52 protein-coding genes, 5 tRNA genes, 1 rRNA gene and 2 riboswitches (1 of these 60 only partly in view) are annotated in these 52,792 nt (G+C 55.6%); of the genes, 35 read left to right on the top strand and 23 right to left on the bottom strand.

The features are described from left to right. The 6 genes from rrf to J9789_RS13140 all read left to right on the top strand — a co-directional run. Nucleotides 1-107, top strand: a 5S ribosomal RNA gene (rrf, locus tag J9789_RS13165); the annotation flags it as partial. A 41-nt stretch (nt 108-148) separates the two neighbouring features. After that, a tRNA-Asn gene (locus J9789_RS13160) sits at nt 149-224 on the top strand. 61 nt (nt 225-285) lie between these two features. Next, a tRNA-Ile gene (locus J9789_RS13155) sits at nt 286-362 on the top strand. 3 nt (nt 363-365) lie between these two features. Next, nucleotides 366-441, top strand: a tRNA-Trp gene (locus J9789_RS13150). A 39-nt stretch (nt 442-480) separates the two neighbouring features. After that, a tRNA-Asp gene (locus J9789_RS13145) sits at nt 481-557 on the top strand. A 4-nt stretch (nt 558-561) separates the two neighbouring features. Then, a tRNA-Thr gene (locus tag J9789_RS13140) sits at nt 562-637 on the top strand. A 171-nt stretch (nt 638-808) separates the two neighbouring features. Here the strand turns inward: J9789_RS13140 and J9789_RS13135 are convergent. Together J9789_RS13135 and J9789_RS13130 are read right to left on the bottom strand one after the other, a co-directional pair. After that, nucleotides 809-2,002 (bottom strand): site-specific integrase, encoded by a 1,194-nt coding sequence (locus tag J9789_RS13135; RefSeq protein ID WP_209346124.1) that lies wholly within the window; start codon nt 2,000-2,002, stop codon nt 809-811. After that, nucleotides 1,977-2,681, bottom strand: coding sequence for a helix-turn-helix transcriptional regulator (locus tag J9789_RS13130; protein ID WP_209346121.1), 705 nt, complete (start codon nt 2,679-2,681; stop codon nt 1,977-1,979). Before J9789_RS13130 ends, J9789_RS13135 begins: the two co-directional genes overlap by 26 nt. A gap of 154 nt (nt 2,682-2,835) precedes the next feature. On the opposite strand from J9789_RS13130, the gene J9789_RS13125 reads away from it, so the two are divergent. The 9 genes from J9789_RS13125 (at nt 2,836) to J9789_RS13085 (ending at nt 11,793) form a co-directional block, all read left to right on the top strand. After that, nucleotides 2,836-3,048, top strand: a complete 213-nt coding sequence (locus J9789_RS13125) for a hypothetical protein (RefSeq protein WP_209346119.1) — start codon at nt 2,836-2,838, stop codon at nt 3,046-3,048. Nucleotides 3,049-3,184: 136 nt separating this feature from the next. Continuing rightward, complete coding sequence (locus J9789_RS13120; RefSeq protein WP_209346118.1) at nt 3,185-3,538, top strand: hypothetical protein; 354 nt, start codon at nt 3,185-3,187, stop codon at nt 3,536-3,538. Nucleotides 3,539-3,551: 13 nt separating this feature from the next. Then, a complete protein-coding gene (locus J9789_RS13115) occupies nt 3,552-4,901 on the top strand; it encodes a hypothetical protein (RefSeq protein ID WP_116722627.1) in 1,350 nt (449 codons plus the stop codon). A gap of 262 nt (nt 4,902-5,163) precedes the next feature. Then, nucleotides 5,164-6,357, top strand: coding sequence for a hypothetical protein (locus tag J9789_RS13110; protein ID WP_209346116.1), 1,194 nt, complete (start codon nt 5,164-5,166; stop codon nt 6,355-6,357). A 221-nt stretch (nt 6,358-6,578) separates the two neighbouring features. Beyond that, nucleotides 6,579-6,947, top strand: a complete 369-nt coding sequence (locus tag J9789_RS13105) for a hypothetical protein (RefSeq protein WP_209346114.1) — start codon at nt 6,579-6,581, stop codon at nt 6,945-6,947. Nucleotides 6,948-6,991: 44 nt separating this feature from the next. Then, nucleotides 6,992-7,792: a hypothetical protein gene (locus J9789_RS13100; RefSeq protein WP_209346112.1), complete on the top strand. Its 801-nt coding sequence runs from the start codon at nt 6,992-6,994 to the stop codon at nt 7,790-7,792. A 179-nt stretch (nt 7,793-7,971) separates the two neighbouring features. Continuing rightward, nucleotides 7,972-8,205, top strand: coding sequence for a hypothetical protein (locus J9789_RS13095; RefSeq protein ID WP_209346111.1), 234 nt, complete (start codon nt 7,972-7,974; stop codon nt 8,203-8,205). After that, a complete protein-coding gene (locus J9789_RS13090; RefSeq protein WP_209346109.1) occupies nt 8,202-8,558 on the top strand; it encodes a hypothetical protein in 357 nt (118 codons plus the stop codon). The genes J9789_RS13095 and J9789_RS13090 overlap by 4 nt, the downstream gene beginning before the upstream one ends. Nucleotides 8,559-8,562: 4 nt before the next feature. Then, nucleotides 8,563-11,793, top strand: coding sequence for a phage tail tape measure protein (locus J9789_RS13085; RefSeq protein WP_209346107.1), 3,231 nt, complete (start codon nt 8,563-8,565; stop codon nt 11,791-11,793). Nucleotides 11,794-11,890: 97 nt separating this feature from the next. Here the strand turns inward: J9789_RS13085 and J9789_RS13080 are convergent, their stop codons facing one another. Beyond that, nucleotides 11,891-12,166 carry a hypothetical protein gene (locus J9789_RS13080; protein ID WP_209346105.1) on the bottom strand — a complete coding sequence of 92 codons (276 nt, stop codon included), beginning with the start codon at nt 12,164-12,166 and terminating at the stop codon, nt 11,891-11,893. A gap of 276 nt (nt 12,167-12,442) precedes the next feature. Here J9789_RS13080 and J9789_RS13075 point away from each other — a divergent pair, with 276 nt between their 5' ends. Then, nucleotides 12,443-12,658: a helix-turn-helix transcriptional regulator gene (locus J9789_RS13075; protein WP_209346102.1), complete on the top strand. Its 216-nt coding sequence runs from the start codon at nt 12,443-12,445 to the stop codon at nt 12,656-12,658. An 89-nt stretch (nt 12,659-12,747) separates the two neighbouring features. Continuing rightward, nucleotides 12,748-13,137, top strand: a complete 390-nt coding sequence (locus J9789_RS17145; protein ID WP_245185272.1) for a hypothetical protein — start codon at nt 12,748-12,750, stop codon at nt 13,135-13,137. A 149-nt stretch (nt 13,138-13,286) separates the two neighbouring features. On the opposite strand, the gene J9789_RS13065 is transcribed toward J9789_RS17145, so the two are convergent. The 3 genes from J9789_RS13065 to J9789_RS13055 all read right to left on the bottom strand — a co-directional run bounded on the left by J9789_RS13065 (nt 13,287) and on the right by J9789_RS13055 (nt 15,887). Next, complete coding sequence (locus tag J9789_RS13065) at nt 13,287-13,634, bottom strand: helix-turn-helix domain-containing protein (RefSeq protein WP_209346100.1); 348 nt, start codon at nt 13,632-13,634, stop codon at nt 13,287-13,289. Nucleotides 13,635-13,638: 4 nt separating this feature from the next. Continuing rightward, complete coding sequence (locus J9789_RS13060) at nt 13,639-13,968, bottom strand: type II toxin-antitoxin system RelE/ParE family toxin (protein WP_209346098.1); 330 nt, start codon at nt 13,966-13,968, stop codon at nt 13,639-13,641. A gap of 551 nt (nt 13,969-14,519) precedes the next feature. Further along, nucleotides 14,520-15,887: an S-layer homology domain-containing protein gene (locus J9789_RS13055; RefSeq protein ID WP_209346096.1), complete on the bottom strand. Its 1,368-nt coding sequence runs from the start codon at nt 15,885-15,887 to the stop codon at nt 14,520-14,522. A gap of 236 nt (nt 15,888-16,123) precedes the next feature. Between J9789_RS13055 and J9789_RS13050 the strand changes: the two genes are divergently transcribed. From J9789_RS13050 to J9789_RS13040, 3 genes are all read left to right on the top strand, one after another. Then, entirely contained in the window at nt 16,124-16,627 is a 504-nt protein-coding gene (locus J9789_RS13050) for an RNA polymerase sigma factor (protein WP_209346094.1), read from the top strand. After that, complete coding sequence (locus tag J9789_RS13045) at nt 16,617-17,537, top strand: hypothetical protein (protein ID WP_209346093.1); 921 nt, start codon at nt 16,617-16,619, stop codon at nt 17,535-17,537. The genes J9789_RS13050 and J9789_RS13045 overlap by 11 nt, the downstream gene beginning before the upstream one ends. 94 nt (nt 17,538-17,631) lie before the next feature. Further along, the gene (locus tag J9789_RS13040) at nt 17,632-18,744 is read left to right on the top strand and encodes an S-layer homology domain-containing protein (RefSeq protein ID WP_209346091.1); all 1,113 of its coding nucleotides are present in this window, start codon (nt 17,632-17,634) and stop codon (nt 18,742-18,744) included. A gap of 75 nt (nt 18,745-18,819) precedes the next feature. Here J9789_RS13040 and J9789_RS13035 read toward each other — a convergent pair whose 3' ends face one another. From J9789_RS13035 to J9789_RS12990, 10 genes are all read right to left on the bottom strand, one after another. Next, nucleotides 18,820-20,661 (bottom strand): bifunctional diguanylate cyclase/phosphodiesterase, encoded by a 1,842-nt coding sequence (locus J9789_RS13035; RefSeq protein WP_209346089.1) that lies wholly within the window; start codon nt 20,659-20,661, stop codon nt 18,820-18,822. Further along, nucleotides 20,658-21,191 carry a hypothetical protein gene (locus J9789_RS13030; protein ID WP_209346085.1) on the bottom strand — a complete coding sequence of 178 codons (534 nt, stop codon included), beginning with the start codon at nt 21,189-21,191 and terminating at the stop codon, nt 20,658-20,660. The genes J9789_RS13035 and J9789_RS13030 overlap by 4 nt, the downstream gene beginning before the upstream one ends. A gap of 14 nt (nt 21,192-21,205) precedes the next feature. After that, the gene (locus J9789_RS13025) at nt 21,206-22,603 is read right to left on the bottom strand and encodes a glycosyltransferase (protein WP_209346082.1); all 1,398 of its coding nucleotides are present in this window, start codon (nt 22,601-22,603) and stop codon (nt 21,206-21,208) included. Further along, on the bottom strand, nt 22,593-24,749 hold the full coding sequence (locus J9789_RS13020) for a hypothetical protein (protein WP_209346079.1): 2,157 nt from the start codon (nt 24,747-24,749) through the stop codon (nt 22,593-22,595). The genes J9789_RS13025 and J9789_RS13020 overlap by 11 nt, the downstream gene beginning before the upstream one ends. A gap of 45 nt (nt 24,750-24,794) precedes the next feature. After that, entirely contained in the window at nt 24,795-25,421 is a 627-nt protein-coding gene (locus J9789_RS13015; protein ID WP_209346077.1) for a CotH kinase family protein, read from the bottom strand. Further along, nucleotides 25,399-25,572 (bottom strand): hypothetical protein, encoded by a 174-nt coding sequence (locus J9789_RS13010; protein WP_209346075.1) that lies wholly within the window; start codon nt 25,570-25,572, stop codon nt 25,399-25,401. The genes J9789_RS13015 and J9789_RS13010 overlap by 23 nt, the downstream gene beginning before the upstream one ends. Nucleotides 25,573-25,627: 55 nt before the next feature. Further along, nucleotides 25,628-25,713, bottom strand: a riboswitch (cyclic di-GMP riboswitch). 8 nt (nt 25,714-25,721) lie between these two features. Then, nucleotides 25,722-26,078 (bottom strand): Hpt domain-containing protein, encoded by a 357-nt coding sequence (locus tag J9789_RS13005; RefSeq protein WP_209346073.1) that lies wholly within the window; start codon nt 26,076-26,078, stop codon nt 25,722-25,724. A 2-nt stretch (nt 26,079-26,080) separates the two neighbouring features. After that, nucleotides 26,081-27,160 carry an HD domain-containing phosphohydrolase gene (locus tag J9789_RS13000; protein ID WP_245185271.1) on the bottom strand — a complete coding sequence of 360 codons (1,080 nt, stop codon included), beginning with the start codon at nt 27,158-27,160 and terminating at the stop codon, nt 26,081-26,083. 25 nt (nt 27,161-27,185) lie between these two features. After that, entirely contained in the window at nt 27,186-29,741 is a 2,556-nt protein-coding gene (locus tag J9789_RS12995) for an ATP-binding protein (RefSeq protein ID WP_209346071.1), read from the bottom strand. A gap of 27 nt (nt 29,742-29,768) precedes the next feature. Then, the gene (locus J9789_RS12990) at nt 29,769-30,956 is read right to left on the bottom strand and encodes a GGDEF domain-containing protein (protein WP_209346069.1); all 1,188 of its coding nucleotides are present in this window, start codon (nt 30,954-30,956) and stop codon (nt 29,769-29,771) included. Between the two features lie 247 nt (nt 30,957-31,203). After that, nucleotides 31,204-31,284: riboswitch (ZMP/ZTP riboswitch) on the top strand. 48 nt (nt 31,285-31,332) lie between these two features. On the opposite strand from J9789_RS12990, the gene pflA reads away from it, so the two are divergent. Continuing rightward, a complete protein-coding gene (gene pflA, locus J9789_RS12985) occupies nt 31,333-32,064 on the top strand; it encodes a pyruvate formate-lyase-activating protein (protein WP_209346067.1) in 732 nt (243 codons plus the stop codon). A 16-nt stretch (nt 32,065-32,080) separates the two neighbouring features. Further along, on the top strand, nt 32,081-34,324 hold the full coding sequence (pflB, locus tag J9789_RS12980; RefSeq protein WP_209346065.1) for a formate C-acetyltransferase: 2,244 nt from the start codon (nt 32,081-32,083) through the stop codon (nt 34,322-34,324). Between the two features lie 50 nt (nt 34,325-34,374). On the opposite strand, the gene sdaAA is transcribed toward pflB, so the two are convergent. Genes sdaAA through J9789_RS12965 form a run of 3 tightly spaced genes read right to left on the bottom strand, consistent with a single transcriptional unit; the run spans nt 34,375 to nt 37,160 of the window. Then, nucleotides 34,375-35,247, bottom strand: coding sequence for an L-serine ammonia-lyase, iron-sulfur-dependent, subunit alpha (gene sdaAA / locus J9789_RS12975; RefSeq protein ID WP_209346063.1), 873 nt, complete (start codon nt 35,245-35,247; stop codon nt 34,375-34,377). Nucleotides 35,248-35,259: 12 nt separating this feature from the next. Continuing rightward, nucleotides 35,260-35,928 carry an L-serine ammonia-lyase, iron-sulfur-dependent subunit beta gene (gene sdaAB / locus J9789_RS12970; protein ID WP_209346061.1) on the bottom strand — a complete coding sequence of 223 codons (669 nt, stop codon included), beginning with the start codon at nt 35,926-35,928 and terminating at the stop codon, nt 35,260-35,262. An 11-nt stretch (nt 35,929-35,939) separates the two neighbouring features. Continuing rightward, on the bottom strand, nt 35,940-37,160 hold the full coding sequence (locus tag J9789_RS12965; RefSeq protein WP_209346059.1) for a dicarboxylate/amino acid:cation symporter: 1,221 nt from the start codon (nt 37,158-37,160) through the stop codon (nt 35,940-35,942). Between the two features lie 162 nt (nt 37,161-37,322). On the opposite strand from J9789_RS12965, the gene J9789_RS12960 reads away from it, so the two are divergent. Beyond that, a complete protein-coding gene (locus J9789_RS12960; protein WP_209346057.1) occupies nt 37,323-38,213 on the top strand; it encodes a LysR family transcriptional regulator in 891 nt (296 codons plus the stop codon). A 42-nt stretch (nt 38,214-38,255) separates the two neighbouring features. Here the strand turns inward: J9789_RS12960 and J9789_RS12955 are convergent, their stop codons facing one another. Further along, a complete protein-coding gene (locus J9789_RS12955; protein WP_209346055.1) occupies nt 38,256-39,275 on the bottom strand; it encodes a hypothetical protein in 1,020 nt (339 codons plus the stop codon). 4 nt (nt 39,276-39,279) lie between these two features. Continuing rightward, nucleotides 39,280-39,768: an RNA polymerase sigma factor gene (locus J9789_RS12950; protein ID WP_209346053.1), complete on the bottom strand. Its 489-nt coding sequence runs from the start codon at nt 39,766-39,768 to the stop codon at nt 39,280-39,282. A gap of 366 nt (nt 39,769-40,134) precedes the next feature. Between J9789_RS12950 and J9789_RS12945 the strand changes: the two genes are divergently transcribed. The 11 genes from J9789_RS12945 to J9789_RS12895 all read left to right on the top strand — a co-directional run bounded on the left by J9789_RS12945 (nt 40,135) and on the right by J9789_RS12895 (nt 50,022). Further along, the gene (locus J9789_RS12945; RefSeq protein WP_209346051.1) at nt 40,135-41,097 is read left to right on the top strand and encodes a 3-hydroxyacyl-CoA dehydrogenase family protein; all 963 of its coding nucleotides are present in this window, start codon (nt 40,135-40,137) and stop codon (nt 41,095-41,097) included. 15 nt (nt 41,098-41,112) lie between these two features. Next, nucleotides 41,113-42,345 (top strand): OFA family MFS transporter, encoded by a 1,233-nt coding sequence (locus J9789_RS12940; protein ID WP_348633691.1) that lies wholly within the window; start codon nt 41,113-41,115, stop codon nt 42,343-42,345. A gap of 1 nt (nt 42,346) precedes the next feature. Continuing rightward, nucleotides 42,347-43,000 (top strand): 3-oxoacid CoA-transferase subunit A, encoded by a 654-nt coding sequence (locus J9789_RS12935; protein ID WP_209346049.1) that lies wholly within the window; start codon nt 42,347-42,349, stop codon nt 42,998-43,000. Nucleotides 43,001-43,012: 12 nt separating this feature from the next. Then, nucleotides 43,013-43,663, top strand: a complete 651-nt coding sequence (locus J9789_RS12930; protein ID WP_209346047.1) for a CoA-transferase — start codon at nt 43,013-43,015, stop codon at nt 43,661-43,663. Nucleotides 43,664-43,665: 2 nt separating this feature from the next. After that, the gene (locus tag J9789_RS12925; RefSeq protein ID WP_209346045.1) at nt 43,666-44,838 is read left to right on the top strand and encodes a thiolase family protein; all 1,173 of its coding nucleotides are present in this window, start codon (nt 43,666-43,668) and stop codon (nt 44,836-44,838) included. Between the two features lie 171 nt (nt 44,839-45,009). Then, nucleotides 45,010-46,038: an enoyl-CoA hydratase/isomerase family protein gene (locus tag J9789_RS12920; protein ID WP_209346043.1), complete on the top strand. Its 1,029-nt coding sequence runs from the start codon at nt 45,010-45,012 to the stop codon at nt 46,036-46,038. Between the two features lie 66 nt (nt 46,039-46,104). Further along, complete coding sequence (locus tag J9789_RS12915; RefSeq protein ID WP_209346041.1) at nt 46,105-46,989, top strand: 3-keto-5-aminohexanoate cleavage protein; 885 nt, start codon at nt 46,105-46,107, stop codon at nt 46,987-46,989. A 38-nt stretch (nt 46,990-47,027) separates the two neighbouring features. Continuing rightward, complete coding sequence (locus J9789_RS12910; RefSeq protein WP_209346040.1) at nt 47,028-47,381, top strand: cupin domain-containing protein; 354 nt, start codon at nt 47,028-47,030, stop codon at nt 47,379-47,381. A gap of 33 nt (nt 47,382-47,414) precedes the next feature. Then, a complete protein-coding gene (locus tag J9789_RS12905) occupies nt 47,415-48,197 on the top strand; it encodes an SDR family oxidoreductase (protein WP_209346038.1) in 783 nt (260 codons plus the stop codon). A 589-nt stretch (nt 48,198-48,786) separates the two neighbouring features. Beyond that, complete coding sequence (locus J9789_RS12900; RefSeq protein ID WP_209346036.1) at nt 48,787-49,725, top strand: DUF6273 domain-containing protein; 939 nt, start codon at nt 48,787-48,789, stop codon at nt 49,723-49,725. Nucleotides 49,726-49,752: 27 nt separating this feature from the next. Then, the gene (locus J9789_RS12895) at nt 49,753-50,022 is read left to right on the top strand and encodes a hypothetical protein (protein WP_209346034.1); all 270 of its coding nucleotides are present in this window, start codon (nt 49,753-49,755) and stop codon (nt 50,020-50,022) included. A 317-nt stretch (nt 50,023-50,339) separates the two neighbouring features. Here the strand turns inward: J9789_RS12895 and J9789_RS12890 are convergent, their stop codons facing one another. Continuing rightward, nucleotides 50,340-51,293 (bottom strand): phosphotriesterase, encoded by a 954-nt coding sequence (locus J9789_RS12890; RefSeq protein ID WP_209346031.1) that lies wholly within the window; start codon nt 51,291-51,293, stop codon nt 50,340-50,342. 360 nt (nt 51,294-51,653) lie between these two features. Continuing rightward, on the bottom strand, nt 51,654-52,580 hold the full coding sequence (locus J9789_RS12885) for a LysR family transcriptional regulator (protein ID WP_209346029.1): 927 nt from the start codon (nt 52,578-52,580) through the stop codon (nt 51,654-51,656). A 194-nt stretch (nt 52,581-52,774) separates the two neighbouring features. On the opposite strand from J9789_RS12885, the gene J9789_RS12880 reads away from it, so the two are divergent. Further along, on the top strand, nt 52,775-52,792 hold the start of the coding sequence (locus tag J9789_RS12880) for an MFS transporter (protein ID WP_209346027.1). 1,200 nt of this gene lie beyond the right edge of the window; the window shows 18 of its 1,218 coding nt (coding positions 1-18); its start codon is at nt 52,775-52,777; the stop codon falls past the right edge of the window.

Here is a 52,792-nt window from a genome sequence, read left to right as displayed (position 1 = left end):
GATTGCGGTGAGGGTCCACCCGTTCCCATCCCGAACACGGAAGTTAAGCTCACCTGCGCCGAAAATACTTGTCTGGAGACGGACCGGGAAGATAGGTAACGCCAACACAAAGAAGGGTCTGGTCTGACCAGACCGGACCCTTTTATATTCCTCCTTAGCTCAGTCGGTAGAGCATGCGGCTGTTAACCGCAGGGTCGTTGGTTCGAGTCCAACAGGGGGAGCCAAATGTGGCTCGCCGCCACAAGCTGACGGCGAGCCTCTTTTTAAAAAATGTTGGATCGGTATGGGCCTTTAGCTCAGTTGGTTAGAGCAGCCGGCTCATAACCGGCCGGTCCACGGTTCGAGCCCGTGAAGGCCCACCATTTAGGGGTATAGCTCAGCTGGTAGAGCATCGGTCTCCAAAACCGAGTGCCGAGGGTTCGAATCCTTCTGCCCCTGCCAGATAATATCAGCACTTGCTGTTCCAATAGATGCATATATGGCGCGGTAGTTCAGTTGGTTAGAACGCCGGCCTGTCACGCCGGAGGTCGAGGGTTCAAGTCCCTTCCGCGTCGCCATTATGCTGCTGTAGCTCAGTAGGTAGAGCACATCCTTGGTAAGGATGAGGTCGGCGGTTCGAATCCGCCCAGCAGCTCCAATGAAAAGCACTCAAACTTAACGGTTTGGGTGCTTTTTGCTTTAGTTTTTATAACAATTTTCTCTTTTTTGAAAAATCAGCAAAATATTGTATTGCTGTTAGTCGCAACAAAAGTCGCAACATGGCTTAAAAAATGACCGGGTAGGGAGTGTTTCCCTGCCCGGTTTTTCTTTATTCACCCTCTGCTTTGAGGGCGTCTCGGACGACCTGTCCGGCGCGTCGGATGGATTCTTCATTAGCGTGGGCATACATTCTCAGAGTAACAGCGGTATCACTATGCCCAAGGCGTTCACTAACCGATACGACATCTGCCCCGTTGGTAAGAGCAAGGGAGGCCGATGTGTGCCGGAGCTTGTGTGGGTGGAAATCCTCTACGCCGTATCGCTGGCCGAATTTCTTAAAATAACGGGTAGGACTTTGAGGGTGCATCGGATCAGCAGAACCATCCTGAGTAAAGATCCATTTGCTAATACACTTGCTTGACTGCTCAGTCTGGAGCTGGCGCAGGAGCTTGACCACATCCGGGCCGATATCAATAGGCCGGGATTTTCTGTTTTTGGGGGTATCCTCGTAGATACCTGCAGCGGACGTATATTGAAGATTACGCCGAATAGTAATACAGCCCTTCTTGAAGTCTACGTCTGTCCATTGTAGGCCACAAGCCTCACCACGTCTCATTCCGGTATCGGCAACAAGATTGATATAGGCTTGCCATTTTAGAGGCTCATTATCCAGGCATTTGAGAATGTGGCGGAGTTGCTGGACAGTATAGGCCTTCTCGCTCTCTTCTTTGACGTGTTCATTCTTTCTGGGCTTGGGACGAGTAACCCGTAGCATGGGATTTTCCTGAATTGAGTCATCAAGAAATGCCATTTTGAAGACTCCGTTAAGGATATTGTATAGCTTGACTGCCGAGGAGTGAGCTTTTCCGCTCTTTTGGAAGTCAAGCAGCAGCTTTGTGAGCATGGATGGAGTTATATCCCTCATGGGGAAGTCGCCCAGTGCAGGGAGGATGTGTTTATCGAGGCATTGACGATAGTTTGAACGCGAGTTTTCGGAGAATGTGGCTTCTTTTGCCGGCATGAAGACACCATCCGCATACTGTCTCAGTGTTTTTATCTTTGCCGCTTCCAGAGCAGCCAGGCGTCTTTCCTCCAGATCCTCCTGCCGAGTTTTAAGGGTTCCTTCAGCCAGTTCATTTTCCAGATTGGCCGCAAATTTATCGAGTTCGCGTTTAATCGTTTTGGCGCTCCATCCTGGCTCTGGCCTCCAGCTTCGTGTAATCTTGCGGCCTCGGCCATTGGATACCTGGACTTTGTAAACAGTATTGCCATGGGTGTCAGTCGTTATCTTGTAGCTTGCCATTTTTCTTTGCCTCCTTTAGAAGCCTGCGCTTGCCCTCATCCAATACGAGCGGCGCGTATACCTCGGGTATAGTTTGCGGATTGCGGAGTTGATATCTCGCACCTTCTGTTGCGCGGGTAACTCGATCAATCAACAATTTGTCGTAAAGCACGTCCACATATTCAAAATTAGGTATATCTTGCTTGGAATCCAAGAAGTCTATTGCTTCTTCAAGAACCTTGACACCTTCGGATGTAAACTGTAGCGGTTGCTTTGGAATAGGCTCTGCAAAGAGATACTCGGAGATACAATGCAAAAGGTGGTTGCCCCACTCATCCATACTGTCATCTTCAAGCAATAGGTTGAGTGCGGCAATCTTTTTTGCATCAACTGCACGGCCCCCCTGAGATAACTCAGCAAGTGTGGTTGTGGCCTTCTCCGATAGTCCTATATCCTCCACTGAAAGATTAGACGTACCAGAATTTTTATAGTTTGACAGACCTAAAATCCAGTCTGTGGAAACATTACACTTTTCTGCAATCTGACAAAGGACTAAAGCATCTGGTAGGCGTGTTCCGTTTTCATAAAAACCGACTGTCGGTCTTGATATACCAAGAAACTTTGCAAATTCTTCTTGTGTTTTGTCTCCGCGCAATTTGGAAAATCGTTCAGCAAATATAGGAAATCTACGTTGCTCCATTGGTTAGCACTCCTTGCACATTCATTCTTCATATGATAACTAAAGAAGATATATTGCTTCATGCGTTGACATTGCTTCAGTTATTTGCTAAAATAAGTATACAACAAAATAAATGAAGAATCAATATGTTATTAGAAAAAAGGAGAGAAATTTTATGGGTAAACCATATGATCCTTCACGCCAATTCCAAACTATCGCAGAAGCCTCGCGTACAACGGGTTTGTCGCAGTATTTCCTCCGGCGTGGTTGCTGGGATAACAGTATTCCGCATATTCGCGCTGGGGCTACGAAATACCTGATCAATGTCCCGCTCATGATCCAGCGCCTTAATGAGCAATCGGAGGTCGGTGCTCAGGCAAAAGCGTGATTATATGGGGCGTCACGATGGGGACGCATACAGCAGAAATGGGTTAGCAAGATTTTTCTCTCAGGTTAGCATATAGGCTTTTTGCTTTGATATGCGGATAGACGGGATGACCGCACTATAAGCCGGGAGGTAGCATATGAGACGAGATAACTATACACCGGAGGAGATTGCAGAAATGCACGATCGCAACGAGAATTTCCACGGCAGGCAGGCCAACATTGCCAAAATCCTACTTTACAACGAGATTAAAGCTGAGTTGGTGGAGTTTATGCAGTCTTGCGACGAGGTGCGATTGATGGATGGCTTTGCTCCAAACGCAAAAGAGAAGCACGCCATGCTCTGGCTCGAATTGAGATTTGCCGCAACTCTGGATAAAGAGGAGACGGCGGCGCTGACAGCTATTATGAACAAGGCTGACGGAGTTGTGCTCGCCGCTACAGGGGATCACATCCGTATCTCGTTCCAGATCGACAATATTTGGTTAGATTAGGAGGCGGATATGGATGATTAACGTAGTTGACGCCCCTTGTGGCGCAGGAAAGACAGAATGGGCGATATCCTACATGAACGCCCATCCGCAGGAGGCGTTTATTTTCGTTACGCCATTTCTCAGTGAGGTTGAGCGTATCAAACAGAGCACGACAGCGGCGTTTTACGATCCACAGCACTACCAACGTACGGATTTGCTGGGTGGTGTGGCAGGTTCTAAGACTAAGTTGGAGGACTTCAATGATTTACTTGCTGAGGGGCGAAACATTGTCACGACACACACGACTTTTACCAATGCAACACCGGACACTATCGCCATCTTGCAAGACAATTCCTATCACTTGATCCTTGATGAGGCTGTTGACGTGCTTCTCCCACTTAACGACATTATTGACTCCGCAAACTACCGGGTCAACAAGAAAAACGTCAAACTGATGCTTGATAATAACATCATAGCAGTGGATGAGGATTGTCGTGTCCGCTGGACTGGTGGGCCTCAGCCCATTGACGGTGAAGAGCGGCACTCTTTCTGTGAAGTTCAGCGCCACGCCGAAAATGGGAACTTGCTGCTGATTGATGGGCGGTTCTTTATCTGGGAGTTTTCACCAGAAGTATTCAGCGCTATGGAGTCGATCACCATTCTGACCTATCAACTGGAAGGGAGTTTTTTGTGTCCATACCTGCAACTGCACGGGTTGAATTACACAAAATCAAGTGTTTGTGGTACTTACGAGAAAGGTTTTGAACTCGCTCCCTACATGGTGGATCTAAACCAGCGGAAGGAATGGAGGCGGCTTATTACCCTGTACCAAGACAAAAAAATAGCGGATTTCGGAAGCCTGTCTGCTACCTGGTACAAAAACTGTGTTAAGGATCACCCCAAGTCCCAAGAGGCGTCCGAGCTGCGCCGTGCTCTGCGACGGTTCTTTATAGCGGTACAAGCCAAGCCATACGACATCATGTGGAGTTGCCCCAAGGACAGCCGTAACAGTATTGCCCCCGGTGGATACAAGCTGATTCGAGAGCTTACTGATGAGGAGAAACGTGGTCGCAGTCAAGTGCAGCAGGATGAGTATGCAGATAATAATGGCCTGCGCTGCTGGGTTGCGTCAAATGCTCGCGCTACCAACAGTTACAGTGACAGACACGTGCTGGCATATATGCTCAACCTTAATCCAAACCCGGAGGTTTCCAAATATTTTGGTAAGCAGGGGGCATCTCTTAGCCGGGATACCTTTGCACTTGCTGGACTTATTCAGTGGGTATGGCGCTCTGCGATCCGCAAGGGAGAGCCTATAACTCTGTTCTTGCCGTCACCCCGTATGTACAAGCTGTTCACTGAATGGCTGGACGGAAAGCGGTAGCTTTGGATGAGGGGTCATCCAAAACTGGCGAGAAACCCCATTTACTGACGGCGATTTGAGGGCATCTGCTTAAGAGGACAGAGGCATAAAAAGTGTGGTATAAGGTGTGGAGGCCAGCACCCCAAATCATAGTAAAATCTGCGTACACCGTACCTACTGCCAGAGCGAAAAGGAAGAAAAATATTTCTTTTCTACTTCGCTGTCAGTTTCGCACGCATAACCAACTGGTGTGCGAATATTTCAACCAGAAAGGAGATGCTTTATGGCAGAAGAATTATTTGTGTACGGCTCTAACCGTATCACCATCGACAAAGAGCACTGCTATTTTGAGATCAATGCACAGAAACACAGCAGAAAGTATATGCTTGACCGTGATTTAAGGGCGGTCGAGACGTTGATAGAGCATATCAAACGATATGGTTACTTCTGGATTAACGGAAATGGCGAGGGTGCTGGCAAGCATGGCTCCCTGAGATTGGCGGTTTACCAGTCCTATCGCCCTTATGGATGTGGTATTGTCCATACAATGCCCAAAACAGAACGATATGTGTACTTGTGTGACGGAAACCCTTACAATCTGACCAGTGCAAATCTGTATGTGTACGGCGATGAGGTTCCCTACAACCAAAGCCGACGTATATGGCATGATGAGTTCAGAATCTGGATAAAGCTCACAAATCAGAATCAGATTTTCTTCACCGACTATGATCCCACTCTGTATTCGATCCTTTGCAACACAAGACTTGCCTCGTGGTACGTTTTTAGGAGAGACGGCGCATTACCTCCACGGCTGGCTGGATGGGAAAGCAAGCGGACAACACAGCGGAAACTGCTCAAAGAGGCGTCGAAGACCAACACGTCTACTGCATCTGACAAGTTATTATTCAGGGTAGATGGTTGTCCGATTAGTTTGCATACAGTGGTATGGCTCTACCATACAGGCAAACTACGTGTAGATGATCTGGAACGGTCAATAAAGAATGGGTGTAACGAGCTATCAGAAAGTGGGCTGCAGATTGACCATCTTCGCAACAATACCCAGAATAACTGCTTCCATAACCTCACAGCTATGGAAGGGACAAAAAACGATTCCAAAAATAATTTAATCGTGCAGATAAATCTTCCGTATTTCTTCGTACCTGTCCGCATTGGCGATAATTTTAGAATCTTGTGCGGCAAGATCAACGGTGAAAACGTAATTATACGGCGTGTCATTTGCCATGGCGTTGATGAACTCTTAGACTTTCTCAGAAAGTTCAGGGATACTGCAAAAAGCAGTGGAGAGATGTTGCCCAGGCCGAAAGACCGCACAAAAACAGCTTGCCTGTCACAAATGCTGATGGATGATGGGCGAGAGTATCATGGAGATCAGTTCAATGTCATAGAGGGGCTTTTGCGGGCAAACGATAACGAGTTTACTCCCTGGACTGGTGATGTTACGGCAGTTTTAATGTAAATTTCGTCACTTTTTCGTCTGTTGTCGGAGATTTGAGCGGATTGAATACCCCCAAATTAAGCAAATAGCAGTCTCGATGCACCGCTCGGAAAGACTCGTCTATTGTCGAATAATTCGACACTTTAACGTACTAAATTATGGGGTTCGGGGAGACTTTAGCGAAGTGAAGCGATGGACGATAGAAAAAAGCACTTTCCCATAATAAAGCAAGGTGATTTTCAATGGAAAACTTTGATTGGCGGAAGATGTCAAAACTTGTCTTTCCCTCTGGCACCAATGAAACTGAATATCTGCGGTTCGAGGCAAATGGTACCTGGACGGCTTCTGATAAAGAGCAAGTCTGTACTTTGACAAATAGCAACCCGGCTAACGCTGTTGCTGTGCTGAATGCGAAAATGCACCCTGTTAATGACGAAGATCGTGGGCATATGATAGCTTCACTGCATGAATGGATACAGCGGTATCAAGCGTTTTTGGCGGCGTATGGTGCTTTCCCCCAGTGGAAGTCGGATACAAAGGACGCTCGCAAGGGCATTGAGCGTATGGAAAAGGAAATCAAACGTTTGAGGGAAATGGAGCTTCCGCAGTGAACACTGCCCCACCCCGGAGGTCACGAGGGCAACAGGAGATTATCATGATAGCATTGGATAAGGGGACGTTGCCCCGGAGAATCGGCCAAAATGATACAAGCGGATTTGCTGGCGAAAACGCATATTGGTACTGCAATACTTGTCGTCAGTGGCGTATAAGTGAGATCCAGCCCGATGGAAGTATCGCCTGCCCTGTTTGCGGGAGTGGGCCAGACTGGAAGAAACACCAACCTACACTGGCCTACGGGAGCCGGCACAAGCGGGTGGCCGATTTGTGTGCCGTAGGCTCTGGATGGCGCAAGAGCTATGATGAGGTAGAGCGGAGCTACGGCAGTTTTATTGAGGAGGTTAGCTCCGGTCTCCCGCTCCGCACACAGGAAGAAGGGTGGAAGTATTTTCAGAACGCATGGAGGACGGTGGACGAGCTTGCCGACTACCTCTTGACTGCCCCGGATGCGCCGACAACGGATAGTGCTAATGTCTATACCGAGCGGGGATTGCAGCGGCGGTATTATGATCCTCGCCGCAAGTGCAACACAAATACATTGTCCAGCCTGAGCATTCCCCTCTTAACTGATGATGGTGGGGCACAATTCACAGATCAGGAGGCGGCGGAAATCATTTCTCTGCACGCCGGCTACAGCCACCCGTTCTATGATGTGTATTTTGCTGACGAGTTCTTGGAGTGTATTAGCGACCGACTGGAACGCTCCATTGCCTACGATCTTTCAAGAGGATCAACAAAGCGGGATATTGAGCGCCGATACAGGTTAACAGAGCAGCAAGTGCGTACCAGAGTGGCGCATATAGCAAAAGCTCTAAAAAATAGTGAAATAGTCTGTTGAGAATGACGAAAATGCAACGACTTTGTATCGTAACCGGTACCTATATTATGAGGGGGTCAAGGCCGCATTGCCGTGGCGGATCACTTCTCCCACAAACATAAAGCAGTCTGGCAAACGCTGGACTGCTTCATTTATGCCCAAGTTGTAAGGAAATTTTTACGTGAAAGGAGGTTTACGTGATGCAAGAACAGGTTACCGTGATGAAACAACTGAATAGCTTTTTGGAGCGAAGAGGGCTGCGAGCAAATTTTCTTGCCCAACAGGTCGGGATTAGCGAGGCTTCACTATACAGCTTCAAAAGAGGCTATAAACTCTTGACACAGCGACAGTTAGAAAGACTGAAAGATTATATCCAGGAGTACGACCGGAAATTGGACGGGGATACGGATGAAGGATGGAGGAAAAGAGAATGAAACAGGGTTTTGATAAACTGGAAGCGTTTCGGTGTTCGCTAAACGCTTTGACAAAACTACACTGCAACGAACCGGATGCTTACGACAAAGGACGGGCGGCGGCAATGCTCCAGCAACTCACGAAGGAGTGGCGCTGCGATGAGAACCACGTGGTCATGGCAGTTGCTCAGATGGCGCAGTCTGAGATAGATGCACGGCTCCGTCATCTGGTACAGCAAACGATGGAGAAATTGCAGTTGCCACTCACGGAGGAGGAATTTAGGGAGAATTGGGAAAACCTCAGCGAAGAGAAAAAGATGGAGCTTGTGGACAGCACAATTTCTCTTCTGAAAGGAATAAAGAAGGAGGGATAATGATATGAACGAGAACGACGGCCTGCAAATCTTGATTGAGGCCGCGCTTGATTTTGAAAAGTCTCTGACGACCATGACAACACAGATGAACCAACTGCAGGAGAAGTTCAAGAGCTATCAAATCAAAATTACGGCGGGGCTTAACCAGACGGCGAGTGCCGCTCAAATCAAGAAAGACCTTAAACAGCTCAATGCAGCGAAGAACCATGTTCGTCTGGTCGGTCAGATGGATCAGGATGCCACGAAAAAGAATGTGGCCGGCACCGTAAAAAAGCTGAAGAATACAGAAGTGCAGCTTACCGGCCTGCTGGATACCGCCTCAACGCGAAAAAATGTACAAGAACAGCTACAGCAACTGCGGCAGATTCCCCAAGTAGAGGCAAAGGCCAATGTAAGTGTAGAGGGTGCTGAACAGGTCGATCAACTGTCTCAGAAAATGGACAAGGCCAGCAATAGCGCATCTAACATGGCTGCAAAGGTGTATTTGGCTCGTACCGCTCTGCAAGCGCTGAGACGTGCGGCGCAGGAAGCCAAGGATACTGTCGTGGAGCTGGATAAGGCCGCAACTGACCTCGCCATCGTCACCGGAAGCGGGAGCGAAGAGGCTTATGTACTTCTGAAAGAGTACAATCAGATGGCACAACAGTTGGGGGCAACCACGACGCAGATCAGCGATGCCGCTGCTGAGTGGCTGCGGCAAGGCAAAACAGCCGCCGAAACTGCGACGTTGATTGAACAGTCAATGATCCTGTCAAAGGTTGGTGCAATGGAGTCTGCTACGGCAACGCAGAACTTGACAAGTGCCATGAAAGGCTATGGGATGGCCGTAGAGGACGTATCTAGGATCGTGGATAAATTGACGGCCATTGACTTGAAAGCCGCTGTAACAGCCTCAGACTTGGCCGTAGCTATGTCCAGAACGGCGAATAGTGCTAACATCAGTGGGGTCAGTATGGATCGTCTGTTGGGCTATCTGGCGACCGTGGAAGAGGTCACACAAAAGTCAGCTGAGACAATCGGTGAGAGCTTCAAAACAATTTTTGCCCGTATGGGTAATATCAAACTGGGCAATTACTTGGACGACGATGGCGAGGATCTGAGTGATGTTGAAACTGTGTTGAAGAGCTTTGGAATTGCACTGCGGGGTGTCGATGGCGATTTCCGCAACTTTGCTGAAGTGCTTGATGATGTTTATGCCAAATGGGAGCAATTCGGGGCGATTGACAAGCGGGCCATCGCAAATGCGTTCGCCGGAACCAGACAACAAGAAAATTTCCTCGTCTTGATGGAGAACTATGGAAAGGCGCTGGAATATGCCGGTGTAGCGGCGGATAGCGCTGGTACCGCACTGGAAAAATTCTCTGCATACGAGGATTCTATCGGGGCAAAGGCGGCATCTTTTACGGCAGCACTGGAAAGCCTTACAATGGATACCATTGACTCCAATCTTGTGAAAGACCTGATTGATGCCGGCACCGCCGTTGTGGAGTTTGCGGAGAAGGTGGGGCTACTGAAAGCCGCTCTGATCTCGTTGGGGGCTGGAGGCGTCATTAAAGGTGTCTCGCTAATTTCGAGCGGGTTCAAAACGGCATATCACGAAGTCCTTAATCTTGGAACAGCCATCAACATGATGCGGAATGTCGATACTGTGGGCGGGCTGTCAGCTGATACGCTCGCCAAACTGGGGAAACTCACAAAGGGACTGAGTGATGAACAGCTGAAGCTGGTGCTAACCTCTAAACAGCTCTCTGCGGCCCAAATGAAAGCGATCCTCATGGCTTCTGGGCTTTCTGAGGCGGAAGCAGTACAGAAAATCGAGACACTTGGCCTTGCTGCTTCTGAAAGTGCTGCTACGGGCGCGACATGGAGCCTATCGGCGGCAATGACCGGCCTTGGAGCAAGTATCAAAGCGGCGTTTATGTCAAACCCTGTCGGTTTGATTATGCTGGCTGTCAGCGCTCTTGTTATGGCAGTGGAAACAGTTACCAATGCCCAGGAGGAAGCGCGTCAAGCGGCAATCGAAGCCGCAAACGCAGCCGCTACTCTCAGTGATGAGGTAGTCGATCTGACCGGCAGATACCTCGACCTTAGCGAAGCAGTCAAAACCGATGAGTCCGCCAAGGAGGATTTGCTTTCCACACAGGATGATCTGATTAAGAAATTGGGTCTGGAAAAAGGCCGAATTGAGGAGCTGGTCGAGGAGTATGGTAGTCTGACTGAGGCTATCAAAGCCGCTGCTATTGAATCTTTGCAAGCATCTGAACGTGACCTGCGTGGTGGCCTCAATGCCCAAGAAGACGAGCTTCTGAGTAAAGCTAAGGCTTCCGGCCCCGCTTCCAAGTCTATGAACCACATTATTACGACGTGGGGCGGAGACGAAGCGGACACAAACAGCAGAGGACTTCAGGCACTGGCCGATGCAGGGTATATTTCTGACGGATCTTGGGCTTCCCGTGGTATGGAGTTGTGGTTGCTGGATGACGGTGACTTTGACCTCTCTACTGTGGAGGGTGTTATCAATGCCTATGAACGGCTGGGCAAAATGTTGGATATTGTGGCTGACGCTGCAGGCTCAGATAACGAGGTCTATGAGGCTTTGTATGACGCCTACAACAAGTGTTCAACCGCCGTGGGAGACTATCAGGATACTATCCAAAATGTTTACGACACACTCCATGACGCGGCGGACGAGTATGCTGAGAGTGGATATGTGACCGTAGACACATTGCAAAGTGTCAGGGCTATGGGACAGAAATACTTGGCATACTTGATTGACGAAAATGGGCAACTTGTTATCAATGAAGAGCGGATTCGTGCTGTGATTGCGGCCAAAACTCAGGAGCTTGCTATTGAAAGTTCTTTGTCGTATATTGAAGCTCTGCGAATTGCAAAGCAGGAGGGCGACATTGCGACGCTGAACAATCTGCTTTATGCCACTGAAGAGGCTACTGACGCTAACAAGGGTGATCGGCTCTTTACCTTGGGCGGCTCTCCGCTTGTTGCAGGCGGTCAACTCGTCGGGCTGCAGGCTGTTGGTGATACGCTCCCATGCCTCATTGACAAACTCGTTGATCTCGTGGCCGTGCTGGCTTGTGGCGTAGCTTCCTACATCCTTATTTGCGGCCTTGCGAACGCAAGCAGTTATCAGCTTGATTTGCTCCTCGGTACTCATGCTGTTCCATTCGGTAATGATGTCGTTATTCATGGTGCCCTCTCCTTTAAGTTGTTGCGTTGAGGGGCGGGCCGTGGTATACTGTATTCGACCCGCCCCGTGGTGGTGTCTGGGCTGCTTGTCAAGTGCTTTGGTCGGCGTCTTTGACAAGCGGCCTTTCTCATGCAATAAGGAAGCGGCGGTTTGTGGTGGTCTTGGTGAAGCGTTCCACCACGTCCGGCATGGCCTTCTTCAGTGCGGCGGTATCCAGGCGGCTACTGGTGACGCTCTTCCAAGTGATCTTGTAGTCGCTCCCGGCGATGGTGTCCACCTCACGGGCGGTCATCTCGGCTTTGATGGAGTCCTGGAGGCTATCAATCTCGCCTTGCAGCTCCTCAGCCATGCGGCGAAGTTCCCGCAGTTCCTTAATCTTGCTGTCCAGTTCGATGTTTCCCATAACTCATAACTCCTTTTTGATTTATTAGGGGGAGGGCCGGGGCGTGTGTCCGTTTCGCGTCCTGCCTACTCGGGGAAAGCGTTTCCCGGTTTCCTCCCCCTTTCTGATTATAAGTATATCACTAATAATAGAGATATTCAATCGGCAAATATCACAAGAATTAGAGACATTATTTGTGCAAATTATCTCTTGATTTAGTGATATTCTTGCGCTATACTGTGTACAGTGGAGGAGAAGACCTCAAATATAAGGTTTCCGCTGATTGGAGGCGTCGTAATGGGAATAGTGTATGGGAAATTGTTGCGGCTCATGGAAGAGAGAGGAATAACGTCGTACACAATGAAAAAGGATAATATTATCGGCCAAGCTACTTTTCGGAAGATCAAACAGGGCGGAGATATAGATACACGTACAATAGCAAAATTGTGTTCGCTGCTGAATTGTCAGCCTGGAGACATATTAGAATATGTTCCAGATGACAACGAATCGTGAAAACTGGTTAGCACAAAAGCTGGCTATTCCCTCTCTTGATGCCCTTGCGCACAAAAGGGCGAGACAGGTCTTGCGGTGGTGGTATGTATATGGCGAATAAGTCAAAAGAACATACGGAAAATTACGAAAAGTGCTTGTTATTGTTGAAAGAGTTTAGCGAGCAGCAGCTTGCCAGAGTAGAAGTGATTCTTCGAGAAGTGAAAACCGCTATTGACGAGGCTGGAGAAGCGACCCGGAAGAACGCATATCTATCGGGCAAGGGGGATGATTTTGCGATGAGAGCGACGAAAAAGTTTGAAAGCGGAGACAGTCAAGACAAGATTGCTGTGACTACGGAAGAATTGCAGGCCTTGCTCAGTTGCGGTCGCTACTCAGCCGTACAGATCGGCGAGGCGGCTGAGGCCCGTATCCAGATCGGCAAGCGTGTCTTTTGGAATGTGCAAAAGGTTCGGGAGTATATAAACCTTATATCTGGATAGAAAAAGAGGCCAGGGACTTTTCCCCGGCCTCTAATACTGTTTTGCGCTTTTTAGATGCTCAAATTCATATTTGCTATATGAGTTGATACGCGAATAGAATTAACGGACAAAGCACAACATTAAGCAAAGTATTATAAAACAATCAGTGTTTATAATTTTTGGATAAGAGAATGATCTCCCTGAATAAGGGACATCAATTTCTTTGCTGTTGGTGTCGGTGTGCTCTTTCCACTTTCCCATGCTTCAACTGTACGGCACGATACACCAAGCATTTCTGCAAATGCCTTTTGTGTCATCTCAAGGGATGTGCGGATTTCTACGACATTGATTGTAGGCAAAGATCTTTTTCTTGCAAAAGTATCTGCCGCAGCTTTCCCTTTGGTATATGCAAGAGCTTCCTGCAAGCCGTCCATAATACCAGAAAAGAAATCAACATCTTTGAAATTGTTTTCGATTTCCTCCATCGAGAGGGAAGATTCAAAGCGTAGTTCAGACATATGATCACTCCTTCCGAATAGCTTCGATCATCTTTTGAATGGCCTTTTTCTGGTCAGGGGTAAGATTCTCCTGCACATTCTTAGGATATGCAAAGAGCAGATACAAATTCCCCTGTTCAAAAACATCCAGATAAATTACTCTGCCTCCGCCACTTTTACCGCGCCCCTCCAGTTGAATGCGCATCTTTCTTGCTCCGCCGGTTCCTTCAATTACATCACCGAGTTGCGGATTTTCAAGAAGCGCTTTTTCCAAGGTAAGCAAGTCATTATCACTCAAACCCATTGCTTTCCAGCAACGACGAAATGGCTCCGTATAAATAAACTTCCTTGTCATACGATTACCTCTGTCTCTTCTACGATTTTATCGTACCTATATGATATACGATTTTACCGTAGTTGTCAATAGGGCATTTCAAAGTACCTTGCTATGTGAATGTGAGTGACGTCCATCCACTCAGCACGAAGAAGCTACCGCAAAAAAGGATGAGGTCAGGCGGCGTTGTCTCTGAGCGAGTCGCAACCAAAGTCGTAACCAGCAAGAAAAAAACGTATGCAAAAGCATACGTCAGATGTCAGCAGAAGATAGAAGAAAGTGCCCGTATCTCAAGGGCTTTCGGGCATTAAAAGGCGTAAGCATACGAAAGGTTACGATAGGGTGCATCACCCAAAAAATAATTGGTAAGGATGAGGTCTCCGGTTCAAATCCGGATAGCAGCTCCAAAAAGCCTTGAAAACTTCGGTTTTCAAGGCTTTTTTGTTTTCCTTTTCAAAGCGGCGCGACCAGGGGCCTGAAGGGGCCGTAAGACAGAAAAGAGGTCTCCCTTGATGGGAGACCTCTTTTGATATTTGTGCCCTTCTGTGGGCCCGTGTGGCGTTTACAGGAGATTATTTGCGGGCACTGACGTTGACCAGCCGGGAGAGAATGGAGGCCACCTCGGAGCGGGTAATATACTTATAAATGCTCATAGTCCCCTTGGCGTCCTCGCCGTTAAGAATCCCTGCGTTATACAGCTTATAAATGGCGGAATCACACAGTTCAATGGGCAGACAGTAAGTGGCATAGCCGGGCTTTCCGTCCGTCTTATCATAGGGAATGCTGGTTACATTCTTGATCGCAGGATAGCAGGTATCGGGCAGTGCACTGGCAAACAGATAGGCCATGTTGGAACGGGTGATATTGCCGTACTGAGGGGTACCGGAGCTCATATCAGTAAAGCCGCCGTTCAGAAGATGGAAGGTGCCCTCATCGATTATGCCCTGCTCAAAGACATAGTCAAAATAGGGATCAAACCAGTATTCACCGGGCTGGGCGGTGAAGTCGTGATGGTCGCCGTTGTAGATGGAACGGACGCGGGCGGCAAGCACCATGGCCTCCGTAATGCTCAGCTGGCCATTGGGGTTGAAGGAACTGCCGGAGCTGCCGGACATCAGGCCCAGCTCATAGGCATTGATTACCGTATTTCTGTACCAGGCGTTGGCGGGGACATCGGTGAACCGATTGTCGTAGGAATTAACTTTCTTGAAGTTGCTGAGGCTGCCGGTAGTCACAGAAGGATTGGGATTACTGCCGTTATCGGTCAGGCTGCCCTTGATGGTAATGGTCTCCTTCTTTTCCTGAAGGTCCAGGGTGACATGGGCGCTGTTGGTACCGGTCTTTTTTACAATGTTGGAGTTGCCGCTGACCGTCACTGCACCGGGGAAGGTGAAGTCAAACTCGGCGAAGCTGGTTACCAGCTTTTCCGCGCGAGCCTCCGCTGCCTGCTGCTCTGCGGACTCAACGGGAGCAATGTGGGGATACTGTTCCGCGATCTCCTTCTCAATGCGAGCATCAAACTCCGGTTGGCTCTTGACGGTGAAGCTGATGTTCATATAGTTCTGGCCGTTTTCCGTGGTCATCCCGGCATTGACATTTTCCAGCAGATAGTCGTGTTCAAAGGCATAGAGAATGGACTGTACCGTGGTGAAGTTCGCCTCGTTGTCCAGGGCTACATAGGTTTTGCCGTCATTGCCCGTCACCTTGATATCAGTGACCCGGTTGGCATAGTACTGCTCATAGTTGGACATGGCATTTTCCTGGTACCAGTCAAGCTCATCCTGCGTGATCCAGCCGTACATATTCCAGACGCCCCCGCCGGAGGTGTTGAAATGTACATAGCCTATTGTGGGAACACCGTCTGAGCCACATCCCGCCAGCAGACCGCACATCATACCGGTGGCCAGGATGCCGCAAAGGGTCTTTTTAATTGTGTTCAATGCTATCCCCCCTGCATTTATTTCGGTATGAGAATTATATCATGTTGGAAATAGGTTGTAAACGACTGCTCAGAGCCCATACGAAAGTATGCCCGGCAGCGGTGTCTTGCTGCTGCGGGTATGGTAGAATATCTGACGGGAACTACCCGGCCGGCTCCAATTATTTTTTTGAAAGATCCGACAATACCGGCCGCTCAATCGTATTACAAGTGAAGGGAGGAAGGAGGGAACAACGGATGAGGGATCCTTTGTTGCGTACGGACGAAGAGATCGCGCAGTCATATGAAACCTATGTGGATATGGTATACCGGCTGTGTATCACCATCCTGAAACATAAATTTGATGCGGAGGATGCGGTGCAGAATACGTTTATCAAGCTGATGCACCATAATAAGCCCTTTGCAAGTGCAGAGCATGAGAAAGCCTGGCTGATTGTCACGGCGACCAATACCTGTAAAGATATGCTTCGCCGGGCAAGTCGTCAGGATGAGGCCCTGGAGGCGCACGAGAGTCGCTTTGTTGCCCCTGCCGCCGAGCCGGATTCGACGGATTTTTTATCTGCTGTACAAGCACTGCCGCCAAAGTACCGGGCGCCGGTCTACTTGTACTATTATGAGGGATATTCCGGCGGAGAGATCGCGGTACTTTTGAAGAAGCCGGCTTCCACCATCCGCAACTGGCTGCTTGAAGCACGAAAGCAGCTCAGGCAGCAATTAGGAGGTGATTTTGATGCGGGATGACCGCTTTGTCAGCGCCTATGAGAGGGTCAGGCCCGATGAGGAAACCAGAGAAAGAATGCTTGCTCATGTTCTGAGTCACCGGAGTCCGGCGGCCAGGAAGGCAGGTCATCGGTTCCGCTGGGTCATGCCGGCGGCCTGCGCCGCCGCAGTACTGCTCTGCGTAGTGGCGGTGCCCCAATTTAGGCCTGCTGTGGAGCCGTCTGGTGTGATCCAGCAAGTGATGCCAGGGGCGGATAGCTCCAATGGGATGCGTAAGTTCATGAACTATGATGGACTGCGCTACGTGTTTTTGGAAAACGGCGCATCCTATGATCTGTCGCCCCGCCAGCTGTCTGAAGCGGTGGGAACACTGGCGTATGATATCGTGCAGGATCCGGAGACATATGGCTCTGCCGAATTTGCCGCTACCTTTGCTGTGGGCGGTACGATTTATGAGCTGGACGGATATGATCCTGAGTTCCGTGTGGCGGTGGAGGCAGAGGGATGCTACTATATCTGTCAAAGCGTTGACACCATAGATAACACCGGCCTGGATCTGGCCACTTATTTTGAAAAAGCAGATTTGGAAGCGCGGGTGGAGACCATCCAGATCTGTGACCATGCAGGTGGGGAAAGCCTTGCTCAGGTTTCAGATGGCGAGGTGGAAGCACTGCTGTCGGTCATTGTCGGTTCCTTACAGGCAGAACTCACAAATGAGCAGTATCAGCAGATTGGCAAGGCCCAGAAAGCCGGAGGCTCCTTTCTGTTATGCTGCAACATGAACGACGGCACTGCCTACCAGATGTATGTGATCCCATCTCTGTCCATCGTTATGGCGGGAGACAGTGTGTATACGCTGCCGGATGCGTTTGCGGAGCAATTTGGAGCCCTTTTCGATGGGCTAGAGCAACAGCCTGTGCCCATGGGGTAGGAACTTATGCTCAAAAGGTACGTCTGATGAAATAAGCATAGATGGATCGGTAAGCGATCACGAAAACAATCCTATGAAAAAAGGAGTAGTTGCTATGAACAGAAAGATCCCTGCTCTCGTGCTGACCGGCGCTCTGGCCTGCGCCCTGGTGGTCCCGGCCTTGGCCGCCGATATCCCTGTTATGCCCATCAGTGCCTCTGTTGGGGCAGAGGAGACCGTCTCCGTCCCCGACAGCGTGCTGTACTACGGCACGGTGGAGAAGATCGGGAAGGACGCGGACGGCGCCATCACCCGGCTGACCATGACCTCTGACCGATATGGCACGTACGTGATGAATCTCTCGCCCGACACCGTGTGGATTGACAGCGGCAGACAGACCGCCGGCAATCCCGCTGATCTGCAGGAGGGAGAGAGCCTCTACGTGTTCCACAGCGCCGTGGCGACCAGCTCTCTTCCCCCTCAGTCTGCTGCCTTTGCAGTGGTATGGAACCTCCCTATGGATGCAGGCTGCGCCCAGTACCATGAGGTGGAGGCTGTTACCCAGGAAGATGGTCGGCTGACCATCACCACCGACAATGGCGGCTTGCGGATCGTTGCGGATGAGAAGACCCAGTTGTCCCGCTACGACGGCGATGCAGCGCTTTCTCTTGGCGATATCCAGGAAGAGGACCGGATCATGGCCTGGTACGATGCTGTGGCCGATAGCCTGCCCGGACAGACCCAGGCGGCCCATCTGATGCTGCTGCCCCGGCAGGATGAGGGACAGGAAGCAGCGTACACCGATGCAGTCACCCGCGGGGAGCTGGCGGTCATGCTGTATGAGCAGGCGGGCAAGCCCCTGGTGGATGTCAGCAGCATGGACTACACCGATGTAAGCGCCGATGCTTCCTGTGCCCGGGCGATCTGCTGGGCGGCTGGCCAGGGCCTGATGAATGGTTATGGAGACGGCAGCTTTGGGCCGGAGGATACCCTGACCCGGGAACAGCTGCTTGTGATTCTGTGGCGGTATGCGGGCAGCCCCATGCTGATGGACTACCCCGGCCTGACCCAGTACAGTGACGTAGGCGAGATTTCCCGCTTTGCTCAGCCGGCCATGGCCTGGGCCCACCAGAAGGGCTATCTTTCCGCCGCTGAGGGCAGCCGCCTGGACCCCCGGGGCGCCGCAACCCAGGAGATGGTGGAAGCAGTTCTGAGCTCGTTGGAATAACGGCAGCAGTATTTTAATAAAAAGGCTCTCCCCGGAAAGATCCTTTCCAGGGAGAGCTTTTTTACATCGGTATTCTTATGGCGTTGCAATCAAATCACGTGGTACGCCGGTAAACTGCTCCAGGATTTTACCCATACACGCGCTGTCCGGCATGGGGGCATAAAACCGGAAGCCCTGGATCACATCGCAGTGGATCTGCTGCAGGGCCAGGGCCTGCTCCTCCTGCTCCACACCCTCTGCCAGGATGGTGAGCCCCAGCTCGTGGCCCACCTGTACCATGGCCCGCAGGATGGCGATGCCGTTCTTTGTGGTGATGTTGTCGATGAGGCCCTTGTCCAGCTTGATGCCGTCCACGGGATACTGCTGCAGATCGGCAAAGGAGGTAAAGCCCTCGCCGAAATCGTCCAGCGCGATGCGCACCCCGTATGCCTTGAGGGCCTGCATGTTTTCCCGAATCCGGGAGGAGTGCTTGGCGGAAAGACTTTCGGTGAGCTCAAAGATGAGCAGCTCCCGAGGGAAGCGGTAGTCCTCCATGATCTCCATACATTTTTGCGGAAAATCGGCGGCGGAAAAGGTTTCCCGGGAGAAGTTGCAGGAGAGGAAGAAGCTCTGGATGCCCTGGTCGGCCAGCTTCTGAAGGAAGGCGCAGGCGGAGCGCAGGCAGTCGTAGTCCAGCTTGTAGATCAGACCCTCCCGCTCCAGCACGGGCACAAATACATTGGGGAGCAGCAGGCCCTTTTCCGGGTGCAGCCACCGGGAGAGGGCCTCGCCGCCCACGATGCAGTGCCTGTGTGCATCTACGTAGAACTGGATGTAGAGCTTGAACTCGTGGTGCTCCAGGGCGTGGTCCACCGTCAGGCGGAGGGCCTGCTCGGTGTGGATCTTCTTCTGGGTCTCATTGGAGAACACCCGGAAATCCTCCTGGGCCTGATAGGCGCTGTGGGCCGTCTGGCTGGCATTGAAGATCATCTCCTGCAGATCCCGGTCGGCGGCCTGGAGAGGGTAGACACCGGCGGAGACGTGGATGTCAAAGGGCTTTCCGCAGGTCTGAGGGTAGGCCCGGATCTTTTGCAGGGCGGCGGAGATGCATTCCTTGGTCTGCTCCGGGGTGGCTGAGAGCTTCAGCAGCACAAAGCCGTGCTCCGACACCTTGGCCAGAATATCGGTGTCGGCGGTGTAGCCCTGGAGGGTCACTGCGCAGTAGCGCAGGGCCTCGGCGCACTCCTGCCCTCCGGCCAGCCGAGACAGCCGGTCGGTATCCACATAAAAGAAGATCAGCTGATAGAGGACCCGGTTTTTGTCGCTGACAAACTGGCTGTAGTAGCGCTGGAGATAGTCCAGGTTGCCCAGGCCGGTGGTCTCATCGCACTCCAGATCCTGCTGGGCCAGCCGGAGCAGCTTCCGGTAGCGGCGGATCGTCAGCAGCAGGATGGTGAGCAGCACCACCACGCCCAGCGCCAGACCGCCGATGGCCCCGTAGAGGCCCGTGAGGGACTGTGAGGGGGCGGAAGTCTCCATCAGGATACCGCTGACCGTCTCCTGGGGAAGGGCGGTAAAATAGGCGGACAACTCGTCCAGCAGGGCGGCGGGGGCTGCCTCAGTGGCACAGAGATAGTAGGAGACGTCCCCCCCGTTCCCGGACACCGTGTGGAAGAGGCGTACGGTAGTGCAGCCGCCGGGGAGGTCGTCGCCCTGGGTATATCCCGAGAGCAGGTCCACCTGGAGGTTTTTGGCCAGATGTTCCCGCTGGTCCTTGGCCTGGGGGGAGTAGTAGACCACATCGTACTGGCTCTGCTGGGAGAACTGGGCCAGCAGTTGGGGGATCACACCCTGATAGGTGCCGGTGGCCTCATCGTAGTATTCCAGGGGATAGGCATCGGGGTTGCCCGCAACGTAGATCAGGCTCTTGTCACTCACATCTCGCTCCTCTGCTCCTCGGCCTCAGGCTCCGGGTTGCGCTGGAAGAGGGACATGTTCCGGTCCGGGGCCGCCGCCTTCAGATCCGCCACCTCCAGGGACACCTGCCGGGCGGAGGCCTCCATCTGCTGCAGGACGGAGGCAAACTGCTGCCGCAGGTGGGAGATCTGGCTGTCATAGCGGGCCAGGATCTGGTCCCGCAGCTTCAGAGCCTCCTCCATCTGCCGCTGGGCCTCCTGCTCCCGGGCGTTCGACTCCTGCTTCAGCTGTTCCGCGTACCGCTGGGCCTCCAGCAGGGTGGAGGAGATCAGCATCTGCTCGTTCTGCCGGCTCTCCAGCTGCCGGCGCAGATCGGCCACCTCCTGCTCCAGCTGGTGGACCCGCTGCTGCTCCTGCTCCAGCGCGGCCCGGCTCTCCCGGTCCTTCTCCAGCAGCTGGGCGGAAAACTGCTCCTCCAGGGAATTGATGTACTGATAAACGCTGAACTTTTTGTAGCCCCAAAACCCGGTTTTCAATTCATCTGTTTTCATAAGCACACCTCACATCATTCAAAGTGAATTTTTTTGCGTTGGATCTGTCCCCAGTCGTGGCGCCGTTTCCGGTATCCGATGAGGGCGGTGGCCCGGACCCACGCCAGGATGAAGCGCAGGAAGGAGAGCTCCAGGGTACACAGGCCGATGGCCTTGAGCACGTCGGTGAAGCCCAGCTTCAGGTCCACGGTGTGGATGCGGGCAAAGAAGGCGGTCAAGGACAAAATGGCGGAATAGACCACATAAATCAGGAAAAAGAGGATCATAAAGGGGACATTGATGAGATCCACGGCAAAAGCCAGGGCCACGGTGGCCACCCCGAACAGCTCGATGTAGGGGGAAAAGAGCTCGTAGATCAGAAAATACAGGTAGGAGATAAAGCCCACCAGGCCGTACTTGGGATTGGCCAGCATCCGCCGGTGGCGGGTCAGGGAGTCAAACAGGCCGATGTGCCAGCGGCGGCGCTGCTTGCACAAATCGCCCAGGTTGTCGGGGGCCTGGGTCCAGCAGACGGCGTCGGTGGCGTAGCGGATGCGGTAGGGCATGTTGTGCTCCCGGCAGAACACATGGAGCTTGACCACCAGCTCCATATCCTCGCCCATGGTGGTGGTGTCATATCCGCCGGCGTCGATGACCACGCTCTTCTTGAACAGGCCGAAGGCGCCGGAGATGATGATACTGCCGTTAAAGCGGTCAAACAGGATGCGGGCGGCCAGGAAGGAGCGGTCGTACTCCAGCACCTGCATACAGGGGAGGATCTGGGAGGGCATGCGGTAGGCGATCACATGGCCGTTCTGGGTCTCAGCGCCGTTGCAGGGGCGGACCACGCCGCCCACCGCCACCACGGTGCCGTCCTCCAGAACGGGGCGCACGATTTTTTCCAGTGAGTCGTACTGCAGAACAGAGTCGGCGTCCATGCAGACGAAGTAGGGGTACTTGGAGACGTTGATGCCCATGTTGAGGGCGTCGGCCTTGCCGCCGTTTTTCTTGCAGATCAGGGTGATGGGTACCTTGAAGGCCTGGGTCTCAAAGACGGCCTGCTCCGGCTGACAGGGGACCATCCGGTGGATGGGGCGGGCAATCTGCTTCATTTCGAAGGCGTCGATGAGCAGCCGGGCGGTGTTGTCGGTGGAGCCGTCGTCCACAATGACGATCTCATACAGCTTATACTCCAGACACAGCAGGGAGCGGATGGTGGAGACGATGGTGACCTCCTCATTGTGGGCGGGGACCACGATGGTCACGGGGACATAGAACTCCTGCAGCAGCTCGTTTTTCAGCTGGTTGCGGCGCTTGAGCTGGTACAGGGTGGAAGACCCCACGGAGACAGCCAGAAACAGAAAACTGGCGTAACCGATCATGTACAGGATAAAAAAGATCCCGACACATTCAAAGAACAGCTTAGGTGACATCCTTTCCCCAGCCCTCCAGGTGGAAGGATGCCATGTGGATTCGCCCCTCCGTGTTGCCGGAAACAGCAGCCCCCACATAGATCTCATCGATGTGCAAGTTTTCTACGCCGTAGTGCTCGTAGTAGTCGTCGTGGATCATCATTTCCGAGGGATTGGAGAAGTTGAGCAGCTGCCAGGGAATTCGGATCTCCACCCCGTTTTCGGAGAAGCAGAAGTCGGTGAGAGAGTCAAAGTCCGGGTCGTCCGGGTTGCCGTTGCCGCAGCGGAGGATGCCGGTCTCGTAGGTCTCGGCGGTGGCCTCCCAGTTGCCGGTCAGCAGGGACGTGGCGGTCTGGAGCATCAGATGGATGGGCTTGAACACCGGGGTGTCCGCATCCACCGGATTGAGGTAGGGGTCCCGGTTTTCCGTCTCCCGGAGATACATGGCCCGCAGCACCTCATACCGCTCCTGGACCAGCAGACGGCTGTTGTCCGCGCCGTCAATGACCATGAGAAAATCACAGGCCTGCTCAAAGGAAATGTCGTACATTTGGCAGTAAGTGCTGCCCGTTTTAGGGGTCACGTCTATGGGGAGGAACAGGACCTGGCTGTCCGGGTCAAAGCCCTCTACATAGAAATAGATGTATTTCTCGTCGTATTTCATGGAGAGGGACAGGCCGTCGCTTTCCAGCAGCAGATTCTCCTGAGTCCACTCCGAGGTGTCCCCGTCGGGGTAGCAGATGCTCTCCTCCTCCCCGGGATCGAAGGCCAGTAGACCGAAATACTGCTCATTGGTCTGGTAGTCGCTCCAGTAGGGGGTGTTGAGCAGATCCACGGCGAACATGGTGTTCCAGGTCCGCTTGAACCACTCGTCCTGCCAGGTAAAGACGCAGCTGCCCGCACAGCCGGCGTTCATAATGTCCTCATAGCACGCGATGAGGGCCTCACCCTGCTCCTGCTCGGACATATGCCCCTGGTTGCGGCCGGTGTTGTAGTCCCGCTGGGCCATACCCCGGCCGGTGGACACGCCGTATTCGGAGATCACCACCGGCATGGTGTGGTAGTTGGTGAGGGCCTTGAGGTAGGTGTAGTAGGTGTTGATCTGTCCGTTATAGTCCAGATAGTCGGCCTGGGCGCCGCCGGGAAGATAGGTTTCGATTGGAGGCCCGATTTGACGGGTGCCATAAACCGCGTTGGCATCGAAATAGGTGGAGCCAGTGGTTTTTACCGGATGGAGCATATAATTCAGGTAATCCGGATAGTAGGGATACACATGGTAAGAAGCAAAATGGCCCGATAAGAAATGGTCTGTGGTTTTGATGTGCTCTACATCCACAGCTGCGCACTTCATAAAAAATTCAGTGATGGCGCTGGGATAGATGAATGGATCAGTGGTGGGCCAGTTGGAGAAGGCCACCAGCCGCTGCTGCTTGTAGCGATTGCTCTCATAAGCGATCATCTGGTCGCCCACCTCGCACAGCATGGCCTCGAAGGGGGAGGCGTCCTCGGTGGTGCAGAGATAGGTGCCCTGATACTGGTTCCGCTCCGGGTACTTGTGGTCGGTGTAGGTGACGGTCACGTCCTCCCACTCCACGCCAATGATGTAGGCGATCACCCAGGAGGACACGTCCTTCCGGTAGGAGCCGGACCCCAGGCCGTAGCCCAGGGAGAGGTTCTTTTTTCCGTGCAGCACATCCACCACCGTCCGGCAGTCGTCCATCAGGGTCTGCCGGAAGGAATCGTCGTAGGCGTCCCGGTGGGAGTTTTGGATGTAGTCGTTGACCCACACGCCGTGGATAAGCCACAGGGGTTCCTCTCCTGCCGCTTCCCGCTGGGTGTTGTATTCATAGAAGGCGTTATAGAAGTCGTCCTGGAGGATGGTGTAGACCCGCACCGTGTTGACGCCCATCTCCTGGATCATGGAGAACCAGCGCAGGTAAGTCTCCTGATCGATGGCATAGTCGGTGGCCCACTTTCCGGGGAGGCCCACGCCCATATTGACGCCCCGAATCTCAAAGGGCTCATAGGCGCCGTCCCGCAACATATAAATGGTGTCCTCGTCGGTGGTCATAAAGGTGGTCACCGGGGCGTCCGGGTCCAGGTCGATGTAGATCCCCAGACGGTAGTAGGCAACATTCCAGCCGAAGAAGAGCAGCACCACGACCAAAGCCGCGATAATGAACTTTTTTATGGTGTGTGCCTCCTTTCGGTATCAGTGATTGAACTTTTTGATTTTGGACTCGTGGCAATATTGCAGGAGGATCTCAATGTTCTCATCCATCCAGGTGCCCCGAGTATGGATAAAATCTTTTAGTTGAAAAATAGCCTCGTCATAATCGGCTGGGTTCCGATTCATAGGCCGCAGCGGCGTAAATGTTTCAAATGTATAGCCCCACACTTGAAAGTTTCGGTCAATTGCTGGACCAAGCCAGGCCACCACGTCGTCAATGTACTGGTTGAGGTAATCTTCGCTGAGGTAGGTGGTGCGCAAATCACGGTAGCGGTCGATCAGACGATTGACAAACCGCTCGTCTTTGCTCAGCATGTAGTACCAGGTCAGATACTGCATTTCAAAATGCATGGGGTCCCGGACGACCATATTGCCGCAGCAGGTGTTTAAGTCCCACATACACATTTTGAACTTGCCCTGGAGATTCTTGTACACGTATGTACTCCGCGCGCCTACCTCATAGTTGCAGATAAACTCGTTGAGGATGAAATACTCCACAAGGGAGTCGATATCTGCGTCATTCCACCAGGCGTTGGGCTCGGTATCATAGTCATAGGAGTATAGGCTTTTTTCAAAATTTGAGAAGTCATTGGTAATAATCCCGCTCATCCAGGGAGTCGAAATAGAGGGAGCGGATGGAGTAACCTCGGGCTCCGTTGTGGGGGTCCTGGATCATGACCTGATCGAAAAGACCCATGAGCCGCTGCATTTCCACCAGGTTCATAAAATATTTCTTTTCCTGCCGGTAGACCTCGTTCAAAAGGGCACCTCCAAACAAAAAAGCTGCAAAAATCTCTCCCGCTTGGGGAAGAGGTTTTTGCAGCTTGACGATCGTAGCAATGATTGCCGTAGACTCACAGCTTTGCGTCGCCGCCTTTCGACGGCTTTGCCAAATATGAAATTGAATGGTCAGCTCAGCTCCCTGAGTGCGGCGATGATCCGGGCATAACATGCCTCCAGAGCGGGCATTCTGGCCCGGGCAGCGGAGAGGTTCTGCCCCCGCAGGTCCTCCGTCAGAAGGCTCACCTGCCGGAACAGCTCGGTCATGGCCAGGTTTCCCGCCACCCCCTTGAGGGTGTGGGCCGCCTCAAAGGCCTGGGCGGCGTCCCCGCTGTCCAGGGCCTGCTTCAGCAGGGGGAAGTTTTTATCCTCGGGAAAGCGGAGCAGGAATTTGAACATCAGCGCCTCGTTGTCCATGAAGCGGGCCAGGGCGTCGGCCACGTCGATGCCGGCCTCCTCCAGCCGCTGTCTCTTGTTCTCGTCCATGGTCAGCCCACTCCCTTCACAGGCGGATAAAATTGGCGCAGCACCGGCTCCGCCTGGCAGAAGTACTCCAGCAGCCTGGGATTGAAGGTACCGCACTCCCCCCGCAGGATCATGTCCATGGCGGTGTGGGCGGGGAAGGCGTCTTTGTAGCACCGCTTGCTCACCAGGGCGTCGTACACGTCGGCCAGCGACACGATCTGGGTCCAGATGGGGGTCTGGTCGCCCACCAGACCGTCGGGATATCCCCGGCCGTCCCAGCGCTCGTGGTGGTGCAGGGCGATGTCGTAGGCGTAGCGGTAGGCGGCGTGCTCCCGCATCTGGGGGATCCGGGAGAGCAGCTCGGCGCCCCTGACGGTGTGGGTCTTCATCAGCTCAAACTCCTCCGCCGTCAGACGGCCCTTCTTGTTGAGAACGGCGTCGGGGATGGAGATCTTGCCCACGTCGTGGGTGACCGCCCCCAGGCCGATCTGACGGATCTGCTCCTGGGTCAGGCCCTCGCCCAGCGGGGTGTTGCTCAGCAGGTGGCAGGTGATGTCGTGGATGCGGTGTACGTGCTCGCCCGACTCGTCGCTGCGGAATTCGATGGCGGTGGCCAGGGCCTCCACCATGCCCATGCCCATCTCAGCCAGCTGCTGGGCCTGGAGAAGCAGCTGGTCCCGCTGCCGCTCCACCTCGGCGCCCAGTCTGCGCCGGGCCCGGAAGAGCTCCACCACCGAGTTGACCCGTCGCCGGACGATGTAGGGCACAACCGGCTTCTGGATCACATCCATGACCCCCAGGTTGTAGGCCTCCCGCATGGTGGAGCTGCCGATGTCGGCGGTGATGAGAAAGACCGGGATACGCTCGGTCAGGCCCGTCTGATACAGCCGGCGCAGCACCTCGATGCCGTTGAGCCGGGGCATGACCACATCCAACAGGATAGCGCTCAGCCCATTGGGATTGGATTCAATGAGGTCCAGGCTCTCCTGCCCGTCCTCTGCTTCAATTATAGCATATTCGGAGGAAAAAATGTTAGCCAATATGGCCCGGTTGATCTCCTCATCATCTACGATAAGAAGTGCCTCTTCCTTCGCGTCGCTCAATTTGCCCGTCCTCCCATCTGGAATGTTACTGGGGAAGATCCCGTTCGGCTTCCCAATCCGCGATGAGCTTCTCCAGGATCTGCTTCAGCTGCTTGGTATCAATGGGCTTGGATATGTGGTCGTTCATGCCCGCCTGGGTGGTGCGGGCGATGTCCTCGGCAAAGGCATTGGCGGTCACCGCCACAATGGGAATCCCGCCGGCGTCGGTCCGGCCGGAGCCGCGGATGGCGGCCGACGCCTGACAGCCGTCCATCTCCGGCATCTGCATATCCATCAGGATGGCGTCGATGGAGAAGGGCTGGGCGGCCAGGAAGGTCTGCACCGCCTCGGTGCCGTTGACCGCGGTGAGGACCTGTGCGCCGAACTGGTGGAGGATCTCGGTGACGATCTCCCGGTTGAGCTCGTTGTCCTCCGCCGCCAGAATGGTCCGGCCAGTCCAGTCGAAGGGGGCGTCGGCCTCCTCCGGTTCAGAAACTGGGGCCTCAGCCTCCGGCTGATACACGGTCTTCAGCGGGATGGTCACGGTGAAGCGGGTGCCCACGCCCAGGGTGCTGTCCACCGAGATCTCGCCGCTCATCTGCTGGACCAGGCTCTTGACGATGGACATGCCCAGGCCGGTACCCACCGTGGGGTGGGAGGAGAAAGCGGTCTCCCGGGAGTAGGGGTCAAACAGGTACTCCAGGAAGGAGGGGGACATGCCCACGCCGGTATCCTCCACCACGATCTGATATTTGTTGTGCTGCTGGAAGGAGAACTGGCGAGCCTCCAGGGTGATAGATCCGCCGGGGTCGGTATACTTGACGGCGTTGGACAGCAGGTTGTTGATGATCTGGGTGAGCTTTTTCTCGTCGCCCATCACGATGGGGTTCTGGAGGTCGATGTTGATCTCCAGGCGTTTGCCCTCCGCCTGGGCGCGGTCCTGGAAGAGATCGGCCAGCTTGAGCAGAAGCTGGCTGAGATCCAGTTCCTTCTGATCCAGATTGTTTTTGCCGGCCTCCATTCTGGACAGCTCCAGAATGTCGTTGATGAGATTCAGAAGCTGATCGGCGGAGAACTGGATCTTTTTGATGTATTCCCACACCTTCTGATGGTCTTCGGCATTATGGGTCTTTTCTGCCAGATCGCAGCAGCCGATGATGGCGTTGAGGGGGGTGCGCATGTCGTGGGACATGTTGCTGAAGAATTCCGATTTGGCCTTGGTGCTCTTCTGAGCGGCATCCAGCGCATCCTGGAGAATGATGGTGTGCTGGATCTCCCGGCGTTTTTCTTCGTCCACATCCCGGAAGCAGAGGATGACCTCATCGGGAGCCAGCTCGGGATCATAGAGGGTGCGGATATTCATCCAGCGGTAGGTATCGCCGAAACGGCGCTGATAGTCGCCGCCGTAGTCGGGAATACCCTGCTCCATCCGTTGGGAGATGCTATCCAGGCTGAAGTTGGCCTTGAAGGCCTGAAACGTGCTGGGGGTAGCCAGAGGACGCAAGGCCTCCAGGAGTGAGGCGTAGGACCCCTTCATGGGCACCTTGCCCCGTAGGTCATCATAGAGCTTGAAGCATTCATAGGTACCGGTTTTAACATTGACCCGGTAGATCGAGTAAAAGGAATCGCCCAGAATACGGGCGGTATCGTCGGCCTTTTTCATCACCCGGCTCTTGATCATGTCCTGGATGGTCATGAAGATCAGGATGAGGAACAGGAACACTGCCACGCCGGACAGGATGAGAATGACGGTGTTTTCCTCGCCCATCAGGATCTGCTGGATGGGCATGGTCATGATAACCGTCCAGCCGTTGTTCATCTCCTGATAGTAGACGCCGCGGGTGACCCCTTCCGGGTCCTGAATGGTGGCGTCATGGGCCAAAAGAGAGCCGTCGGCAATGCCGGACATCAGGTAGTCGATGTAGGCCTGTGTACGCTGGGCATCCACGTTCCATTTGGTTATGGAGTAGAGCAGCACGCCGTTCTCATCACATAGGTAGTAGGAGGAGTTTTGGGGCAGGATCTGGGCGTTGTTGTGGAGGGAATCGTTTTGGATGTACACATCCATAGCCACCACATTGTTCTCGCTGTCCAGGGCCTTGGAAATGGTAAAGATCAGCTGGCCGGTGATGGCGGCCTGGTAGATGGTTCCCCGTGCGACCTGACCGTCCGAGGCCAGTGCGTCGCGGTACCAGGCGGCCTCTTGATAGGGATAGGTCTCATCCCCCTCCCATGGATTGGCGGCAATGATCTTGCCGTCCACCACGGCGTAGAAGTCAGCCACGCCGGTGCCCATGGCGTCGGTGAATTTATGGAAGTAGCCGGTCAGCCAGGCCTGGAGCTGATCGTTGTCCTCCCCGGCGGCAATCATCTCGTCCAGATATTCGCCGGCAATGTTGAAGTGCATCTCCAGTGCGCTGATGTTCATTTCCTCTTCCAGGGCGTAGCTGTGGACCAGCGCCATACCCAGGCTCTGGGCATTTTGCAGCAGCTTGGTTCGCACCAGTACAATGGCAAATACCAGCAGCGCCGCCACAAAGATCAGAAGGATTCCATTCAGAATCAGGCGGATCCCTGTGGGATGAACCTTTCGCGTCATCATATCCAATATACTCCCATCGCCTGCCTGCTATTGGGTGCCGTCGGAACGAATGTTTCCGAAGGTACTCAGATAGAAGGCTTTTTTCTCCTGATACATGGCCCGGTCCATGTCCTGGAAGAACTGAAACAGGTCGGATTCCTGCAATTCTGAGATCCCGGCGGAGAAGGAGACCGGAAGGGGAGCATTGCCGGAACGGTTGTATTGACAGAGCTCCCGGGCAATGTTGTCCTGAATGCGCTGGATCTCCTCCGGTCGGGAGGTGGGCAGAAGGACCAGAAACACATCGCCGCCGTACCGCACCACTGCCGCGCGGCTGTCGCTGGTGGCCCGGAGCAGGATCTGTCCCACGGCCCGCAGAACGCCGTCGCCCCGGATGTGTCCGTAGGTGTCGTTGATGTGCTTAAAACCGTTTACATCCAGCAGGATCCCGGTCATGTGCATGCCCGCCCGGATCTGTCTGGGAATGCGGTCCATGTAGTGCATCAGGTAATTGCGGTTATACAGGTTGGTCAGCGGATCCAGGTAGATGTCCTCACTTTGCAGGCTGATGTACAGGAGGGTGAGGCCCAAAGCCACCGAGACCCAGATCAGGGCGATGCCGTAGGTGGTCAGCTGGATGATGCTGCCCAGATATACGGGGATCAAAAAAGTCAGCACCGGCATGAACAGATACAGGCTCGACCGCTTCCGGTAGTGGTAGGAGAGCACCGCACCGTAGGTGATGTAGCAGTATACCACTGCACAGGGCAGGAGGAACAGGGGGGTGCGGTAATATACGTTATCCTCCGTGACCCAGAAAAATACAGCGGAAAAGAGGTTGCACACGGCGGCTGCACAGATGAGGAGGGCGGGGATGGCTGCGAAGGGATAGTATTTTTCTAGCCGGGCATGGTCCTGGAACAGCCGGTAATCCACATAGCAGATCCAGAGGAAGGCGAGGACGGCCGCCAGGCACAGCGTCACCGCACTGCACAGGAGGGACAGCTGCCGGGCAGGGAAGAAGGTCTGCCCTTCCAGCAGAAAGCCTGTCGTCTCCACCGTGCAGAGGACAAAGCAGAGCAGACACATGCTGTAAAACAATTTCCCGTCTATGGAGGTGGTCCTGGTTCGTCTGTATCGGCTGAGCAAAATGGCCAGCATGAGACAGATCCCCAGCCCGTTGGCGATCAGGACCGCGGGCATGTTGACCGAAGCGGAGGTATAGTTTTCAAACATGGGAGCCTCCTTTCCCCTCGTATGGACTGTTAAAATCGGTTTTTTCACACAGAACATGCGAAGAATAAGTGGTTTTCCCTGAGCCGTTCCCCGATCGAGCGGGGGGGCTCTGCGGAGGGCCATACCTATTTCAGCAGATAAAACCTCACCCTAAATATAACATAAAAATTTGAAATTGGAAAGACACCTGCCGAGGTTCACAGGAGGTGAGACCTTTCTTGACAAAGGACGCCGGCCGTGATATAAAAGAATATCATATGACTGACGGATAATGTGGAGCCTACCACATGGAGTATGATGAAAAAAGCCGACCGTCTGGGCGAGAGAAGCCCGGACTGTCGGCTTTTCTTTTATGCAAAAGGAGGTATGGTTCCACATGACACAAGGGAGGGTCCACTCCCTGGAATCCATGGGGTTGGTGGACGGCCCCGGCATCCGCACGGTGGTCTTTTTGCAGGGCTGCGCCCTGCGCTGCCGCTACTGCCACAACCCGGACACCTGGGCGGCAGAAGGAACGGCAGAGAGCGTCACCCCCCGGCAACTGGTGGAGCGGCTGGTCCGCTTCAAGCCCTACTACGGCAGTACCGGCGGGGTGACCTTCTCCGGCGGGGAGCCCCTGCTCCAGCCCGCCTTTCTGGCCGAGACCCTGGAGCTGTGCCACGAGGCGGGCATCCACACCTGCCTGGACACGGCGGGATGCGGCCTGGGGGAGTACGGGGCCATCCTGGCCCACACCGACCTAATCCTGCTGGACGTGAAGCACTATACCCCGGAGGGCTGGCGGCAGATCACCGGCAGCTCCATGGCGGCCTTTGACCGCTTTCTGGAGGCGGCCCAGCAGGCGGGCGTGCCCCTGTGGGTGCGCCACGTGGTGGTGCCTGGCCTCACCGATGGGGAGGAGCACCTGGCGGGGCTGGAGACCTATCTGAAGGGGCTGAAGCACATCCGGCGGGTGGAGCTGCTGCCCTACCACACCCTGGGAGTCCACAAGTACGCCACCCTGGGCCTGGCCTATCCCCTGGAGGGGGTACCCCCTATGGACGGGACGGCCCTGGAGCAATGGAACGAGCGCCTGAACCGCACCTGCGTCCAGGCGGACAGGTCATGAGAAAAGGAGTTAGCATATGAGCATTGATGTAAATTGCACCGCCTGGCAGGGGTTTCGCACCGGCGAGTGGCGGCATTTGGTGAACGTCCGTAATTTTATCCAGAAGAATTACACTCCGTATTCGGGAAACGGGGATTTCCTGGCCTCTGTTTCCACAAAAACGGCGAAAGTGTGGAAAAAAGCCGAGGCCCTCATCATCGAGGAGGTGAAGAAGGGCATCATCGATGTGGAAACAGATGCCGTCTCCGGCATCGATAATTTTGCCCCTGGCTATATCGATCGGGAGAACGAGGTCATTGTGGGCCTCCAGACCGACGCCCCCCTCAAGCGCATCGTCAACCCCTTCGGCGGCATCCGCAACGCCACCTCCGCCCTGGAGCAGTACGGCTATCAGCTCAACCCGGAGATCGAGCGCCATTTCCGCCTCTACCGCAAGACCCACAACGAGGGTGTGTTCGACGCCTACCCCAAGCGTACCCGTCTGGCCCGGACGGCGGGCCTGCTCACCGGCCTGCCCGACGCCTACGGCCGGGGCCGCATCGTGGGCGACTACCGCCGGGTGCCCCTGTACGGCACCGACTTCCTCATCGAGGAGAAGAAGGCCGACCTGGACCGCATCGACGGCCCCATGACCGACGAGCGCATCCGCCTGTGGGAGGAGGTCCAGATGCAGATCCGGGCCCTGGAGCAGATGGCCTCTATGGCCGCCAAGTACGGCTGCGACATCACCCGCCCGGCGGAAAACGCCCGTGAGGCGGTACAGAACCTGTACATGGCCTACCTGGCGGGCATCAAGGAGAACAACGGCGCCGCCACCTCTCTGGGCCGGGTGTCCACCTTCCTGGACATCTACATCCAGCGGGACCTGGATAACGGCGTGCTGGACGAGCAGGGCGCCCAGGAGCTGATGGACCAGTTCGTTATCAAGCTGCGGCTGGTGCGCCACCTGCGTACCCCGGAGTACAACGAGCTCTTCGGCGGCGACCCCACCTGGGTCACCGAGTCCATCGGCGGCATGGGGGTGGACGGCCGCACCCTGGTGACTAAAAACTCCTTCCGCATGCTCCACACCCTCACCAACCTGGGCACCGCCCCCGAGCCCAACCTGACGGTGCTGTGGAGCCCCCACCTGCCCCAGGGTTTTAAGGACTACTGTGCCAAAATGAGCATCGACACCGACTCCATCCAGTATGAGAGCGACGAGCTCATGCGGCCCATGTACGGCGACGACTACTGCATCGCCTGCTGTGTGTCCGCCATGGCGGTGGGCAAGCAGATGCAGTTCTTCGGGGCCCGGGCCAACCTGGCCAAGAGCCTGCTGTACGCCATCAACGGCGGCGTGGACGAGAAGAAGGGCATCCAGGTGGTGCCCGACATCCAGCCGGACACCGACGAGGTGCTGGACTACCCCAAGGTACTGGGCAATTATAAAAAGGTGCTGTCCTATGTGGCGGAGCTCTACGTGGACACCATCAACATCATCCACTATATGCACGACAAGTATGCCTACGAGAGCAGCCAGATGGCCCTCCACGACACCCTGGTGGAGCGGCTGGCCGCCTTCGGCGTGGCGGGCCTGTCCATTGCCGCCGACTCCCTGTCCGCCATCAAGTTCGCCAAGGTGCGCCCTATCCGCAACGAGCAGGGCATCGCCGTGGACTTCGCGGTGGAGGGGGACTTCCCCAAGTACGGCAATGACGACGACCGGGTGGACGACATCGCCGTGGAGCTGGTGTCCTACTTCTCCGCCGAGCTGAAGAAGCACCCCCTGTACCGGAACGCCATCCACACTCTGTCCGCCCTCACCATCACCTCCAACGTGATGTACGGCAAGAAGACGGGAGCCACCCCCGACGGCCGCAAGGCGGGGGAGCCCTTTGCCCCCGGCGCCAACCCCATGCACGGCCGGGACAAGAGCGGGGCCCTGGCCTCCCTCAACTCGGTGGCCAAGATCCCCTACCGGGCGGTGTGCCAGGACGGCGTGTCCAACACCTTCTCCATCGTGCCCACCGCCCTGGGTAAGAGCGAGGGCGAGCGGGTGGACAACCTGGTGCACATTCTGGACGGCTACTTCCTCCAGGGTGCCCACCACCTCAACGTCAACGTCATGAACCGGCAGCTGCTGGTGGATGCCATGGAGCATCCCGAGCAGTACCCCACCCTCACCATCCGGGTGTCGGGCTACGCGGTGAACTTCTCCCGCCTGAGCCGGGAGCAGCAGCTGGAGGTCATCAAGCGCACCTTCCACGAGCAGATGTAACAGGAAAAGGCCCCGGAACCAGCAGGTTCCGGGGCCTTTTTATTTTTGGTTCAGCCGCAGCAGCCGCCGCAGCGCTCGCAGGCGGAGGGGGTGGTGGCACAGCCGCCCAGGGCGGTCTCCCGCAGCTCGGCGGGCAGGTAGCGACCCACCCGGTACATGGCGGAGAGCATCTCATCGAAGGGGATGAGCTGCTCCACGCCGCTGAGGGCGATCTCGGCGGCAATGAGGGCGTTGGCCACACCGGCGGCGTTGCGGTTCTGGCAGGGGTACTCCACCAGTCCGCCCACCGGGTCGCACACCAGACCCAGCATGTTCATCAGCACCGTGGAGGCGGCGCTGAGGCACTGCTCCGGCTCGCCGCCCATGAGTTCCACGGCAGCGGAGGCCGCCATGGCGGCGGCTACGCCCACCTCGGCCTGACAGCCGCCCACCGCGCCCGCCACAGTGGCGTTGCGCATGGCCAGGTAGCCGATGGCACCGGCGTTGAACAGACCGTCCAGCAGCCGCTGGTCGGAGATGCGGTACTCATCCTGGAGGGCCAGCAGCAGGCCGGGCACCACGCCGGAGGAACCGGCGGTGGGAGCCGCCACGATGAGGCCCATGGAGGCGTTGACCTCCAGCACCGCCATGGCGTAGGTGATGGCCTTCTGAAGCACAGGGCCGCAGATGTCCTTCTTTTTGGAGGCGTGGGCGGCCAGCTTCTTGGCCTCCCCGCCGATGAGTCCGCCCATGGAGCGGACAGGGCTCTCCAGGGGGATGGTGGCTGAGCGGCGCATGATCTCCAGGGCCCGGGTCATGCGGCGAGTCACGGTGTCCGCCGTGGTTTCCCCCAGGATGATCTCCCGGCGGCGCATGATCTCGGAGATGGGACAGCCCTCCTGGCGGCACAGAGCCAGCAGCTCTTTGGCATTTTTAAAATCCATTGTGTCCCCTCCTTACGACTGCACGATCATGACGTCCCGGATATAGGGATTGGCCCGCAGCTCCTGGTCGATACCCTCAGGCAGAGTGCCGTCCGACTCGATGATGCTGTAGGCGGTGTCTCCCTTGCCCTCCCGGAACAGACGCATGAAGGCGATGTTCACGTTGCGGTCGCTGAGGACCTTGGTAAGGTGGGCCACCACGCCGGGCTTGTCCTGCTGGATCACCACCACAGAGGCGTACTCGCCGCTGAAGTCCACGTGGACGCCATTGATGCGCACAATGTGCATCTTGCCGCCACCCAGGGACTCGCCCCGGACGGTCATGATCTGTCCGGCGGCGTTCTCCATGCGGATGTCCACGGTGTTGGGGTGGATGTCGGTCTCCGTCTCGTTGGGGGTGAAAGAGAAGGCCAGCCCCCGCTCATTGGCGATGCGGAAGGAGTCCCGGATGCACAGATCATCGGTGGAAAAGCCCATGATGCCGCCCAGCAGGGCACGGTCGGTGCCGTGGCCGTGGTAGGTCTTGGCGAAGGAGCCGTAGAGGGTGAAATCCACCTTCTTCAGCGGCGGCGCCAGCAGCTTGTGGGCCACGTTGGCGATGGCCACGGCTCCCGCGGTGTGGGAGCTGGAGGGGCCGACCATATTGGGACCCAGTACATCAAAGACGCTGATAAACGACATGGGATCACTCCTTACACGGCGGCGGAAGATTTGAGAATGAACTTCTGGTAGATGGTGTTGACGATGGTGCCGATGGCGTTGTCACCGGACACGTTGCAGGCGGTGCCGAAGGAATCCTGGGTGATGTACAGGGCCACCATGATGGCGCAGATGGGGCCGTTCACGTCGCCGGCCTCGGTGCCGAACACCATGTACAGGAAGGGCAGGGCGGTCATGATGGAGCCGCCGGGGGCGCCGGGGGAGGCCACCATGGCGATACCCAGGGTCATGATGAAGGGCACCACGGTGCCCAGGCTGATGGGCAGCTGGTACATCAGGCACACGGCGGTGGCGCAGGCGGTGATGGTGATCATGGAACCGGCCATGTGGATGTTGGCGCACAGGGGCACCACAAAGTTGCGGATCTCCTCCAGAATGCCGTCCTTCTTGGCGCACTCCAGGTTGACGGGGATGGTGGCGGCGGAGGACTGGGTGCCGATGGCGGTGGCATAGCCGGGGATCTGGTTGCGGATGAGGGTGATGGGGTTCTTCTTGGAAACCAGACCAGCCACAAAGAACTGGATGCAGATGTAGATCAGGTGCATGGCGATGACCACCAGGAACACCTTCCACAGGATGCCCAGAATGGCGAAAGTCTTACCGGAATAGGTCATGTTGGTGAAGGTGCCGCAGATGTACAGGGGCAGCAGGGGGATGATCACCTTGTGGAGCACCTTGTCAATGATGGCGGAGAAGTCCTCCATGCCGTGATAGAGGCTGTCGCCGATCTCCTTGCCGCGCATGGTGGACAGGCACAGGCCCAGCACAAAGGCCAGGGTGACGGCGGACAGGGTGTCCAGCAGGGGCGGGATGGACAGGGAGAAGTAGCCCTCCAGGGACACGTCGGCGGTGGCGGCGATCTGGTCCAGGGCGCCCTCGCTCATAAAGGAGGGGAACAGGCTGGAGGACACCAGGTAGGAGGCGGAGCCGGCCACCAGGGTGGAGAAGTAGGACAGGACCACGGTGATGATGAGCAGCTTGCCCGCGCCGCTGCGCAGATTGGCGATGCCCATGGTCACGTAGGCCACGATCATCAGCGGGATGATGAAGGACAGGAAGGTGCTGAAGATGGACGAGCAGGTTACGATCACCCGGTTAAACCACTCGGGCATAAAGCTGCCGAACAGAATACCGATGATGATGGCCAGGATAAGCTTGGGAATCAGGCCGATTTTAATGTGTTTCTTTTCCATGCGGGATTCCTCCTTAGACTTTCTCCATTTTGTCTATTTTCCTCTTGACTTTTCAGGGGCTTCAGTATAACATTGCACAATAATTAAATCAAACGAATCTAATTTATCACGTCATTGAATTTTTTTCATAACAGACTGATGGGTCTAAAAGGAGGGAGCGGTATGGAGCTGCGGCAGCTGACCACCTTTGTACGGGTGGCGCAATTTCAGAGCTTTTCCAAGGCGGCGGCCAGCCTGGGCTACTCCCAGTCGGCGGTGACGGTGCAGATCCGCCTGCTGGAGGAGGAGTTGGGGGTGCGGCTCTTTGACCGCATGGGCAAGCGGGTGTCTCTGACGGGGCAGGGCCGCGTCTTCCAGGAGAGCGCCATCGGCATCATCCAGGATGTGAACCGGGCCAAGCAGTCCCTGGCCGGGGCGGACGAGGTGCTGCGGGGCCAGCTCCACATTGGAACCCTGGAGTCCCTGTGCTACGCCAGACTGCCCGGCATCATCCGCAGCTTCCGGGTCTGTCACCCCCAGGTCAACGTGCAGATCACCACCGGCATCCCGGAGGAGCTCATTTCCAAGATGGAGCGAGGCGAGCTGGACATCATCTACATCCTGGACGAGCCCCTGTACAACAACAGTTGGTGCAAGATGCTGGAAGAGCCCGAGCGGGTGGTGGTGGTGGCCTCGGCGGCCCTGGGGAAGGAGCTCAGCGGCCGGCCCCATAAGCTGACCGAGCTGCTGGACAAGCCCTTCTACCTCACCGAGCGGGACGCCAACTACCGGCGGCTGCTGGATCGCCGCCTGGCCGCCTTTGGGCAGGCCATCACCCCCGCCCTGGAGAGCAGCTATGCCTCCTTCCTGCTGCGGGTGCTGGAGGAGACCGAGGGGCTGACCTTCCTGCCCTGGTTCCTGGTGGAGGAGCCGGTACGCCAGGGCAAGCTGTCGGTGGTGGAGGTCAGCGACCTCCAGGCGGTGATGTACAGCCAGATCTTCTACCACAGGGATAAGTGGGCCACCCGGGAGATGGAGGAGTTCGTCCGCTTCTGCACCCCGAAAAAGGCTTAGATAAAACAACGGGCCGCCTTTCGGCGGCCCGTTGTTTTGCGGTTAACCCTCCAGGGGGAAGGTGACCTTCCAGTTCCCCTGGGTGCGGTTTCCGCTGAGGAAGAAGTCTCCCGTCAGGCGGTAGTTTTCCGCCTCCTCCGGGGAGAGGGAGAAGACGTACTCCTCATAGCTGTCTCCGCTTCCGTTCTCCGCCCAGAAGGAGTAGGAGGCCTCCGGCTCCAGCACGGTCCCGTCGGACCCGGTGAGGTAGAGCTGGGCGTGGTTGTCGTTGTCCAGCAGGTCGTCCACCAGCAGCTGGACGTGGAGCTTGCCCTCCACCCAGCCCAGGCTGGTGAGCTGGAACCCCTCCACCGGGCAGGCGTTCTCCGGCAGGTTGGGAATCAGGGCCCGGAAAGAACTTTCGTCAAAAGCCTCGCCGCTGCCGCCCCGCAGGTCCACGGCCTGGGTGGCGGGGGCGGTGGAAACGGCACTCAGATCAGCGGGGATGCTTATCCCTGTCCGCTCCTCCTTCTGGCTCAAGAATTCCCGGAGGGAGAAGGTGATCTTGTCTCCCGGCATGGCCTGTCCCTCCAGGTGGGTCAGGGTGACCAGAAAGAGGGCGGTGCTGGTTTCGGCGTCGTACCCCGCCTGCTCACAGTGGCCCGCGGTGTCGTAGGGGGTGCGGACGGTGTAGCTGTCGTACAGGTCGGTGGTGGCGTCCACCCGGTCCCCCTCCAGGTCCTGCAAAGTTAGATAGATCTGGGCGCTGTCTCCCTGGATGCGGGCGGATACCACCTCCATGCGCACCCCGTTGTCCTGGTCGCTCTGCCGCACTGGCTGGAAGGACTGGGCCATGGCGGGGGCCACCAGATACATCAGGTCGTAGACGGGCTCCACATGGGCGGCCAGCACAGGCATGGCCAGGGTAAGGCTGAGGGCGGCCGCCAGTACCGCAACAGCAGGGCGGGTCCAGCGAGCGGGGCGGCGTCGGGCGGCCCGGCACAGGCGCTCCGTGATCCGCTCCTCCATGGCCCGGGGCATTTCAATGGCCTGGACCGCTTGTTTCAGACGGATGTCTTCCATAGCGCTATAAATACTCCTTTCGGTAGATCTCCTCCAGCAGCCTGCGCCCCTTCTGCAGGCGCATTTTCACTGCGGAGACGGAGCGCCCAATGATGCGGGCGATCTCCTCCATGGGGTACTCCTCTACATAGTAGAGGATCAGGACCACCCGGAAGCGGGGCGGCACCTGCATCAAAGCTTCCAGCACGCCGCAGTCCTCCCGGTCCGGCCCGCAGCGCTCCAGCGTCTCCAGGGGCAGCTGGGGATGGCGGGCCCACCTCCGCCGCATGTCCCGGCAGCGGTTGGCCGCCACCGTAATGAGCCAGGCCTTCTCGTGCCCGGTGTCGGTAAATCGGGGGGCTTTTTGCAGGTATGTCAAAATGGTGTCCTGTACCGCGTCCTCCGCATCGCTCTCGCTGCCCAGCATCACCAGGCAGAGGCGGAAGAGGGTGGTCCCATAGGTGTGTACGATGGATTCAATTTCATCCGCCGGCCGTACGGACGATGGCTCCATTCCATCCCCTCCTTTCCGGTCTTCTATTCTATACACGCACAGAAAGGCAAAACGGTCAAGATTTTTTTCAAAGAGGCGGCATTTTGGCGGTCTCATGGATAATTGGGCTGCTGCCGATACGAATGGATTAAGGAAAAAGCAGTACCCTATTAATGCAAAATGGCATTTAACATTACAATGTGGGTGGATAATGAGAAAATATAATTCCATATTGCATTAAACGGATATTTGCAGGGCGGATCGTGGGGGAGAAACAGGGCTGTATTCCTTAGTAATTGGAACAAATATTTTTTTGAATGGTCAAACTGCGGCTTTGGCATGAACCTTGCATAAGACAAAGGCAAAACAAAACAGGAGGTTTCTGATATGAACGTTAACAGCATCAAGCAGGTTGCTTGCATCGGTGGTGGAGTCATCGGTTCCAGCTGGGCGATCCAGTTTGCTATGAAGGGGCTCGATGTCACCCTGTATGACATCAATGAGGAGCAGCTGAAGAAAAGCAGCGACCAGATGCACAAGAGCCTAGAGGCGCTGGTGCAGTATAACGCCATTACCGCTCAGCAGTGTGCGGAACTGGTGGCACGAGTCAATCTCACCACTTCTATTGAGGAGGCGGTCCGCGGGGCCCGGTTTATTCAGGAGAGCGGCCCTGAGCGACTGGAGATCAAGCAGAGCATTCTGGCTCAGGTGGAGGAGAGCGCCGCTGAGGACGCCATTTATGCCAGCAGCACCTCCGGCCTGCTGATCAGCGATATTGCCGCCAAGGCAGCCCATCCCGAGCGCTGCGTGGGCGCCCATCCCTACAATCCCCCCCACCTGATCCCGTTGGTGGAGCTCACCTCCGGTGAGAAGACCGATCCTGAGATCCTTCAGACCGCCTATGACTTTTATCAGTCCATCGGCAAGGAAGCGGTGCTTCTGCGCAAGGAGTGCCCTGGCTTCATTGCCAACCGGCTCCAGCTTGCCCTCTACCGGGAGGTGCAGGATCTGGTGATGCGCGGTGTCTGCTCCGTGGAGGATGTGGACAAGGCACTGGTCTATGGTCCCGGCCTGCGCTGGGCGATTTTCGGTCACAACATGATTATGCAGCTGGGCAACCCCGGTGGCCTTACCGGCATGGTGCAGATGCTGGGTAATTCCGGCGACAAGTGGCTGGCGGACATGGCATCCTGGACACATCAGCCCGACAACTGGGCAGAGGTGGCTCAGCCCGGCGTGGACGCCGAGATGGCCCGCTTCCCGGAGCACATTGGCCATACCAATGCCGAGTGTGCTGCATACCGCGACCAGATGCTGATCGAGCTGCTCAAGCTCCACCGCAAGCTCTAAGAAGGAGGATACCGCGTGGAAACCCGTTCTGCTTCTATCACCGCTTTTCTGGGCCGCCGCTGGTTGTGCATGGCTGCCGCGCTGGTAATCTGCATCTGCGCCGGCTTCGGATACGCCTGGAGCGTACTCCAGAATCCCATTGTCACCCAGTTCGGCTGGGCCGATTCGGGCGTAGCCCTTGCCTATACCATCACGGTGCTTTGTTCTACCATGGCGCCTCTGCTGTTTGGTTCCCTGATTCGCCGCATATCCACCCGGCTGGGTGTTGTAGTGGGCGCGGTACTCTTTGGCGGGGGACTGCTGCTGACCAGTTTCATGAATCAGCTCTGGCAGCTCTATCTGTTCTATGGCATTATTTCCGGCCTGGGTGTGGGATTTATCTACCCCAGCATGATGGCCTATGTGGTGCGGCTGTTCCCCGACCGCTCCGGTCTGGCCTCTGGCCTGGGTACCGCTGCCTACGGCTCTGGCGCCATCCTGTGGGCCCCTACCGCCGCCGCTTTGATGGAGGGGGTAGGCATGGACCGGGCCTTCCTGCTGCTGGGCATCCTGTTTGCTGTGGTCATCCTGGCAGGTTCTTTCCTCCTGTCTGATCCGCCTGAGGGCTTCCAGAGCGCCTTGGCACCGGCAGCGGAAGGGAAAAAGGGGGGCGCGGCCGATCTGAACCGGAGTCAGATGGTGCGTACCGGTGCCTTCTGGCTGATGGTGATCGTGTTTACCTGCGGCCTGGTGGCCGGGGTCATCGTGATCAGCCAGGCATCTCCCATTCTGCAGCAGTCCCTGGACTACACCGCCGCCCGGGCTGCACTGTTCGTCAGCGTATTTGCTGCCTGTAACATGGCCGGCCGCTTTTTGTGGGGCAGCCTGTCCGATAAGATGGGCCTGTGCAATACCGCCGGCGTGGTCTTTATCCTGTGTATTTTGTCCATGGCGCTGCTGGCGGTGGCGCGACAGGAGTTCCTGGTGCTGGTGCTGATGGGCCTGGCGGCCTCCTGCTACGGCGGACTGGCCTCCATTCTGACCCCGCTGACCGCCCAGATGTTCGGTGCCCGATATATCACCGAGAACTACGGCGTTATGTATGTGGTGTTCGGTCTGGCCAGCCTAATCGGTCCCAGCCTGGCCACTACCTTTAAAACCATGGGAGGCGGCAGCTATACCGGCGCCTATATAACCGCTGCAGTGCTGGCGGTAGTAGGCCTCATCCTCTCCCGTTTCCTGAAACCTGTATCCCGCAAAGGAGAATGATATGGAACTGAGTAAAGTACGTACCATCGAGCAGATCGTGGCCAGCTTCAAGGACGGCCAGATCATTGCCATCGGCGGCCAGACCAACCAGTATATGCCGGAGCGTCTGATCCAGTGTGTGCTGGACAGCGGCGCCAGGCATCTGACCGTCTACTCCATCGATTCCAGCGACCCCGGCATGGGGATCAGCCGCCTCATTGAGGCGGGCGCGGTGGACAAGATGATCACCACCCACGTGGGTACCAATCCCCGTACCAACGCCCGCATCCAGGATGGCTCCCTGAAGGCGGAGCTCATCCCTATGGGTACTTTTATCGAGCGTATCCGCTGCGGCGGCATGGGCCTGGGCGGCGTGCTCACCAAGACCGGCCTGGGCACCGTGGTAGAGGAGGGCAAGCGGGTCATTGAGGTGAACGGCCAGCAGTATCTGCTGGAGACCGCTCTCCACGCTGACGTGGCCCTGACCCGCTGCCGGAAGGCAGACCCCCTGGGCAATTTGGCCTACCGGGGTAGCAGCGGACATGCTTCCCATCCTGTGATTGCTACCTGTGCCGACCTTTCCATTGTGGAGTGCGACCACTTTTGCGACCTGGGTGAGATCGGCCCCGATGAGGTCAAGGTGCCTGGTATGTTCGTGGACATGATTCTGGTGTAAGGAGGGGACGAGATGAACAACAGAAACTTTATTGCCAAGCGGGCTGCTGCCTACTTCAAGCCCGGCGATGTAGTCAATCTGGGCATCGGCATTCCCAGCCTGTGCGGCAGCTATGCTGCCCAGGGTGTCCTGTTCCAGAGCGAGAACGGCTTTATCGGCATCGGCGCCACCGTCAACGAGGGCTTGATGGCCAACGAGCGGTTTGTCAACGCCGGCGGCGTTCATTTTGAGCCGGTACCGGGCAGCAGCGCCTTTGATGTGGCCATGTCCTTCGGTGTGATCCGCTCCGGCCGACTGGCCGCCACCGTACTGGGTGGCCTGCAGGTCTCCGCTCAGGGTGATCTGGCCAACTGGGCCACGCCGGGCCGGGCCTTCGGCATGGGCGGCGCCATGGATCTGTGCAACGGTGCCAAGCAGGTGATCGTGGCCATGGACCTGGTGGCCAAGGACGGTTCTCCGAAGATTGTGAACCAGTGTACCCTGCCCCTGACTGCAGTGCGGTGTGTGAATCACATTGTTACCGACCGCTGCGTCATTGACGTGACGCCTGAGGGCCTGCTGCTCTCTGAGATTCGCAAGGGGCATACCGTGGAAGAGATTCAGGCTGCTGTGGAGCCCAAGCTCCTGGTGGCTTCCAATCTGATTGAAATGGAGGAAGATTGATTATGGCAAAACCGTTGAGCAAGACGGTGGTAGTGGCCTACGGCCGCTCCGCTGTGGCAAAGTCGGGTAAGAAGGGCGCTCTGCGTCAGATGCATCCCATTGATATGGGCGGCCTGGTGCTGAAGGGCGTAATGGAGAAGATCCCCCAGCTGGATCCCGGGCTGGTGGAGGACGTGATCCTGGGCTGCGCCATTCCTGAGGCCAAGCAGGGCCTGAATCCCGCCCGCCTGGTGGCAGCCCGGGCCGGCCTGCCCTACACTGCCTGCGGCCTGACCGTGGACCGCTTCTGCTCCTCCTCGCTCCAGGCTGTGGCGCTGGCTGCCTGGCAGATCGAGGCTGGACAGGCCGACTGCATCGTGGCCGGCGGCATCGAGTCCATGACCGCGCTGCCCATGACCCTGGACCGCAGCGGCGACATGAACCCCTGGCTGCTGGAGAATGACCCCGGCCAGTATATTTCCAACGGTGAGACCGCCGAGAACGTGGCAGAGAAGTACAACGTCACCCGTGAGGAGATGGACGCCCTGGCCCTGGCCAGCCATCAGAAGGCGGCTCACGCCCAGGACGCCGGCTACTTCGACGAGCAGATCATCCCTCTGCCCGGTGTGGACGCCGAGGGCAACCCCATCGTCTTTGACAAGGATCAGGGTATCCGTCGGGACACCACCATGGAGAAGATGGCTTCCATGAAGCCCTGCTTCCGGGAGAACGGCCGGGTCACCGCCGCCACTTCCTCTCAGACCAGCGACGGTGCCGCCTTCCTGGTGCTCATGAGCCGGGACAAGGCCAACGAGCTGGGCATTAAGCCCCTGGCCTCCTTCCTGGGCTTCTGCGTGGGCGGCCTGGATCCCGCTTATATGGGCCTGGGTCCCATCTATGCGGTGCCCAAGGTGATGGAGTACACCGGCCTTACTGTGAACGACATGGACGTTATCGAGCTCAACGAGGCCTTTGCGGCCCAAGTCAGCCCCTGTATCAAGGAGCTGGGCATGGATCCTGCCAAGGTCAACCCCAACGGTGGCGCCATGGCTCTGGGTCATCCTCTGGGTGCCACCGGCGCGGTGTTGTCCTGCAAGGCCATCTCTGAGCTGCGCCGTACCGGCGGTAAGTACGCCCTTGTAACCATGTGCATTGCCGGAGGTATGGGTGCCGCAGGTATCTTTAAAGCGGAGTAAGAAACGGCTTCACTGATTTTTTTCACTAATAACAGGCGGTCCTCTTATCGTTTATAGATATTTCACAAAAGCAGATGATGGGACTACAATTCAGATAGCAGATATGACAGGAGACATTCGGGTGATACCCCAATGCGCTCCGCCGAATGATTGATTTGGAGGTTATTGATTATGGGAAAGCCCCTCGCTGATTACGTAAAGCTGCCTCAGCTGGATGAGTACAAGGAATGGTTCAAGGATTTTGCGGATCTGTATCGTGAGGACGGAATCCTCCAGGTGACCTGGAAGACCCTGGATGGTCCCATGCAGCACAGCGGCATGTCCCACCGGGCCATCAGCCAGCTGGTGCGCATTCTGTCTCTGGACAACCAGAATGAGATCATCATTTTCACCCACATCGGAGACAGCTGGATGACCGAGTCCGATCCCAACGGCTGGGAGACCTACTCCAAGCTGCCCACCGAGCGGTTCCAGCATCAGTACTTCGACGACACCAACCTGATCAAGAACATGGTGTTTGACCTGGATGTGCCCACCATCGGTGTGCTGCCCGGCCCCGGTTTTCACTGGGATTCCGCCATGCTCAGCGACATCACCATCTGCTCCGACGATACCTGGTTGGAAGTGCCCCACGCCCACGGCGGCCTGGTGCCCGGCGACGGCATGGGCCTGATGGCTCAGCACTACTTCGGCACCAAGCGGGGCAATTACTACATGATGACTGCCCGTCAGTGGACTGCTCAGCAGATGCTGGACTGGGGCATGGTCAGCGAGGTGGTACCCAAGGCTCAGGTCATGGATCGTGCCTGGGAGATCGCCCGCATGCTCAAGACCATGCCCTATGAGAACCGCACCATCATGTCCAACCTGGCCAAGCGCCCCCTGAAGAAGCTGCTGGTGGAGGACCTGAAGCTGCACACCGTGTCCGAGCAGTACGGCTCTCTGCTGCGCATCGCCGCCGGTGACATGGGCGACCGCAATGCCGCCCAGCAGGACGAGAAGTACATCAGCCAGACCAACGACTGGCGCTACTGCCACGACTGGATGCAGCAGCCCCCCACCCGTGAGAGCTGGGCCGGTTTCCGTACCAAGCCCATCGAGTGGTTCAAGGAGGTTGAGGCCGGTCGGGAGGTCAATCCCTTTGACCCCACCAGAAAGGTCACTCCCTATCGCCCTGTCAAGGAGGGCAAGGAGGGTTAATCCCCTCCGGCGCAGCAATTCATTCAAGTGACCGATAAGAGACCATTGATAAGGAGATGAGCCTCCATGGCAAAGACCATTATTACTGCCGCGCTGACCGGCGCGGTTACCCCCGCAGGCTACAAGATCCCCGAGACTCCTCAGCAGATCGCCGACGAGGCCTATGATGCCTGGAAGCTGGGCGCTGCGGTTGTCCATCTGCACATGCGCGCCGATGACGGCATGGGCGCCATGGACAAGGAGAAGTTTCGTGAGACCATCCGCCTGATCCGCAGCCACAAGGACTGCGACGTGATCATCAACTGCACCTCTTCCGGCGCTTCTCCCCAGCATCCCGCTACCGACGAGGAGCGTATGGCCCACCACAAGGAGCTGGACGGCATCGAGATGGGTTCTTACGACGCCGGTTCCTTCAACTGGATGCCCGGCGGCGTGTTCATCAACTCCCCCCAGTTCCTCCAGCAGCTGGGCGACCTGTACATGGAGCGCGGCACCAAGCCGGAGATCGAGATTTTTGATGCCGGCATGCTGGGTGTTACCGACTACTTTGTGAAGAAGGGCCATCTGCCCAATCCCTGCCACTATCAGTTCTGCCTGGGTGTGCTGGGCGGTATGCCTGCCACCGTGGAGAACCTGCTTTACCTGGTGAACCACATCCCCGCCGGCTCTACCTGGTCTGCCTTTGGCGTTGGTAAGGGGCACCTGCCCATCATGTTCGCTGCTCTGGCTCTGGGCGGCCACATCCGTGTCGGCATGGAGGACAATGTGGTCTTCGGTGTGGATGAGAACGGCAAGAAGGTTATGGCCACCAACCACATGCTGGTGGAGCGGGCCGTTGCCGCCGTCAAGGCCTTCGGCAACACTCCCGCCACCCCTGCCGAGGCCCGTGAGATTCTGGGCATCCCCGCTTTTGACGGCGAGAAGGTCCGCGCTCAGCTGGGTATTGTGTAAATTCCTGCTTCAAGCTAAAGAAAGGAAGTTTTGTTACCATGAGCTACAAGATCGTACGTAAGAATGAGGCCACTTTCTATGAGGCCCCTGGCCACTATGATATGCGTCCCACCCGTCTGCACAATCCCCAGGACGTGAACGACGGCAAGATGATCATGGGCCTGAGCCACTTCCTCCCCGGCGGCGGCTGCGAGTTCGGCAGCAATCCCCTGGAGTCCATCTACTACATCATCGAGGGTGAGATGGACATCGAAGTGGAGGACGGCACCAAGACCACCCTTCACGCCGGTGATTCCTTCCACTGCGGCCCCTTCACCAAGAAGGGCATTCAGAACAACGGCACTGTGACCTGCCAGATGCTGGTCTGCCTGGTGCCCCCCGAGCAGAAGTAATTCAATTTAACCAATAGAAAGGAAGTAGTTCAAATGACCAATCTGTTTGACCTCACCGGCAAGAAGGCCGTTGTGGTAGGCGGCGCCGGCGGTATCGGCCAGGCCATCGCTGAGGGCCTGGCGGAGGCTGGTGCTCAGGTGATGATCTCTTCCCGTAAGGAGGAGTCTCTGCAGCGTGCCCAGCGGGAGATCAAGGCCAACACCGGCCTGGATATCCTCTACTGCGTAGGTGACGCCGGTGTGGAGACCGACGTGGAGAACCTGCTGGCCACCGCCGTCAAGGAGATGGGCACCGTGGACATTCTGGTCAACTCTCAGGGCTTCAACAAGAAGTTCCCCGGCACTGAGTTCCCCAGCGATGTGTGGGATCAGATGTTCAACGCCAACGTCAAGTCCATGATGTTCACCTGCAAGCACTTCGGCAAGTACTTCAAGGAGCACAACGTCCACGGCAAGATCATCAACCTGTCCTCCGTCCGCGGCATCCGCGCCATCGGCAACGGCGGTATGGGCAACGTGGGCTACTGCGCCACCAAGGGTGCCGTGGAGATGCTGACCAAGGCCTATGCCTCTGATCTGGGCCCCAATATCCAGGTCAATGCCATTGGTCCCACCATCACCTACACCCCCATGATGGTTGGTCTGCTGCCTGATGACGAGGAGGCCCGCAACAAGATCGCTGCCTCCATGCCTGCTCAGCGCATTGGCTATCCCGATGACTGCAAGGGCCCCGCCATTTTCCTGGCTTCTGCCGCCTCTGACTTCATCACCGGTTCCACCATCTATCCTGATGGCGGTCTGACCAACGTAGGCTAATGTTTTCCCTCCCCTAATATACCCTGAAAACGATCCCTCATCTCAGTCCCGGTCCAGTTACTGGACCGGGACTTTCCCTTGTAGGAAAAAGAAAAAGCCTCCCGTTAGCGGGGTGTTCGTAAGACGGTGTTAGCCCAATAACATGAAATCCTATTCCGTGCGGCTGGTATGGCCTTGCCCTGCCGCGCTGGTTAGTTAAACTTTTCATGTGCTTGGATAGTTTTAGAACGTCAACGAGGTTTACAAACTGCTCCTTGGTAATAGCATCGTAGTCAATACCGAATGTTGTGAGGTAGATCCTGGCCTGTTTCTTCGCATCGCTGCCCTCAAATTCTGCAAGAAAGTCACGCTGAAAGAAGCGGCTAATACCTGCAATATGCCCCGGTTGGCACAGTCTACAGAAAAGCAAGAAAATTTGAAAATGTGGCTTAAACAAAACTTGCTCTGAATTTGCAAATGCCTACTTTTATGAACCGACAAAACGGCACAAATTAGGACTGAGCTTTTGCCTTCTGACCTTGAAAAACGGCGGAATTTAGAATATAATATAATCATAGTGGTAAATAGTAATAAATGGAGGAAAGAGAAAATGAAGCGATTATGTGCATTTTTATTAGCGGTGGCGATGTTGTTATCGCTTGTGGGCTGCGGGGATCAGACAACGCCGATGTCCGAATCTGAACAGTCAGAAGCAGAGGAACCAGTGACAGAAGAACCTGTGACAGACGAACCTGCGAAGGAAGAAAAGGCGACCTACAAGATTGGTGATATTGTCGATTTTGGTGCTTACAAATGGAGAGTATTAGATGTCCAGGACAGCAAAGCCCTGCTCTTGACCGATGAGATCATTGCGCTGGACTATATCAACATTACGGAAGAAGCCAAAGAAGCCATAGACAGCGTAGCTGCAAAACACCCAAATTCGTATAATAAACTATCCGATTATGAAGGTTGGACTGTTTTTACAGATGACAAAGTTTTCCCCGAGGGGGATTCTTTTTATGATAATTGGAGTAATCTGCTTAAAGAAAACTCTGGTTCGGAATTGCTGAAACCTTCTGCCTTGCGCGAGTCTGTAAATTGGGCAGATTGCAGTTTGCGAAATAAGCTAAACAGCGAGATGCCGTTTTCCGATGAAGAGTGGGTGCAGATCATTGAGACAGAGGTCATTGATCCCGCTGGAAACGGAGAAGTGACGTACGACAAGGTGTTTCTGCTTTCCACCGAGCAGGTTGAGCATTACTTTCCGAGAATCGAAGATCGCGGTGCAAAAGGAACAGGGTTATCCGATGAGATGCTTCTGTGTTGTCTAAAAAACCTTCATGTAGTTGGTCAGCTTTCCGGTACATTAGCGGAATTTGTTCTTGACCTGCCAAATGGGGGAGACTTTTATTGGTGGACTATCGGAGAAAATTCATACGACCTTTTAGGTGTCCATACCGGAGCAGAGGAAAAAATAAATGCGGTCGCCCCTGCTACTTCAATAGCCGGCATTCGACCTGCGATTTGGGTCTCTACCGAAGCATAATCAATTTTTATAGGAGAGTAGTACACCATGAGAGATAGGTTCAAAGAATACTTGATCTTACAAGGCTACAAAACGGTCACACCAAGCGGAAAACCAAGCACCGTGAGCGACTATCTGAAACGGATTGACAAGGTCTGCGAGTATGAACACATGACCTACGAGGTTCTTGCGTCCAACATTGATTACATCGTATCGGAATATGATGTTGGAGGCCCAAAAGAGGCTCTTGGAAAGGTATCTCATAACTCAGTAATCAATGCCCTACGCAGGCTTCAAGAATTTTCCAGTGACAGATAGAAAGATTATTACGCAAGATAAAAGACGGCAGATGGACAATCTCCGAGATCCTACTATGGCGCACTTCTATACAGGCTGACGCCTGTATGTGCGCTCTGCGAGGCTGACAGCCCGGACATCTGAATGTCCGGGCTGTTTTGCGTCACTCCGTTCCGAACAAGGGGCTGCACCCCTTGCGCTGCTTGCGCAGCTATCCCAGCGCACTTTGTGATTTGCGCAATTTGCTGAAGGAAACAGCACAAATCACAAAGTTGTCACCATTTTTTGATTTTGCAGTTTTACGACCACCCGCCTTTAGGGAGGCTTTTTCTTTGAACTTAAATGCCTTCAAAAAAAGTGCGGGGATTGTTGACCAGCATCTGCCGAAGCTGTGTCTGAGAGACACCGCGGGTCTCCAGAGCGGGCAGTACCCGACGGTGGATGAAGGTGAAGTCCTCCTCCAGGTTGAGCCAGTCGCTGTTCTTGGTGGTTTCCCAGCTGTCCCAGAAAGCAAGGTAGGCAGCCAGATCATGACTGAGCAACAGCTTGTCCGCCCAGCCTGAAGCGCACAGAGCGGCGATCACGTCGCACCGGGGCTCCAGTCCCAGGTCCCGGTCGCAGAAGCCAAAGCGGTCCATGCCCAGGTAGCAGCCCCGCTGGAGCATTTCTTCCAGATATGCCAGATCGGTGGTGTCTCCGCTGTGGCCCAGGATCACCCGGTGAGCAGGGACGCCGCAGGAGGCCAGCAGATCCAGGATCTCACCGCCGCTGCGGATCGAGGGATCATGGTGGCAGAAGAGCGGCAGGCCGGTCTCTCTGGCCACGCGTCCGGTGGCGCTGAGCACCTTGTGGAGCAGCGGGGTCACGCCGGCGTGTCCAACCCCTGCCTTCAGAATACCAGGGCGGCTGTCGGTACCGGAGATGCCGTTGGTGCACTCCTCCATCAGCAGGTCAAAGAGCTGTTCTTCCTCCCGGAAGGCCAGCCAGGGTTCTTCCTGGTAGTAAAACCCGCTGGAGGCAATGATGTTGATTTCGGCCCGCTGGGCTACTTCGCGAATCAGGCGAATATCACGGCCCAGATTGATGGGGGTGCCGTCTACCATTGTGGTTACGCCCAAAGCCTTTGCTTTTTTTAACTGGGCGGCAGCCATGGCGGCTACCTGATCAAACTCAAAAAAGCGAGAACCGAAGTTCATGCGCATGGACCAATCCGCGCAGGTAATGTGTTCATGCATCAGAGTCTGGCCCAAGGCTGCAGTATCCAGCGGCCCCAAAACTCCATGAATCTTCATGCGAATTCCTCCCTATAGAATTTGGATAAATTCATTATAAAAGGAGGCGAAGACCGCCGCAATTCGGCTTACTTATAAAAAAACGCGCGGTTATAAGTGTAACAAAACATACAAATCAATGGGTGGACAGAATCATTTTTTTTACTTATAATTTTCCGGTCTGGTTATCGATTATGTGTATTTCACAAAATGAGAGGGATGCATTACAATCAATTTAGCTTGATTGGACAGGTGGCGCCGCCGGTCCGCTTCGAGCCCCAAAGACCTGTGGGGAACAACGGAAACCCATTCCATGGGCCTCGAATCGTATATTCAAAAAATAATATGCAATTGAATCCGCCGGTCAAAAGGTGAGGGCAGTCAGAGCTGGGTGAATTTTTGCGTCAGATGATCCACCGCTCGCTGGATCAGGGTGTTGGAACTGTCTGATCTCCATACCGCCAACAGATTGCTCATAGCGGCGGGTACCCGGAAATGCAGACAGCGCAGGTTTGGGTCCCGCAAGCCGCGTACCACGGATACGGGGAGAATGGTGGTGCTTTCGCCGCTCTCCGCAGTAAGAACCATGGCGTTTCGGCTGTTGGTAAAGCGAATATGGGGCTTGACGTCAATGGCATCCAGGATCCGAAGGATCTGGCTCATGCCGATGACCTCCCGCTCCAGCAAATAAAGTCCCCGCTTTTCCAATGCGTACCGAACGGTTTCGGGCGTGTCTTCCCAATTGTGGTCACTGCGGAGAACCAGGACCATCTCATCCTGTGCCAGGACCCGGGCCTGCAGCTGCGTGCGGCATTCTCCCTTCATATCAGCGGCAAAGTGGAGAAAAAAGCCCAGGTCAATGGTGCCGATATCCAGGCCGCGGACCAGTTCCTCGTGTTCACACATGCGGAAGACTGGACGCAGGCCGGGTGTGGCTTGGCGCAGACGGTAGATACAGTCGGCCAGAGAGGACCGAAAGAATGACCCGTAGCTGAGGTCCACACTGTAGTCTACGCCGATGAAAATCTCCCGATCCTGATTTTCCGCTCCGCCTAGCTGACGAATGTAGGGGACCAGTTTTTCTGATTGATGCAGCAGTTTCTTGGCTTCCTCCAACAGTGCCTGTCCTGCGGCAGTCAGCACCACTGAGCGTTTGTTGCGCAGCAGCAGCTGAACGCCCAACTCCCGCTCCAGATCGGCAATCTGCTGACTGAGGGCGGACTGGGAGATGTATAAAGTCTCTGCTGCGCGGCTGAAGTTCAGCGTTTCGGCTACGGCGGTAAAGTAGCGCAATTGTCGAAGTTCCATTGGGCCGGCTCCCTTCTTCTCTCCGTTGTTCTTGAAAAAGATGCTCTAAGTATACAACAAAAATGGAAAAATGCAAAGCGGCACTGAGCCGCTGGGCTAAATCACGGGAGGTTCTAGACATGGCTAGAAACAGCACATCAAAACCCCTGGCGCAAGGAGACGCAAAGAGTAATTTTGGCTCAAGAGGCTGGCTGATGGTAGTCTTTGTGGGC

Source organism: Flavonifractor sp. AGMB03687, assembly GCF_017811815.1.
Taxonomy (GTDB): domain Bacteria; phylum Bacillota; class Clostridia; order Oscillospirales; family Oscillospiraceae; genus Flavonifractor.
Note: the sequence above shows the minus strand (reverse complement) of the source record. Positions and strands in the feature narration are given on the sequence as shown.

Coding starts and splice junctions, on each gene's coding strand:
- J9789_RS13115 (WP_116722627.1), top strand. CDS start 3,552: ATGATTAACGTAGTTGACGCCCCTTGTGGCGCAGGAAAGACAGAATGG.
- pflB (WP_209346065.1), top strand. CDS start 32,081: ATGAGCATTGATGTAAATTGCACCGCCTGGCAGGGGTTTCGCACCGGC.
- J9789_RS13135 (WP_209346124.1), bottom strand. CDS start 2,002: ATGGCAAGCTACAAGATAACGACTGACACCCATGGCAATACTGTTTAC.
- J9789_RS12990 (WP_209346069.1), bottom strand. CDS start 30,956: ATGTTTGAAAACTATACCTCCGCTTCGGTCAACATGCCCGCGGTCCTG.
- J9789_RS12960 (WP_209346057.1), top strand. CDS start 37,323: ATGGAGCTGCGGCAGCTGACCACCTTTGTACGGGTGGCGCAATTTCAG.
- sdaAB (WP_209346061.1), bottom strand. CDS start 35,928: ATGTCGTTTATCAGCGTCTTTGATGTACTGGGTCCCAATATGGTCGGC.
- J9789_RS13125 (WP_209346119.1), top strand. CDS start 2,836: ATGGGTAAACCATATGATCCTTCACGCCAATTCCAAACTATCGCAGAA.
- J9789_RS12955 (WP_209346055.1), bottom strand. CDS start 39,275: ATGGAAGACATCCGTCTGAAACAAGCGGTCCAGGCCATTGAAATGCCC.
- J9789_RS13075 (WP_209346102.1), top strand. CDS start 12,443: ATGGGAATAGTGTATGGGAAATTGTTGCGGCTCATGGAAGAGAGAGGA.
- J9789_RS13105 (WP_209346114.1), top strand. CDS start 6,579: ATGGAAAACTTTGATTGGCGGAAGATGTCAAAACTTGTCTTTCCCTCT.
- J9789_RS12905 (WP_209346038.1), top strand. CDS start 47,415: ATGACCAATCTGTTTGACCTCACCGGCAAGAAGGCCGTTGTGGTAGGC.
- J9789_RS13065 (WP_209346100.1), bottom strand. CDS start 13,634: ATGTCTGAACTACGCTTTGAATCTTCCCTCTCGATGGAGGAAATCGAA.
- J9789_RS12895 (WP_209346034.1), top strand. CDS start 49,753: ATGAGAGATAGGTTCAAAGAATACTTGATCTTACAAGGCTACAAAACG.
- J9789_RS12910 (WP_209346040.1), top strand. CDS start 47,028: ATGAGCTACAAGATCGTACGTAAGAATGAGGCCACTTTCTATGAGGCC.
- J9789_RS12935 (WP_209346049.1), top strand. CDS start 42,347: ATGGAACTGAGTAAAGTACGTACCATCGAGCAGATCGTGGCCAGCTTC.
- J9789_RS13080 (WP_209346105.1), bottom strand. CDS start 12,166: ATGGGAAACATCGAACTGGACAGCAAGATTAAGGAACTGCGGGAACTT.
- J9789_RS13060 (WP_209346098.1), bottom strand. CDS start 13,968: ATGACAAGGAAGTTTATTTATACGGAGCCATTTCGTCGTTGCTGGAAA.
- J9789_RS12915 (WP_209346041.1), top strand. CDS start 46,105: ATGGCAAAGACCATTATTACTGCCGCGCTGACCGGCGCGGTTACCCCC.
- J9789_RS13100 (WP_209346112.1), top strand. CDS start 6,992: ATGATAGCATTGGATAAGGGGACGTTGCCCCGGAGAATCGGCCAAAAT.
- J9789_RS13045 (WP_209346093.1), top strand. CDS start 16,617: ATGCGGGATGACCGCTTTGTCAGCGCCTATGAGAGGGTCAGGCCCGAT.
- J9789_RS12950 (WP_209346053.1), bottom strand. CDS start 39,768: ATGGAGCCATCGTCCGTACGGCCGGCGGATGAAATTGAATCCATCGTA.
- J9789_RS12885 (WP_209346029.1), bottom strand. CDS start 52,580: ATGGAACTTCGACAATTGCGCTACTTTACCGCCGTAGCCGAAACGCTG.
- J9789_RS13025 (WP_209346082.1), bottom strand. CDS start 22,603: ATGTCACCTAAGCTGTTCTTTGAATGTGTCGGGATCTTTTTTATCCTG.
- J9789_RS12965 (WP_209346059.1), bottom strand. CDS start 37,160: ATGGAAAAGAAACACATTAAAATCGGCCTGATTCCCAAGCTTATCCTG.
- J9789_RS13095 (WP_209346111.1), top strand. CDS start 7,972: ATGCAAGAACAGGTTACCGTGATGAAACAACTGAATAGCTTTTTGGAG.
- J9789_RS13120 (WP_209346118.1), top strand. CDS start 3,185: ATGAGACGAGATAACTATACACCGGAGGAGATTGCAGAAATGCACGAT.
- J9789_RS12995 (WP_209346071.1), bottom strand. CDS start 29,741: ATGATGACGCGAAAGGTTCATCCCACAGGGATCCGCCTGATTCTGAAT.
- J9789_RS17145 (WP_245185272.1), top strand. CDS start 12,748: ATGGCGAATAAGTCAAAAGAACATACGGAAAATTACGAAAAGTGCTTG.
- J9789_RS13050 (WP_209346094.1), top strand. CDS start 16,124: ATGAGGGATCCTTTGTTGCGTACGGACGAAGAGATCGCGCAGTCATAT.
- J9789_RS12930 (WP_209346047.1), top strand. CDS start 43,013: ATGAACAACAGAAACTTTATTGCCAAGCGGGCTGCTGCCTACTTCAAG.
- pflA (WP_209346067.1), top strand. CDS start 31,333: ATGACACAAGGGAGGGTCCACTCCCTGGAATCCATGGGGTTGGTGGAC.
- J9789_RS12945 (WP_209346051.1), top strand. CDS start 40,135: ATGAACGTTAACAGCATCAAGCAGGTTGCTTGCATCGGTGGTGGAGTC.
- J9789_RS13030 (WP_209346085.1), bottom strand. CDS start 21,191: ATGAAAACAGATGAATTGAAAACCGGGTTTTGGGGCTACAAAAAGTTC.
- sdaAA (WP_209346063.1), bottom strand. CDS start 35,247: ATGGATTTTAAAAATGCCAAAGAGCTGCTGGCTCTGTGCCGCCAGGAG.
- J9789_RS12920 (WP_209346043.1), top strand. CDS start 45,010: ATGGGAAAGCCCCTCGCTGATTACGTAAAGCTGCCTCAGCTGGATGAG.
- J9789_RS13015 (WP_209346077.1), bottom strand. CDS start 25,421: ATGAGCGGGATTATTACCAATGACTTCTCAAATTTTGAAAAAAGCCTA.
- J9789_RS12900 (WP_209346036.1), top strand. CDS start 48,787: ATGAAGCGATTATGTGCATTTTTATTAGCGGTGGCGATGTTGTTATCG.
- J9789_RS13005 (WP_209346073.1), bottom strand. CDS start 26,078: ATGGACGAGAACAAGAGACAGCGGCTGGAGGAGGCCGGCATCGACGTG.
- J9789_RS12925 (WP_209346045.1), top strand. CDS start 43,666: ATGGCAAAACCGTTGAGCAAGACGGTGGTAGTGGCCTACGGCCGCTCC.
- J9789_RS13085 (WP_209346107.1), top strand. CDS start 8,563: ATGAACGAGAACGACGGCCTGCAAATCTTGATTGAGGCCGCGCTTGAT.
- J9789_RS13110 (WP_209346116.1), top strand. CDS start 5,164: ATGGCAGAAGAATTATTTGTGTACGGCTCTAACCGTATCACCATCGAC.
- J9789_RS12890 (WP_209346031.1), bottom strand. CDS start 51,293: ATGAAGATTCATGGAGTTTTGGGGCCGCTGGATACTGCAGCCTTGGGC.
- J9789_RS13040 (WP_209346091.1), top strand. CDS start 17,632: ATGAACAGAAAGATCCCTGCTCTCGTGCTGACCGGCGCTCTGGCCTGC.
- J9789_RS13090 (WP_209346109.1), top strand. CDS start 8,202: ATGAAACAGGGTTTTGATAAACTGGAAGCGTTTCGGTGTTCGCTAAAC.
- J9789_RS13130 (WP_209346121.1), bottom strand. CDS start 2,681: ATGGAGCAACGTAGATTTCCTATATTTGCTGAACGATTTTCCAAATTG.